This window comes from Streptomyces griseus subsp. griseus (assembly GCF_000720255.1).
Classification (GTDB): domain Bacteria; phylum Actinomycetota; class Actinomycetes; order Streptomycetales; family Streptomycetaceae; genus Streptomyces; species Streptomyces griseus_I.
This window is the reverse complement of record NZ_JOJE01000002.1, coordinates 226,154-281,422: the sequence shown is the minus strand read 5'-3', so window position 1 is coordinate 281,422 and position 55,269 is coordinate 226,154. Positions and strand designations below refer to the sequence as shown.

55 protein-coding genes, 2 pseudogenes and 1 riboswitch (2 of these 58 only partly in view) are annotated in these 55,269 nt (G+C 71.4%); of the genes and pseudogenes, 29 read left to right on the top strand and 28 right to left on the bottom strand.

Annotated elements, in window-relative coordinates; genetic code table 11:
- Positions 1-738, bottom strand: the 5' portion of a protein-coding gene (locus tag IG99_RS04910; protein WP_037670135.1) for a DUF4037 domain-containing protein. 258 nt of this gene lie to the left of the window's left edge; the window shows 738 of its 996 coding nt (coding positions 1-738); the start codon lies at positions 736-738; the stop codon falls past the left edge of the window.
- Between the two features lie 74 nt (positions 739-812).
- Positions 813-1,466, bottom strand: a complete 654-nt coding sequence (locus IG99_RS04905; protein ID WP_199815451.1) for a rhomboid-like protein — start codon at positions 1,464-1,466, stop codon at positions 813-815.
- 272 nt (positions 1,467-1,738) lie between these two features.
- On the opposite strand from IG99_RS04905, the gene IG99_RS04900 reads away from it, so the two are divergent.
- The 3 genes from IG99_RS04900 to IG99_RS04890 are packed head-to-tail and all read left to right on the top strand — an operon-like array spanning position 1,739 to position 4,406.
- Positions 1,739-2,950 (top strand): RNA-guided endonuclease InsQ/TnpB family protein, encoded by a 1,212-nt coding sequence (locus tag IG99_RS04900; protein ID WP_037670134.1) that lies wholly within the window; start codon positions 1,739-1,741, stop codon positions 2,948-2,950.
- Between the two features lie 60 nt (positions 2,951-3,010).
- On the top strand, positions 3,011-3,916 hold the full coding sequence (locus tag IG99_RS04895; RefSeq protein ID WP_037670133.1) for an aminoglycoside phosphotransferase family protein: 906 nt from the start codon (positions 3,011-3,013) through the stop codon (positions 3,914-3,916).
- A 10-nt stretch (positions 3,917-3,926) separates the two neighbouring features.
- The gene (locus IG99_RS04890) at positions 3,927-4,406 is read left to right on the top strand and encodes a GNAT family N-acetyltransferase (RefSeq protein WP_037670131.1); all 480 of its coding nucleotides are present in this window, start codon (positions 3,927-3,929) and stop codon (positions 4,404-4,406) included.
- A 34-nt stretch (positions 4,407-4,440) separates the two neighbouring features.
- On the opposite strand, the gene IG99_RS04885 is transcribed toward IG99_RS04890, so the two are convergent.
- A complete protein-coding gene (locus IG99_RS04885) occupies positions 4,441-5,943 on the bottom strand; it encodes an MFS transporter (protein ID WP_037670129.1) in 1,503 nt (500 codons plus the stop codon).
- 362 nt (positions 5,944-6,305) lie between these two features.
- On the opposite strand from IG99_RS04885, the gene IG99_RS04880 reads away from it, so the two are divergent.
- A complete protein-coding gene (locus IG99_RS04880) occupies positions 6,306-6,983 on the top strand; it encodes a pentapeptide repeat-containing protein (RefSeq protein WP_051864925.1) in 678 nt (225 codons plus the stop codon).
- A 41-nt stretch (positions 6,984-7,024) separates the two neighbouring features.
- On the opposite strand, the gene IG99_RS04875 is transcribed toward IG99_RS04880, so the two are convergent.
- Positions 7,025-7,525 (bottom strand): hypothetical protein, encoded by a 501-nt coding sequence (locus IG99_RS04875; protein WP_037670255.1) that lies wholly within the window; start codon positions 7,523-7,525, stop codon positions 7,025-7,027.
- A gap of 208 nt (positions 7,526-7,733) precedes the next feature.
- Here IG99_RS04875 and IG99_RS04870 point away from each other — a divergent pair, with 208 nt between their 5' ends.
- Positions 7,734-9,224 (top strand): M1 family metallopeptidase, encoded by a 1,491-nt coding sequence (locus IG99_RS04870; RefSeq protein WP_078947531.1) that lies wholly within the window; start codon positions 7,734-7,736, stop codon positions 9,222-9,224.
- Here the strand turns inward: IG99_RS04870 and IG99_RS45045 are convergent.
- Together IG99_RS45045 and IG99_RS04865 are read right to left on the bottom strand one after the other, a co-directional pair.
- Positions 9,221-9,693, bottom strand: a pseudogene (locus IG99_RS45045) (NUDIX hydrolase). The gene IG99_RS04870 and the pseudogene IG99_RS45045 sit on opposite strands and share 4 nt — an antisense overlap.
- Positions 9,694-9,781: 88 nt before the next feature.
- Positions 9,782-10,357, bottom strand: coding sequence for a TerD family protein (locus tag IG99_RS04865; protein WP_037670126.1), 576 nt, complete (start codon positions 10,355-10,357; stop codon positions 9,782-9,784).
- Between the two features lie 161 nt (positions 10,358-10,518).
- Between IG99_RS04865 and arfB the strand changes: the two genes are divergently transcribed.
- Positions 10,519-10,956: an alternative ribosome rescue aminoacyl-tRNA hydrolase ArfB gene (gene arfB / locus IG99_RS04860; protein WP_037670123.1), complete on the top strand. Its 438-nt coding sequence runs from the start codon at positions 10,519-10,521 to the stop codon at positions 10,954-10,956.
- 289 nt (positions 10,957-11,245) lie between these two features.
- On the opposite strand, the gene IG99_RS04855 is transcribed toward arfB, so the two are convergent.
- Positions 11,246-11,830 carry a flavin reductase family protein gene (locus tag IG99_RS04855; protein WP_107055826.1) on the bottom strand — a complete coding sequence of 195 codons (585 nt, stop codon included), beginning with the start codon at positions 11,828-11,830 and terminating at the stop codon, positions 11,246-11,248.
- A 315-nt stretch (positions 11,831-12,145) separates the two neighbouring features.
- Here IG99_RS04855 and cdgB point away from each other — a divergent pair, with 315 nt between their 5' ends.
- Positions 12,146-13,786 (top strand): diguanylate cyclase CdgB, encoded by a 1,641-nt coding sequence (cdgB, locus tag IG99_RS04850; protein WP_037670121.1) that lies wholly within the window; start codon positions 12,146-12,148, stop codon positions 13,784-13,786.
- A gap of 131 nt (positions 13,787-13,917) precedes the next feature.
- On the top strand, positions 13,918-14,877 hold the full coding sequence (locus IG99_RS04845) for a carbohydrate-binding protein (protein WP_037670119.1): 960 nt from the start codon (positions 13,918-13,920) through the stop codon (positions 14,875-14,877).
- 3 nt (positions 14,878-14,880) lie between these two features.
- On the opposite strand, the gene IG99_RS04840 is transcribed toward IG99_RS04845, so the two are convergent.
- The 3 genes from IG99_RS04840 to IG99_RS04830 all read right to left on the bottom strand — a co-directional run bounded on the left by IG99_RS04840 (position 14,881) and on the right by IG99_RS04830 (position 18,030).
- The gene (locus IG99_RS04840; protein ID WP_037670251.1) at positions 14,881-15,810 is read right to left on the bottom strand and encodes a 1-phosphofructokinase family hexose kinase; all 930 of its coding nucleotides are present in this window, start codon (positions 15,808-15,810) and stop codon (positions 14,881-14,883) included.
- Between the two features lie 121 nt (positions 15,811-15,931).
- Positions 15,932-17,083: an N-acetylglucosamine-6-phosphate deacetylase gene (gene nagA / locus IG99_RS04835; protein WP_037670117.1), complete on the bottom strand. Its 1,152-nt coding sequence runs from the start codon at positions 17,081-17,083 to the stop codon at positions 15,932-15,934.
- On the bottom strand, positions 17,083-18,030 hold the full coding sequence (locus tag IG99_RS04830) for an ROK family protein (protein WP_037670115.1): 948 nt from the start codon (positions 18,028-18,030) through the stop codon (positions 17,083-17,085). Before IG99_RS04830 ends, nagA begins: the two co-directional genes overlap by 1 nt.
- Positions 18,031-18,136: 106 nt before the next feature.
- Between IG99_RS04830 and IG99_RS04825 the strand changes: the two genes are divergently transcribed.
- From IG99_RS04825 to otsB, 3 genes are read left to right on the top strand one after another with little or no spacing between them, the layout of a single operon-like run.
- Complete coding sequence (locus IG99_RS04825; RefSeq protein ID WP_107055825.1) at positions 18,137-19,402, top strand: ABC transporter substrate-binding protein; 1,266 nt, start codon at positions 18,137-18,139, stop codon at positions 19,400-19,402.
- A gap of 44 nt (positions 19,403-19,446) precedes the next feature.
- On the top strand, positions 19,447-19,674 hold the full coding sequence (locus IG99_RS04820; RefSeq protein WP_037670112.1) for a DUF3263 domain-containing protein: 228 nt from the start codon (positions 19,447-19,449) through the stop codon (positions 19,672-19,674).
- Between the two features lie 23 nt (positions 19,675-19,697).
- Positions 19,698-20,558, top strand: a complete 861-nt coding sequence (gene otsB / locus IG99_RS04815) for a trehalose-phosphatase (RefSeq protein WP_037670111.1) — start codon at positions 19,698-19,700, stop codon at positions 20,556-20,558.
- Here otsB and IG99_RS04810 read toward each other — a convergent pair.
- Positions 20,546-21,952: an alpha,alpha-trehalose-phosphate synthase (UDP-forming) gene (locus IG99_RS04810; protein WP_078947529.1), complete on the bottom strand. Its 1,407-nt coding sequence runs from the start codon at positions 21,950-21,952 to the stop codon at positions 20,546-20,548. The genes otsB and IG99_RS04810 overlap by 13 nt on opposite strands.
- 51 nt (positions 21,953-22,003) lie before the next feature.
- Positions 22,004-22,948 carry a glucosyl-3-phosphoglycerate synthase gene (locus IG99_RS04805; protein ID WP_037670108.1) on the bottom strand — a complete coding sequence of 315 codons (945 nt, stop codon included), beginning with the start codon at positions 22,946-22,948 and terminating at the stop codon, positions 22,004-22,006.
- 131 nt (positions 22,949-23,079) lie between these two features.
- Positions 23,080-23,233, top strand: a riboswitch (SAM riboswitch).
- A gap of 17 nt (positions 23,234-23,250) precedes the next feature.
- On the opposite strand from IG99_RS04805, the gene thrC reads away from it, so the two are divergent.
- The 6 genes from thrC to IG99_RS04775 all read left to right on the top strand — a co-directional run bounded on the left by thrC (position 23,251) and on the right by IG99_RS04775 (position 30,361).
- A complete protein-coding gene (thrC, locus tag IG99_RS04800; RefSeq protein WP_037670106.1) occupies positions 23,251-24,534 on the top strand; it encodes a threonine synthase in 1,284 nt (427 codons plus the stop codon).
- Positions 24,531-24,806, top strand: a complete 276-nt coding sequence (locus tag IG99_RS04795; protein WP_037670105.1) for a ubiquitin-like small modifier protein 1 — start codon at positions 24,531-24,533, stop codon at positions 24,804-24,806. Before thrC ends, IG99_RS04795 begins: the two co-directional genes overlap by 4 nt.
- A gap of 432 nt (positions 24,807-25,238) precedes the next feature.
- On the top strand, positions 25,239-25,445 hold the full coding sequence (locus IG99_RS04790; protein WP_007493268.1) for a cold-shock protein: 207 nt from the start codon (positions 25,239-25,241) through the stop codon (positions 25,443-25,445).
- 328 nt (positions 25,446-25,773) lie between these two features.
- A complete protein-coding gene (gene groL, locus IG99_RS04785; RefSeq protein ID WP_037670102.1) occupies positions 25,774-27,399 on the top strand; it encodes a chaperonin GroEL in 1,626 nt (541 codons plus the stop codon).
- A gap of 199 nt (positions 27,400-27,598) precedes the next feature.
- The gene (locus IG99_RS04780; protein ID WP_037670101.1) at positions 27,599-28,729 is read left to right on the top strand and encodes an NADH:flavin oxidoreductase; all 1,131 of its coding nucleotides are present in this window, start codon (positions 27,599-27,601) and stop codon (positions 28,727-28,729) included.
- Between the two features lie 144 nt (positions 28,730-28,873).
- Entirely contained in the window at positions 28,874-30,361 is a 1,488-nt protein-coding gene (locus IG99_RS04775) for an MFS transporter (protein WP_037670100.1), read from the top strand.
- Positions 30,362-30,367: 6 nt separating this feature from the next.
- Here the strand turns inward: IG99_RS04775 and IG99_RS04770 are convergent, their stop codons facing one another.
- On the bottom strand, positions 30,368-30,949 hold the full coding sequence (locus tag IG99_RS04770) for a hypothetical protein (protein WP_037670099.1): 582 nt from the start codon (positions 30,947-30,949) through the stop codon (positions 30,368-30,370).
- A gap of 193 nt (positions 30,950-31,142) precedes the next feature.
- On the opposite strand from IG99_RS04770, the gene IG99_RS04765 reads away from it, so the two are divergent.
- Entirely contained in the window at positions 31,143-31,748 is a 606-nt protein-coding gene (locus IG99_RS04765; RefSeq protein ID WP_199815450.1) for a hypothetical protein, read from the top strand.
- On the opposite strand, the gene murQ is transcribed toward IG99_RS04765, so the two are convergent.
- Together murQ and IG99_RS04755 are read right to left on the bottom strand one after the other, a co-directional pair.
- A complete protein-coding gene (murQ, locus tag IG99_RS04760; protein WP_037670096.1) occupies positions 31,745-32,707 on the bottom strand; it encodes an N-acetylmuramic acid 6-phosphate etherase in 963 nt (320 codons plus the stop codon). The genes IG99_RS04765 and murQ overlap by 4 nt on opposite strands.
- Before the next feature lie 23 nt (positions 32,708-32,730).
- Positions 32,731-33,657 (bottom strand): MurR/RpiR family transcriptional regulator, encoded by a 927-nt coding sequence (locus IG99_RS04755; RefSeq protein WP_078947528.1) that lies wholly within the window; start codon positions 33,655-33,657, stop codon positions 32,731-32,733.
- 55 nt (positions 33,658-33,712) lie between these two features.
- Between IG99_RS04755 and IG99_RS04750 the strand changes: the two genes are divergently transcribed.
- Both IG99_RS04750 and IG99_RS04745 read left to right on the top strand, forming a co-directional pair.
- Complete coding sequence (locus IG99_RS04750) at positions 33,713-34,096, top strand: hypothetical protein (protein WP_037670091.1); 384 nt, start codon at positions 33,713-33,715, stop codon at positions 34,094-34,096.
- Positions 34,093-34,380, top strand: coding sequence for a DUF4031 domain-containing protein (locus tag IG99_RS04745; RefSeq protein ID WP_037670089.1), 288 nt, complete (start codon positions 34,093-34,095; stop codon positions 34,378-34,380). The genes IG99_RS04750 and IG99_RS04745 overlap by 4 nt, the downstream gene beginning before the upstream one ends.
- A 15-nt stretch (positions 34,381-34,395) precedes the next feature.
- Here IG99_RS04745 and IG99_RS04740 read toward each other — a convergent pair whose 3' ends face one another.
- The gene (locus IG99_RS04740) at positions 34,396-35,466 is read right to left on the bottom strand and encodes a GNAT family N-acetyltransferase (RefSeq protein ID WP_107055824.1); all 1,071 of its coding nucleotides are present in this window, start codon (positions 35,464-35,466) and stop codon (positions 34,396-34,398) included.
- 28 nt (positions 35,467-35,494) lie between these two features.
- A complete protein-coding gene (locus tag IG99_RS04735; protein WP_037670087.1) occupies positions 35,495-36,139 on the bottom strand; it encodes an HD domain-containing protein in 645 nt (214 codons plus the stop codon).
- A gap of 48 nt (positions 36,140-36,187) precedes the next feature.
- Here IG99_RS04735 and IG99_RS04730 point away from each other — a divergent pair.
- Positions 36,188-36,431, top strand: a pseudogene (locus IG99_RS04730) (maleylpyruvate isomerase family mycothiol-dependent enzyme); the annotation flags it as partial.
- Positions 36,432-36,566: 135 nt separating this feature from the next.
- Positions 36,567-37,262, top strand: coding sequence for a copper homeostasis protein CutC (locus tag IG99_RS04725; RefSeq protein ID WP_037670083.1), 696 nt, complete (start codon positions 36,567-36,569; stop codon positions 37,260-37,262).
- Between the two features lie 46 nt (positions 37,263-37,308).
- On the opposite strand, the gene IG99_RS04720 is transcribed toward IG99_RS04725, so the two are convergent.
- Positions 37,309-37,611 carry a hypothetical protein gene (locus IG99_RS04720; RefSeq protein WP_037670081.1) on the bottom strand — a complete coding sequence of 101 codons (303 nt, stop codon included), beginning with the start codon at positions 37,609-37,611 and terminating at the stop codon, positions 37,309-37,311.
- Positions 37,612-37,889: 278 nt separating this feature from the next.
- The gene (locus IG99_RS04715) at positions 37,890-39,950 is read right to left on the bottom strand and encodes a HelD family protein (RefSeq protein ID WP_037670080.1); all 2,061 of its coding nucleotides are present in this window, start codon (positions 39,948-39,950) and stop codon (positions 37,890-37,892) included.
- 264 nt (positions 39,951-40,214) lie between these two features.
- Between IG99_RS04715 and IG99_RS04710 the strand changes: the two genes are divergently transcribed.
- A complete protein-coding gene (locus tag IG99_RS04710) occupies positions 40,215-40,394 on the top strand; it encodes a hypothetical protein (protein ID WP_037670078.1) in 180 nt (59 codons plus the stop codon).
- Positions 40,395-40,408: 14 nt separating this feature from the next.
- On the opposite strand, the gene IG99_RS04705 is transcribed toward IG99_RS04710, so the two are convergent.
- Entirely contained in the window at positions 40,409-42,052 is a 1,644-nt protein-coding gene (locus tag IG99_RS04705; protein ID WP_037670249.1) for a DNA repair helicase XPB, read from the bottom strand.
- 74 nt (positions 42,053-42,126) lie between these two features.
- Positions 42,127-44,694, bottom strand: coding sequence for a helicase-associated domain-containing protein (locus IG99_RS04700; protein WP_037670076.1), 2,568 nt, complete (start codon positions 44,692-44,694; stop codon positions 42,127-42,129).
- Positions 44,695-44,817: 123 nt separating this feature from the next.
- On the opposite strand from IG99_RS04700, the gene IG99_RS04695 reads away from it, so the two are divergent.
- On the top strand, positions 44,818-45,801 hold the full coding sequence (locus tag IG99_RS04695) for a hypothetical protein (RefSeq protein ID WP_037670073.1): 984 nt from the start codon (positions 44,818-44,820) through the stop codon (positions 45,799-45,801).
- A 56-nt stretch (positions 45,802-45,857) separates the two neighbouring features.
- Positions 45,858-46,520, top strand: coding sequence for an HAD family hydrolase (locus tag IG99_RS04690; RefSeq protein WP_037670072.1), 663 nt, complete (start codon positions 45,858-45,860; stop codon positions 46,518-46,520).
- On the opposite strand, the gene IG99_RS04685 is transcribed toward IG99_RS04690, so the two are convergent.
- The gene (locus IG99_RS04685) at positions 46,496-46,747 is read right to left on the bottom strand and encodes a hypothetical protein (RefSeq protein WP_037670071.1); all 252 of its coding nucleotides are present in this window, start codon (positions 46,745-46,747) and stop codon (positions 46,496-46,498) included. The genes IG99_RS04690 and IG99_RS04685 overlap by 25 nt on opposite strands.
- Before the next feature lie 151 nt (positions 46,748-46,898).
- On the opposite strand from IG99_RS04685, the gene IG99_RS51600 reads away from it, so the two are divergent.
- Positions 46,899-47,282: a cold-shock protein gene (locus tag IG99_RS51600; RefSeq protein WP_037670070.1), complete on the top strand. Its 384-nt coding sequence runs from the start codon at positions 46,899-46,901 to the stop codon at positions 47,280-47,282.
- Positions 47,283-47,286: 4 nt separating this feature from the next.
- On the opposite strand, the gene IG99_RS04675 is transcribed toward IG99_RS51600, so the two are convergent.
- The 4 genes from IG99_RS04675 to IG99_RS04660 form a co-directional block, all read right to left on the bottom strand.
- Complete coding sequence (locus IG99_RS04675; RefSeq protein WP_037670067.1) at positions 47,287-48,135, bottom strand: 1,4-dihydroxy-6-naphthoate synthase; 849 nt, start codon at positions 48,133-48,135, stop codon at positions 47,287-47,289.
- Positions 48,125-48,820: a futalosine hydrolase gene (locus IG99_RS04670; protein WP_199815452.1), complete on the bottom strand. Its 696-nt coding sequence runs from the start codon at positions 48,818-48,820 to the stop codon at positions 48,125-48,127. The genes IG99_RS04675 and IG99_RS04670 overlap by 11 nt, the downstream gene beginning before the upstream one ends.
- 26 nt (positions 48,821-48,846) lie before the next feature.
- Positions 48,847-49,359: a hypothetical protein gene (locus tag IG99_RS04665; RefSeq protein WP_037670064.1), complete on the bottom strand. Its 513-nt coding sequence runs from the start codon at positions 49,357-49,359 to the stop codon at positions 48,847-48,849.
- Positions 49,360-49,433: 74 nt separating this feature from the next.
- Entirely contained in the window at positions 49,434-50,867 is a 1,434-nt protein-coding gene (locus IG99_RS04660) for an MFS transporter (protein WP_037670061.1), read from the bottom strand.
- Positions 50,868-51,268: 401 nt separating this feature from the next.
- On the opposite strand from IG99_RS04660, the gene IG99_RS04655 reads away from it, so the two are divergent.
- On the top strand, positions 51,269-52,195 hold the full coding sequence (locus tag IG99_RS04655) for a DUF3027 domain-containing protein (protein ID WP_037670060.1): 927 nt from the start codon (positions 51,269-51,271) through the stop codon (positions 52,193-52,195).
- A gap of 18 nt (positions 52,196-52,213) precedes the next feature.
- On the opposite strand, the gene IG99_RS04650 is transcribed toward IG99_RS04655, so the two are convergent.
- Positions 52,214-53,119 carry an RpnC/YadD family protein gene (locus tag IG99_RS04650; protein WP_037670057.1) on the bottom strand — a complete coding sequence of 302 codons (906 nt, stop codon included), beginning with the start codon at positions 53,117-53,119 and terminating at the stop codon, positions 52,214-52,216.
- A 13-nt stretch (positions 53,120-53,132) separates the two neighbouring features.
- Positions 53,133-53,996: a helix-turn-helix domain-containing protein gene (locus tag IG99_RS04645; RefSeq protein ID WP_037670055.1), complete on the bottom strand. Its 864-nt coding sequence runs from the start codon at positions 53,994-53,996 to the stop codon at positions 53,133-53,135.
- Positions 53,997-54,371: 375 nt separating this feature from the next.
- On the opposite strand from IG99_RS04645, the gene IG99_RS04640 reads away from it, so the two are divergent.
- Both IG99_RS04640 and IG99_RS04635 read left to right on the top strand, forming a co-directional pair.
- Positions 54,372-55,247, top strand: coding sequence for a helix-turn-helix domain-containing protein (locus IG99_RS04640; RefSeq protein ID WP_037670054.1), 876 nt, complete (start codon positions 54,372-54,374; stop codon positions 55,245-55,247).
- Positions 55,244-55,269, top strand: partial view of a DUF397 domain-containing protein gene (locus IG99_RS04635; protein WP_037670053.1) — the beginning only. The gene runs 184 nt beyond the window's last position; 26 of the gene's 210 nt are visible here — the first part of the coding sequence; the start codon lies at positions 55,244-55,246; its stop codon lies off the right edge, out of view. Before IG99_RS04640 ends, IG99_RS04635 begins: the two co-directional genes overlap by 4 nt.

The following is a 55,269-nucleotide window of genomic DNA, read 5'->3' as shown; positions in this document are numbered from 1 at the left end:
GGCGGTGCCCAGCCACTTGCTGTACGGCGGGTAGCGGCGGTCCATCAGCAGGCACAGCCGCATCAGGTCCCGGATCAGGCGGGCGGCGACCACCGCGGAGCCCAGTTCGTCGCCGACCTCACCGCAGCGGCCGACGAAGGCCTCCTCCTCCGAGACGCGTCGCCAGTGGCGGGCGAGGATCCGGAGCCAGACGTCGTGCGGGTACCAGCGCAGGGTGGCGCGGAGGGCGGTGAGGGTGCCGAGGCCGTCGTGGAAGACCGCGCCCGAGGTCAGCTCGGCCAGGCGTTGGGTGGGGGTGGTGAGCCAGTTGTCCGGGGTGATTGCGGCCGTCGGGTCGAAGCCGAGCTGAGCCGTGAACCATGAGGTCACGTCGGTGATCTCGACGCGGTGGTGGACCGGTCCGTCCGTCGGCGTCATGACGCGGATGTCCTTGCCGGGGTCCTCGCCGGTGGGGGCGAAGTGTGTCGGGTGGCCGAGGAAGGTCTTCGGGAGGCGTTCGGAGAGGACGGTGTTCAGCCGGCCCGCGTGCTCGCGGGCGTCCGCCGCGCCGAGGTAGAGCTGGAGACGCGGGCCCCATTCGTGGTCGGCGGAGCGGGGGGTGTCGTAGCCGAGTACTTCGGAGCCGGTGCCGAGGCGGGCGGCGGAGTGGGGGGTGTGGGGGAGGGCTTGGTGGAGGAGGGGGCGTACGGCTTCGAGGTAGAAGCGGCGGGAGAGTTCGAGGCCGGGGGTGAAGGGCATGGGGGGAGGGTGCCGGAGGGGGTGCGGGGGCGGCGACGGGTTTTGCTCGCCGTCGGGGCGGTTCCCTCTCGCCGTCAGCGCCTGTGCGCCCGCAGTGTCTCCATCGGGTTCCACGGTTCTCCGCGGCCCCGCGTCAGCGGATGGCAGGCCAGGCCGATCAGCAGCGCGATGCAGTGCCCGAAGTCGGTGAAGTCGCCGCCCGTCGCCAGTGGTACCGCGTACACGGCGGTCACGATTCCGAGGTAGGCCGGCCGCCATGGCATGGCGATGCGGTAGGTCAGGACGCCCATGACCCCGGCGAGGGCGTAACTGACCCCGATGTCGAGGGCGTCGACCGACGAGAACGGCGCCCGTCCCTCCCAGATCGCCATCAGTACCGCGCCCTCGCTGATCAGTGTCGCCAGTACGTGCGCGGCCAGGCACACCACGAGCCAGCGGACGGTGCCCAGCCAGCGCTCGGCCGGGGCGTGGAAGAGGGTGTAGAGCAGCAGGTAGGGCAGCCAGATGCCGCCGTCGATGAGCATCGCGCTGGCGAACAGCACCCGGAGCGGGTTCTCCGAGAGGCCGCTGATGTTCGTCGACCGCTCCCGCAGGAACTGCTGCTCGAACTCGGGAGACATGTGGTGCACGGCCACGGTGGTCACGAACAGCATGCCCAGCCACACGTACGTCCCGGGGGCGCCGCGGACGTACGCCGCGGCTCGGTACAGGCCCCCGGAAATTCGCATGAGGCGATTCACCTGTTTCTTGTGAGGATGCCCCGGCGTTCACGCCGGGGAGGAATCGCATCCGGGTGCTGCGACGCGGAGCGTCGCCGTATCCGGTTCAGGGCGCGGAGCGCCCGGATCGCTGACCGATGCTTCCGTGCGTGGTGCGAACGCGTGTGCGGGTTGTCGCTGGTCGGGATGGTGGCTGCGGGATCGGGGGACGTGCGTGCGGTGATCGTACGTATGGTCCTCTGCAGGGTTCGGGACGCCTTGTCGTTGCGGGAGGGGGCGGGATGGTGCAGGTGGAGGCAGCCGGGCATGCCCGCTACACCTACCGACTGCGCGTGTCGTCCACCGCTCGCACGGCGCTCGTGGCGGAGTGGGACCGGTGCCGGTGGCTGTGGAATGAGTGTGTCGCCAAGTCCGGGGCTGTGCACGCGCACAACCGGGCGACGGGGGAGAAGCGGACGTGCGGCCCGGCGCAGCTCGACCGGATGCTGACCGAGGCCCGGAAGACCATTCCGTGGCTGCGGGAAGGCTCCTCGGTTGTCCAGCAGCAGGTCATCCGCAACTTCGGCCTGTCCCGCGCCAAGGCGCACAAGGACATCAAAGAGCGCCTGCCCATGTCACGCCGGGCGGGGATGCCCGTGCACAAGAAGAAGCGTGAGGCGCTGCCGTCCCTGAACTACACCAAGCGTGGATTCCGGTTGAAGGACGGCCGGTTGCATCTGGCGGGCGGGGTCGTGGTGGGGGTGGTGTGGTCGCGGGAGCTTCCGGCTGAGCCGTCCTCGGTGCGTGTGTACCGGGACAGCCTGGGGCACTGGTACGGCTCCTTCGTCGTGCCCGCCGAGGTGCAGCCGCTGCCTGGCACCGGACGGGTGCTCGGTGTCGACTGGGGCGTGAAGCAGACCGCGACCACCACCTCCGACGCCCACGACCTGCCCCACGCCCAGCACGGCAGGAAGGCAAGCAAGAAGCTGACCCGCTATGACCGGATGATGGCCCGCCGCAGGCCGACCAAGGGCCAGCCCGCATCGAAGGGCTACCGCGAGGCGAAGAAGCTGCGGGCCAAGGCGTACAAGAAGATCGCCCGGCAGCGCCAGGACACCGGCCGTAAGTGGGCCAAGAAGGTGGTCCGTGACCACGACGCCGTCGCGGTGGAGGACTTCCGTCCGAAGTTCCTCGCCAGGACCACGATGGCCCGCAAGACCGGGGACGCTGCCATCGGCGCCACCAAGGCCGCTCTGCTGGAGATGGGCCGCAAGCACGGGCGGGACGTCCGCCTGGTCCACCCCGCGCACACCACGATGGACTGCGCCAGCTGCATGACAAGAGCCAAGCATGCACTGCCGCTGGGTGAGCGCACCTACACCTGCGACGCGTGCGGAGCCGTGTCCCCACGGGACAAGAACTCCGCACGCGTGATGCTCCTCCGGGCTGGTCTCAACCCGGCTGGTGCCGATGGCGGAAGACCTCCCGGAGCGCTGCTCCGGGAGGCGGCCTGAGCCAGGAATCCCCTCCCTTCAGGGAGGGGAGGATTCAAGCACGCAAGTAACGTCCGTCGCGTGATCGACATTCCGGGTGGGCTGGCGGAGGCGCAGGAGAAGTACAACGGCTCGGCGGGGCGCGCCTTCGTCGCGGGGCTGCCGGGGCTGGTGGCCGGGTTCCTCGACCGGTGGGAGCTGAGAGCGGACGGTGCCGCGATGCACGGTGTGTCGGCGCTGGTGCTGCCGGTCGTCGCTGTCGACGGCACCCGGGCCGCGCTCAAGCTGCAGTTGCTCGACGAGGAGACTGAGGGGGAGCCGGTCGCGTTGCGGGTGTGGGACGGCGACGGGGCCGTGCGGCTGCTGCGGCACGACGAGCCGACGGGGACCATGCTCCTCGAACGCCTTGACGAGACCCGGATGCTGGCTCATGGGCCCGACGTGCACGAGGGCGTTCTCATCATCGCCCGGCTGCTGGCCCACCTGACGTCCTTCCCGGCTCCGCCGGGCATGCGCCGCCTCGGCGACATCGCACGCGGGATGCTGGAGCGGACGCCGGCGGCTCTCGACGGGGTCGCCGATCCGGAGGCCCGCGCTCTGATCGCCGACTGCGCGGCCGCCGTGCGGGAGGTCGTCGGTGAGCCCGGTGACCGGCTGCTGCACTGGGATCTCCACGACGAGAACGTGCTGGCCTCCGCCCGGGCCCCTTGGATCGCCATCGACCCCAAGCCGCTCGCCGGGGACCCCGGTTTCGAACTGTGGCCCGCGCTGGCCAACCGTTTCGACGCCGACGACGTCCTCTGGCGCTTCGACGCCATGACCGACGTACTCGCCCTGGACTGGGAGCGCGCGCGGGCCTGGACGCTCGGCCGGCTGTTGCAGAACTGCCTCTGGGACATCGAGGACGGCCGCGAACTGGACGAGGAGCAGCTGGAGATCGTCCGCCGGCTGCGGCGGGGCGCAGCGCGGCCTAAGTGGGTGTCCTAGTCTCCTGGACATGATCCGCACCGCGTCCCCCGCCGACGTCCCCGTCATCCATGCCCTCATCCGGGAACTCGCCGAGTACGAGAAGGTCCCGCACGAGGCGAGGGCGACCCCGGAGCAGCTTCATGCGGCGCTCTTCGGTGACTGCCCGGCCGCCTACGCGCACATCGCCGTCGACGACTCCACCGGGGAGCCCGTGGGCTTCGCCCTGTGGTTCCTCAACTTCTCCACGTGGCGCGGCGTGCACGGCATATACCTGGAGGACCTCTACGTCCGCCCCGAGGCCCGGGGTGGCGGCCACGGCAAGGATCTGCTGACGGAGCTCGCCCGCATCTGCGTGGAGCGTGGCTACGAGCGGCTGGAGTGGGCGGTGCTGAACTGGAACCGCCCGGCCATCGGCTTCTACGAGTCGCTGGGCGCCCTTCCGCAGGACGAGTGGACGGTGTACCGGCTGACGGACGAGGCGTTGGCGCGGCTGGGGGCGCAGGGGTAGGCGAGCGCGCCGGCCGGTCCGGTTCAGACCGCGTTCAGGCCACCGACTCCGGTACCGCCGTCTCCGTCGCTGCTCCCTGTTTCGGGGGTTTGACGGTGACCATGAGGCCCGCGACGAGGCCGGCGAGGAGCATGATGCCGGCGGCCCAGGCGATGGCGACGGTGTAGCCGTGCACGATGCCCTCGCGGGTGACGAGGGCTTTTTGGGCGGGGTCGTGGAGGTGGGCGGTGATGTAGGCGGTGCTGCTGGTGGTGGCGATGGTGTTCAGCAGTGCCGTACCGATGGAACCGCCCACCTGCTGTGAGGTGTTGACGGTCGCGGAGGTGACGCCGGAGTCCTGGGGTGCGACTCCGGCGGTGGCCGTGGCGAAGACGGGCATGAAGGTGAGGCCCATGCCGAGGCCCATGAGGAGCAGGGCGGGGAGGATCTCGGTGGTGTACGACGAGTCGACCGTCATCTGGGTGAGGATGAGCATGCCGCCCGCGGCGAGGACCATGCCGGGCACCATCAGCATGCGGGGTGCGACCCGTTGCAGGAGCCGCGCGGAGATCTGGGTGGAGCCGATGATGATGGCCGCGGTGAGGGGGAGGAAGGCGAGGCCTGTCTTGACCGGCGAGTAGCCGAGGATGACCTGGAGGTAGTAGGTCATGAAGAGGAACAGGCCGAACATGCCGATGACGGCGAGGCCCATGGTCAGGAAGCAGCCGGCGCGGTTGCGGTCCTTGACGATGTGGAGGGGGAGCAGGGGGACCGGTGCCCTGCGTTGCCACCAGACGAACGCCGTGAGGAGGAGGACGCCGACGGCGAACAGGCCCAGGACGAGGGGGTCGGTCCAGCCGCGGGGTTCCGCCTCGCTGAAGCCGTAGACGATCGCGACGAGGCCCCCGCAGCCCAGGAGCACGCCGGGGACATCGAGGCGGGCGCCGGCGTGGCCGGGGCTGTCGTGGAGGAGGGCGAAGGCGCCGAAGACGGCGGCGATGGCGATGGGGACGTTGACGTAGAGGCACCAGCGCCAGTTGAGGTACTCGGTGAGCAGGCCGCCGACCATGAAACCGATGGCGGAGCCGCTGCCGGCGAGGGCGCCGTAGATGCCGAAGGCCTTTCCGCGTTCCTTGGGGTCGGTGAACGTGGTGGTGAGCAGGCTGAGCGCGGAGGGTGCGAGGACGGCGGCGAAGACGCCCTGGAGGGCGCGGGCGCCGAAGAGCAGGCCGGCGGTAGTGGCGGCGCCGCCCAGTGCGGAGGCGGCGGCGAAGCCGATGAGGCCGATGATGAAGGTGCGTTTGCGGCCGACGACGTCGGCGATGCGTCCGCCGAGGAGGAGCAGTCCGCCGAAGGCGAGGGTGTAGGCGGTGATGACCCATTGCCGGTTGCCGTCGGACATGCCCAGGTCGCGCTGTGCGGAGGGGAGCGCGATGTTCACGATGGTGGCGTCCAGGACGACCATCAGCTGGGCGAGCGCGATGACGACCAGGCCCCACCAGCGGCGGGGGTCGGTGTCGGTTGCCGGTCCGGGTTCACCTGTTCGGGCGACACTCATCCGGCCAGAAGACCATGAATCGGTGCGTATTGCATCCCCACGTGTCTTGTGCCTGGTCATGGCTCCAGTACCACCTTTCCGGTCGTGGCGCGGGTTTCCAGGGCGTGGTGGGCGGCGGCTTGGGTGAGCGCGCGCAGTTCGACTTCAGGGCTCGGCCTGGTCCTCTTCGGTCCGGCCCTCTTCGGTCCGGCCCTCTTCGGTCCGGTCCTCTTCGGTCCGGTCCTCTTCGGTCTTCGGAGCGCCTGCTGTGAGTACGACACCGGGAGGGGCCGGAATGTGACATGGGGGTCGGCTCGTGGGCCTGCTGATGGGCGGTTTGGCAGGTCACCGCGATTGTCAGTGGTGGGGTGCAGCATGGGGGCATGGCGAGGCGAGCGGCGGCCGGCGGGACCGGCCCGAAGGGTGCGCGACGGCCGGAGGTGCGGCTGCCGCGGCTGGAGGTGTTCGGCGGGGGGCTCGAACCCGACGGGGATTACGACGGGCTGGAGTTCCGTGAGGCGGATCTGGCCGGGCAGGACGGCGGGGGCGCCCGGTTCATGGACTGCGCGTTGACGGGGTGCGCGCTGGACGAGACCCGGTTGCGTCACGCCCGCGTCCTGGACTGCGTCCTCTCCGGCATACGGGGCGTCGGTACGGACCTCGCCGAGGCGACCCTGCGTGACGTCGAGCTGCTCGACGCCCGCCTGGGCGGGACCCAGTTGCACGGCGCCGTTCTGGAACGGGTCCTCGTGCGTGGCGGAAAGATCGACTATCTCAACTTCCGCAGAGCCAAGCTCCGGGACGTCGTCTTCGAGAGCTGCGTCCTCGTCGAGCCGGACTTCGGCGGGGCCCGGCTGGAGCGCGTCGAGTTCGTTGACTGCACCCTCAAGGCGGCGGACTTCAGCGCGGCCACCCTGACCGACGTGGACCTGCGAAGAGCGGCTTCACTGGAGGTCGCACGGGGCGTGGGGCGCCTCGCGGGGGCGGTGATCAGCCCGTCGCAGCTGCTTGATCTGGCGCCGGTGCTGGCGGCGGAGATGGGGATCCGGGTGGAGGGCTGAAGGCCCGGGAGCAGGGGCGCCGAAAGGGCGCCGCCGAGGCGCTAGGCAACCCTCGGGAAGCGGGCCTGGAGGGTCCAGACGGCCGGGTTGTCGGCCAGGTCCTCGTGCAGGTCGACGAGGTCGGCGATGAGGTCGTGGAGGAAGTCGCGGGCCTCGCGGCGGAGTTCGGAGTGGGAGAAGGTCAGCGGGGGTTCCTCCGCCGGCATCCAGTCGGACTCGATGTCGACCCAGCCGAAGCGGCGCTCGAAGAGGAGCCGGTCGGTGGACTCGGTGAAGTCCAGCTCCGCGTGCTGCGGGCGGGCGGCGCGGGAGCCCGCCGGGTCCTGGTCCAGGCGTTCCGCGATGTCGCAGAGGGCCCAGGCGAAGTCGAGCACCGGCACCCATCCCCAGGCTGTGGACAACTCCCGGTCCGCCTTCGTGTCGGCGAGGTAGACGTCACCGCAGAACAGGTCGTGGCGCAGGGCGCGGACGTCCGCGCGGCGGTAGTCCGTCTGCGGCGGGTCGGGGAAGCGGTTGGAGAGGGCGTAGCCGATGTCGAGCACGTGAGTGATGGTGCCACGCCCTGGCGGAGCCACGATCAGGGTCCCTGCGTATGCGGTCCCCGCGATCACGATTCCCGCGATCACGATTCCCGCGATCACGATTCCCGCGATCACGATTCCCGCGATCAGGATCCCTGCGGTCACGATCCATGACCAGAGGATCACGTTCCGCCCACATGGTGATGATCCGCCCCGTAGGATCCCGATCATGTCCCGATCCGCGCGCCGTGCCCCCGCCCTGGCCTCCTGCGTCCTGCTCGCCCTGGCCCTCACCGCGTGCAGCGGTGGCGGCAGCGGCGGCGGCGTCGAGGGCACCGCGGGCGGCTCCGGCGTCGGTGACCCGTACTTCCCCAAGGCGGGCAACGGCGGCTACGACGTCACGCACTACGACCTGAAGCTCGCCTACGACCCGGACCGGCACCACCTCTCCGGCACGGCCGGCATCACGGCCCGCGCGACCAAGGACCTCTCCGCGTTCGACCTCGACCTCAAGGGCCTGGACGTCGAGTCGGTCACCGTGGAGGGCAAGGACGCCCGGGGCGGCCGCAGCGGGCAGGAGCTGACCGTCCGCCCGCGCGACGAGCTCGCGGAGGGGGACACGTTCCGGGTGAAGGTCCGCTACTCCGGCACCCCGGTGACGATCACCGACCCGGACCACTCCGAGGAGGGCTGGCTGCGCACCGCCGACGGGGCGCTGGCGCTGGGGGAGCCGACGGGGTCGATGGCGTGGTTCCCGGGCAACCACCACCCCTCCGACAAGGCGTCGTACGACATCGCCGTCACCGTGCCGAAGGGCCTGGAGGCGGTGTCCAACGGGGAGCTGAGGAGCCGCAGGACCAGCGGCGGGCGGACGACCTTCACCTGGCACACCGCCGAGCCGATGGCGAGCTACGTCGCCATGCTCGCCATCGGCCACTACGACATCAGCACCACCACCATCGGCGAGGACGAGCTGCCCGTGTACACGGCCGTCGACCCCGAGCAGGCGGATGCGAGCCGCAAGGTGCTGGCGAAGATCCCCGAGATCATGGAGTGGGCCACGTACAACTTCGGGCCCTACCCCTTCTCCTCCACCGGCGCCGTCGTCGACCGCGAGGACGACGCCGGGTACGACCTGGAGACCCAGAACCGGCCCGTCTTCACCGGCGCTCCCGACACCGAGACCCTCGTCCACGAACTCGTCCACCAGTGGTTCGGCGACTCGGTCACGCCGAAGAGCTGGCGGGACATGTGGCTCAACGAGGGGTTCGCCACCTACGCCGAGTGGCTGTGGCAGGAGGACAACGGAGGCGACAGCACGCAGGACATCTTCGACGCGCTCTACCGGGGCGACTACTTCGACAACGCGAAGGCCAACAAGGAGATCTGGGCGTTCCCACCCGCGAAGCCGTCGAGTGCCGCGCACATCTCCGACAAGCCCGTCTACTGGCGCGGTGCCATGGTCATCCACAAGATCCGGCAGACGGTCGGCGACGACGCCTTCTACGACATCGTCCAGGGCTGGGCCGCCGCCCACCGCCATCCGGCGGATCATGCCGCAGACGCGGGGTCTGGCCCGCCCACCTGCGGCGTTGTCGTCGGTTGCCGACTCCCCCACGCTCGGCTTCGCTCGCGCGGGGGGACCCCCACGACCCCGCTCACCTGGGTCGATGAGTCACCGCTGCCTTCCTGCGACCTGATCCGCCGGACCGGCCCCTAGGGACCGTCCGGTCGGACCTCGCCCAGTTCGTCGAGGCGCCGGCCCAGTTCGGGCGGCCACACCGGCTCCGCCTCCGCGATGAGTTCCTCGCGGCTCCACCAGCGCCAGGCGAGGATGCCTTCCGCGGCGTGTGCGGCCACGGCGGGGCCGGTGGGTTCGCGACGGGGGCCGTGGGTGACGTGGATGTGCTCGTGCTGGCGGACGGAGATGTCGCATCGGGGTGGTGGGCGAGGGTGACGGCGATCCCCACGAGCCGCCCCGCGTCGTGCGCGAGCAGCACCTCCGCGTCCGGATGTGCCAACTCCCCCTCCAGCGCGGCCGCCACCTGCTCCGGCCGGATGTCGTCCGGGTCCGGGAAGTCACCGCTGCGGGCGTGGAACTCGCGCTGGGAGGCGTACAGCGCGGTGAGTTCGGCGAGGAGGCCCGCCGGGACGGGGGACGGGAGCGGCGTGAGGATCCCGCCCGGCAACCTATCGCGGGCACGGCGGAGCCCCCGGCGCGTTTTCGCTGCCGGGGGCTCCGTCAGAGCATGGGCTTGCTCAAACCCGCACCGTCGCTCAGACGTTCACGCCGAAGTCCTGGGCGATGCCGACGAGGCCGGAGGCGTAGCCCTGGCCGACTGCGCGGAACTTCCACTCGGCGCCGTTGCGGTAGAGCTCGCCGAAGACCATGGCGGTCTCGGTGGCCGCGTCCTCCGACAGGTCGTAACGGGCGATCTCGGCGCCGCCGGCCTGGTTGATGATGCGGATGTAGGCGTTGCGGACCTGGCCGAAGTTCTGCGAACGGTTCTCGGCGTCGTAGATGGAGACCGGGAAGACGATCTTGTCGATGTCCGCGGGGAGGCCGGCGAGGTTGACGTTGATCGCCTCGTCGTCGCCGGCGCCCTCGCCGGTGCGGTTGTCACCGGTGTGGACGATCGTGTTGTCCGGGGTCTGCTTGTTGTTGAAGAAGACGAAGTGGGCGTCGGAGTAGACCTTGCCCTGCGTGTTGACCGCGATCGCGGAGGCGTCGAGGTCGAAGTCCGTACCGGTGGTCGTGCGGACGTCCCAGCCGAGGCCCACGGTGACAGCGGTCAGGCCCGGAGCCTCCTTGGTGAGCGAGACGTTGCCACCCTTGGACAGGCTTACAGCCATGGTTCGGGAGTCCTTTCCCTCGTTTACGTACGGCAGTAGCGCAGTACGGCATGAAGCTACAGCTACCCCTATGAACGCAGCGAGGGGCGCCGTGGGTTCCAGGCTCTTTACTTTCTTTACCTCGGATATTCGGGTGACGTGGACCGGACAGACCGGGGAACATGGACGGCATGTCCGGTCCGTACCTGATCCGCGGCTCCGTCTCCCTGCCCGAGGCCGAGCTCCTGTGGCGTTTCTCGCGGTCGTCCGGGCCGGGCGGCCAGCATGTGAACACCTCGGACTCGCAGGTCGAGCTGCGTTTCGACCTGGCGGCGACCGAGGCGCTGCCCGACGTCTGGAAGCAGCGGGCGCTGGAGCGGCTGGCCGGACGCCTCGTCGACGGCGTCGTCAGCGTCCGTGCCTCCGAGCACCGGTCCCAGTGGCGCAACCGTGAGACCGCCGCCGTCCGCCTGGCCGCCCTCCTCGCGGAGGCGACCGCCCCGCCGCCCAAGCCGCGCCGGGCCACCCGTATCCCACGCGGGATCAACGAGCGCCGGCTGCGCGAGAAGAAGCAGCGCTCGGACACGAAGCGGGGCCGGTCGGGGCGCGACTGGACCTGATGGCCGGCCCGTCGAAGGCGCCTCAGCGCCCATTCACGCCACCGCAGACCCCTGAGGTATGCGCATAGGCCTCGGCGAGGGACCGCGTCACGGGGGAGGCGGCGTGTTCCTGATCGGTGCGGACCGGACGGGTATGCCGGTGGCGGCCTCGAAATTCCGGGGCTGATTTCTTCGAGGCGGACTCCGGATGGGTCATGCGCGCACGTTAGGCGGCGAACTCGAGCCGGGGCCAAGGGATTTCCGATCGAAAGCCGCCGCCCGCACGTCAACTGCCCTCCTTCGACTCCCCTCACGCCAAATGCCGGTAGCGGCCCCGGAAATACACCAGCGGCCCTCCCTCGGCACTCGGCACGCGGGCCGTCAGTACGCGGCCGATCACCAGCGTGTGGTCCCCGGCGGTCACCCGCTGCTCGGTGCGGCACTCCAGGGTCGCCAGGGCGCCGCTCACCAGGGGTGCGCCGCTGATCTCGCCGCGCTCGCAGGGGATGTCGGCGAACAGCAGCCGGTCGCTGACGCGGCCCTTCATGGCGAAGCGGCCGGCGATGTGCCGCTGGCTCTCGGACAGCACCGACACCGCCCAAAGGGGCTGCTCGTCGAGCAGGTCGTCCATGCGGGAGCCCTCGCGCACGCTGACCAGGACCAGCGGTGGGTCCAGGGAGACCGACAGGAAGGCTGTCGCCGTCATGCCGACGTCCTCGCCGCGCGGGGCCCCGGGGTCGTCGGGGTCGAGCGGCGGCTCCAGCGCGGTCACCAGGACCACGCCGTCGGCCAGCCGGGACATGGCGGCACGGAACTCGTCGTTGCTCACCCCCTCAGCATGCCCAACGGGGGCGGGAGCGGCGGTCGGGGGCACGGTGGGCCAGGTGTTCAGCACAACTGGAACGCTAGTGTCGTCCTCCGGCGGCGCGCATCGGACCTCCGGCCGAGCGGGGTCCTAGGACCGGCGGCGGAAGTCGGAAGCCCGCAATGCCGACCCACAAACCCCGCGTTCCGTAAAACACAGGAAAAACACAGAAACTCCCTCTCAATTGTTCACGTTCTTCTGTGACTTGAGTCACAAGAGCCATTAATTGTTGACCCTGTGTACCGAGTGGGGAGCGCGCTGTGATTCAGTGGCAGGGGAAGCTGCTAGGACGATACGCCGAAGAGAACCCTTGATTCGCTGCGAGGTCTCGGGGGGAGGGCGAGCATGGAGACCGAGTCGGAACCCTATGTCCGTCTTGCCGCCCTGCGACAACTGCACCAGGTCATGGCCGACATGAACACGGCGCGCAGCTTGGCCGACACACTGCAGACCGTCGCGGACGGCGTCGTCACCGCCCTCGGGTACGAGCTGGCGTGCGTCAACCTCGTACGCCCCGACGGCGACCTCGTGGTCGCCGCCTTCTCGGGCAACCCGGCCGCCGAGGCCCTCATCACCGGCCGCGTCGGCTCCCGCGAGTCCTGGGATCGCCGCCTGGCCATGGGTGAGAACTGGGGCGACCTGATTTTCATACCCCACACCGAGGGCTGGATCCTCGACGACGACGACGTCCCGCAGTGGTACACCGACGGGCCCGCGCCCCGCTTCGAGGACGAGTGGCACCCCTCCGACCGGCTCTTCGCGCCCATGTACACGCCCGCCGCGCCGGGCGGCGGCTCCTGCGGCGAGCTGATAGGCGTGCTCTCCGTGGACCGGCCGCGCAACGGGCGGCGCCCCGGCGCGTGGGGGCGCGAGGCGCTCCAGATGTACGCGTTCCAGGCGGCCATCGCGCTCAGCAACGCGCGTCTGCGTGCCAACATGCAGCGCGCCCTGGTCCGTCTCGAACGCGAGCAGCAGGCGCTGCGGGCCAGTGAGGAAAGCTTCCGGCAGGCCTTCGAGTACGCCCCCTCCGGCATGGCCATCGCCGAGATGGGCGGCGACCAGCACGGCCGGATCCTGCGCACCAACGACGCCCTGTGCCGCCTCATGGGCCGCCCGGCCTCCGCGCTGCGCCGCTACGCCTTCTCCGACCTCGTCCACCCCGAGGACATCGGCACCCTGCTGCGCACCTCCGCCGAGGGCGGCCGCGCCGAGCTGCGCCTGGGCCGCCGGGACGGCACCTACGTGTGGGTGTCCCTGCGCAACAGCGTCGTCGCCGACGCCGCCGACGGGCCCCGCTTCCTGCTCACGCACGTCGAGGACATAGAGGAGCGCAAGCGGCGCGAGCTGCAGCTCGCCCACCGCGCCTCCCACGACTCCCTCACCGGCCTGCCGAACTCCGCCGAGCTGCGCTCGCGGCTGTCCGCCCGCCTGTGCCGGCGTCCGCAGGCGGCGGACCCGGCGACGGTGGAGTCCCACGACGCGGCCTTCGGTCACCCCGCCTTCGACTTCCCGGCGAGCGTCCCGTCCTACGACGGCTACGACCACCATGTGCACACCGTCGCCCCCGAGGGTGAGCTGGACGACGGCACCAAGGGGCTCGCGGTGCTCTTCTGCGACCTCGACGGCTTCAAGTCGATCAACGACCGCTTCGGGCACAACGCGGGTGACGCGGTTCTCATCGAGGTCGCCCGGCGCCTGAGCAACCAGGTCCGCGACGGCGACACGGTCGCCCGGCTCGGCGGTGACGAGTTCGTGATCCTCGCGGACGGCCTCGGCCGCGCCGACGCCCAGGACCTCGCCGTACGCCTGCGCAACGAGATCATCCAGCCCATCCGCGCCGAGGGCCGGGCCGTCCGCGTGGGCGCCAGCTTCGGCATCGGCTGGGCACACTGTGGAATGACCGCGGACGAAGTGTTGAAGTCTGCTGACGAACGGATGTACGTCGAGAAACGATCTCGTCCCAAACAGCACAGACGCGCGGGATGATCACCAGGTCAGCGAGCTGATGCGATCCGGGTCACCCGTTTGGGGCACGTGGAGCGGGTAGGCTCGCCATTTGCCACACGTACACGAACGCGTACCGCATCCGCCCCGCACCTGTTGAGGAGTTCGAAAGGATGACGCCCGGCAACAACGGCGCGAACACGCCGGAGGACGACGATCCGTTCGGCTACCTCTACGCCGACGGTCAGGCCAACGGAGCCCAGCCGCCCTCCGGGGGCTACGGCTACCCGAACTCCGTCAACAGAGTCCGGTCGGTCGGCCAGCGCCAGTACGGGCAGCAGGCGCCGACCGCGCAGTACGGCCAGGCTCCCCAGCCGGCCGCTCCGCAGCAGGGCGCTTACGGCCAGCCGAACGCCGCCTACGCCGCCCCGGAGACGTTCCCCGGCGGCGCCCCGACCAGCCCGCAGCAGGCGTACGGCGGCGGTGGCGGCGGCCGGGGCCGCGGCCCCAACACCAAGGGCCTGCTGATCGGCGCGGTCGCGGTGGTCGCCGCCGTCGTGATCGGCATCGGCGTCGCCATGATGAACGGCGACGACGACAAGGACGACAAGACCGGCAACGCGGCCGCCTCGGCCCCCGCCCAGGGGCAGAGCTCCGAGCCCAGCCCGTCGAGCGGCAGCAGCAAGGGTGCCGACAGCGCGAAGGAACTGCCGAAGGTGGAAGCGAAGGCCCTGCGCCTCGGCGGCAGCGCCGCCCTCGCCTCCGACGTCAAGGGCGCCCAGTCCGATGGCGGCGTCTACGTGAACCTCAACCAGGTCGGTAACTCCGTCACCTGGAGCGCCGACGGCATCCCGTCGGCGGGCGATTACACGCTGTTCGCGCACTACAGCACGGTCGACGAGGACCAGTCGATGACGCTCACCGTCAACGGCAAGAAGTTCGGCACCCCGATGCCCCTGAAGAACTACACGCACACGAATGACGGTGACTTCGAGAAGGGCTGGACGACCACCTACGCCTGGCCCACGCTCACCAAGGGCACCAACACGTTCACGCTCTCCTGCGAGAACGGCGACAAGTGCAACGTGCTCCTCGACAAGCTGTACCTGAAGAAGGGCCGGGTCAAGGGCTAGGCCCTACGCGGCGGTGACCTCCCCGGTCACCGCCACCCGCCCCAGCAGTTCCTCGTACGCCGCCCGGTCGAACTCGCCCGCCACCGGTGACAGCACCGTCGCCACCGACAGGGCGGTCGCTCGGGCCAGGCGGTCCGGCCAGGGGAGGTTCTCCACGAGGCCCGACAGCAGGCCCGCGACCACCGAGTCCCCGGCGCCCGTGGGGTTGCCGCGGACGCGGGCGGGGGGCCGGGCGCGCCAGCGGCCCTCCGGGGCCGACGCGAGCAGGCCCTCGAAACCAAGCGAGGCGACCACGGACCCGGCCCCCCGCCGACGGGCGTCCCGGGTGGCGCGCAACGGCTCGTGGGAGCCGGTCAGCTCGGCGAGTTCCTCGGCGTTGGGCTTGACGATGTCCGGGCGGGCGGCGACTCCCCGGCGCAGCGGCTCACCGCCGGTGTCCAGCAGGACCGGCACGTGCGCGGCGCGGGCGGTACGCACCAGACCCGCGTAGGCACCCACCGGCACCCCCGGCGGCAGGCTGCCGCACAGGGCCACCGCCGAGGCGGAGGGGACCAGGTCCTCGTAGGCCTCCTGGAAGGCGGACCACTCGGTGGGCGTGACGGGCGGCCCGGGCTCGTTGAGCTGGGTCGTTTCGCCGGTCCGCTCGTCCACGACCGCGATCGTGCGCCGCGTCGACCCGGCCACCCGCACCAGCGCGTCGCTCACCCCGGGCACCCCCGCGAGCTGTTCCCGGACCACCCGCCCGGTGGCACCGCCCACGAACCCGGTGACCGTCACCTCGTGTCCGAGGGCCGCCAGTACGCGGGCCACGTTCAGGCCCTTGCCGCCGGGCCGCTCGACGACCTCGGTGACCCGGTGCGAGCCGTGCGGCCGCAGCACCGGCACGCGATAGGTGATGTCGAGAGCGGTGTTCAGCGTGACTGTGAGGATCACCGGGCCGCCGACCTCCCCCGAGTGCATGTGTCTGCCATCTGTCCGAAGGCACGATCATGCCAAAGAGACGGCGCCCGGCCCAGAGCGGGCGCCGGCCGCCGCCCCTGGACGGGCGGACGTATCAGCCCAGTTGCGGATCGACCACCCAGCTGCCCTGACGCATCACACCCCGGAGCTCGAAGTCCGCGTCCAGCAGCACCAGATCGGCGTCCTTGCCGGGCTCCAGGGAGCCGATGCGGTCGTAGCGGCCCAGCAGGCGGGCCGGGTTGACGCTCAGGGCGGTCACGGTGTCCTCGACCGAGATCCCGTCGACGGTCACCGCCCGCCGGAACGCGCGGTCCTGCGTCAGTGTCGAGCCCGCGATCGTGCCGCCCTCCACCAGCCGTGCCACGCCCTCGCTGACCTCGACCTCCAGCGGGCCGAGCTTGTAGTGCCCGTCGCCGATGCCGGCCGCGTCCATCGCGTCGGTGATGAACGCCACCCGCCCCGCGCCCGCGTGATGGAACGCCAGCTGGAGCGAGGCCGGGTGCAGATGCGTACCGTCGTTGATGAGTTCGACGGTGACGCGCTCGTCCTCCAGGAGGGCCGCGACCGGGCCGGGGGCGCGGTGGCCGAGCGTGGGCATCGCGTTGAACAGGTGCGTGGCGACCGTCGCGCCCGCGTCGATGGCCTCCACCGTCTGCTCGTACGTCGCGTCCGTGTGGCCGACCGCCGCGATCACCCCGTGCTCGACCAGCAGCCGTACCGAGTCGATGCCGCCCGGCAGTTCGGTGGCCAGCGTCATCATCACCGCCCGGCCGCGTGCCGCGTCGACCAGCTTGCGCACCTCCGCCGGGTCGGGGTCGCGCAGCAGTTCCTCGGAGTGCGCGCCCTTGCGGCAGGGGGAGATGAACGGCCCCTCGAAGTGGACGCCGGCCAGGTCGCCCTGCTCGGCCAGCTCCGAGAGCAGCCCGGCCTGCTTGCCCAGGACGTCCATGTCGTCGGTGACGGTGGAGGCGACGAGTGTGGTGGTGCCGTGCAGCCGGTGGGCGTGGACGGCCGTCAACGCGTCCTCCGCCGAGCCGGAGAAGGACGCGCCGCCGCCGCCGTGGTTGTGCAGGTCGACGAAGCCGGGGACCAGCCAGTGCCCGCTGACGTCGATGACCTCCGTGTTCTCGGGGTTCTCGGGAGCGCGCTCCGCGATGCGCGTGCCCGCCACGATCAGGCGGCCGTCCGGGACGATTCCGGTGGGCATGACCACCTGGGCACCGGCGAGAACCTTGGTCAGGGCCATCAGGTGGTTACCTCCGCGGGAGTCGTAGGGGTGTTCAGGAGATCCCAGGCGAGGAGCCCCGCGCCCAGGCATCCGGCGGTGTCGCCCAGGGCCGCGGGCACGATCGACGGCAGTTTCTGGAAGGTGACCCGCCGCCGGACGGCGTCCCGCAGCGGTGTGAACAAGGTTTCCCCGGCCTCGGCGAGGCCGCCACCGATGACGAGCGTGCGCGGGTCCAGCAGGGTGAGCGCGGTGACCAGGCCGTCGGCGAGCGCGTCCACGGCCTCCTGCCACACCCGTACGGCGTCCGGGTCGCCGGCCGCGACGGCCTTCGCGCAGTCCGCCGCGTCCGCGTCCGGGCCGCCACCGGCCGCGGCCCACGCCTCGCTCACCGCCGCCGCCGAGGCGAAGCGCTCCAGACAGCCGCGCTGCCCGCAGGGACAGGGGGCGCCGCCGGGTCGTACGACGATGTGACCGATCTCGCCCGCGAAGCCGTGTGCGCCCGCCTCCACCCGGCCGTCGACGCCGATGGCGCCCGCGATGCCGGTGCCGAGAGCGACGAACAGGAAGCGGTCGGCGCCCCGGCCCGCGCCGACGCGGCCCTCGGCGAGGCCGCCGGTGCGCACGTCGTGTCCGAGGGCGACGGGGATACCGCCCAGCTCGGCGCTGATCAGCTCGCGCAGCGGGACGTCACGCCACCCGAGGTTGGCCGCGTAGGCGGCGACGCCCCGGGCCTCGTCGACGATGCCGGGAACGGCGACGCCGGCGGCGGCCGCGGGCTCGCCGAGGTGCCGGGCGCCGTACGCGTGCAGCTCGGCGGCGAAGTCGAGGATCCCGGCGACGACCGCGTCCGGGCCGCGCTCGCGGCCGGTGGCCCGGCGTGCCCGGTGCAGCAGTTGGCCGTCCGGCCCGGCCAGGGCGGCCTTCATCCCGGTGCCGCCCACGTCGAGGGCGATGACATGTCTCACGGGAACAGTGTGACCCGCCGACCCACAAGAGGTCTAGTCCACTTACGTGGTGTAGACCTTATGATTCACTTATTGAACGGCGAGACAGCAGGGTTGGGGCAAGGCAGTGCAGCGGCGCAGGACAGGAACGATCGCGGTGATCTCCGCACTGGGTATGACGGCGGCCCTCGGCGGCTGCGGTCTGACCGGAGGCTCCGACGACGTCACCCTGAGACTCGTCGCCGCCGACTACGGCAACAGCGCGGGCAACAGCTCCAAGAAGTACTGGGGCTCCCTGGTCAAGGAGTACGAGAAGCAGCACCCGGACGTGAACGTCGAGGTCAGCGTCTACTCCTGGAGCGACGTCGACCGCAAGGTCAAGGAGATGGTCGCCGCCGGCGACGCCCCTGACATGGCACAGATCGGCTCCTACGCGGACTACGCCGACAAGGGCCTGCTCTACAAGGCCGGCGACGTGCTCTCCATCCCCACCCAGGCCGACTTCGCCTCCCAGCTCGTCGCCGCGGGTCAGGTGCACGGCATCCAGTACGGCATGCCGTTCGCGGCCTCCACCCGGCTGCTCTTCTACAACAAGACCCTCTTCGACAAGGCCGGCCTCACCCCGCCGAAGACCTGGGACGACCTCGCTTCCGACGCGGCCGCCCTCAAGGCGGAGGGCGTGAAGTACCCGTACGCGCTGCCGCTCGGGCCCGAGGAGGCTCAGGCGGAGACCATGCAGTGGCTGCTCAGCGGCGGGGGCGGCTACACCGAGACCGTCGGCACCTACAGCCTCGACTCCGCGCAGAACGTCGACACCTTCGCCTGGCTGAAGGACCAGCTCGTCGGCAAGGGCCTGACCGGACCGGTCGCGCCCGGCAAGCTCAACCGGGCCGACGCGTTCAACGCGTTCGCCTCCGGAGACGTCGGCATGCTGAACGGCCACCCCTCGCTGATGAAGGCCGCCGCGGCCCAGGGCGTGAAGTTCGGCATGGTGCCGATGCCCGGCAGGGACGGCGCGAGCAAGGCGACGATGGGCGTCGCCGACTGGATGACCGCGTTCAAGAAGAACGACCACCGTGACCAGATCGGGGACTTCCTCGACTTCGTCTACGACAAGCAGAACGTGCTCAACTTCTCCCGCACGTACGACCTGCTCCCCGTCACCCGGTCCGCGTCGACGGCGATGGCCGCGGCCGACGAGGACAAGGACCTGCGGCCCTTCCTCGCGGAACTCCCGCTCTCCGAGCTCTACCCCGTCGCCAAGACGTCGTGGGCGGAGGTCAGCGCGGACATCAAGCAGCGGATAGGCCAGGCCGTCACCTCGGGCGGCAGCCCCGCCAACGTCCTCAGCCGCCTCCAGGCGACGGCGAGCGCGGCGGACAGCGGTCAGTAGTCGCTGATGGATGGATGTCAGTGGCCGGGGCTACGGTTGCCCGCATGACCGACCTCGGCCGCCGCGAACAGGACATCCTCGCCCTGGAACGCCGGGGCTTCTCCGGCCCCGGCGCCAAGGAACGCGCCATCCGCGAGGAGCTGGGCCTCGCCCCCGTCCGCTACTACCAGCTCCTCAACGCCCTCCTGGACGACACGCGTGCGCTGGCTCACGACCCGGTGACGGTGAACCGTCTTCGGCGGATACGGGAGGGAAAGCGGGCGGAGCGCTGAAGAACACTCGGTAAGGTCGCCGTATGGGCAGCCACGACAAGGACTTCAGCGAAGCCATCACCCCTGTCCCCACCCCCACCACGCGAGCCGGACGTGACGGGCTGGCCGCGATCCTCGCGCGCCCCCGCCGGGCGGTCGTCGCGCTCGACTTCGACGGCACGCTCGCGCCGATCGTCGCCGACCCGGAGCAGGCCAGGGCCCACCCGGACGCGGTGGCCGCGCTCACCGCGCTCGCACCCCGGATCGCGGCCGTCACGGTCATCACCGGCCGGCCGGCCGAGGTGGCCGTACGGCACGGCGGATTCGCCGGGGTCACCGGGCTGGAACACCTCGTCGTCCTCGGCCACTACGGCGCCGAACGCTGGGAGGGCGGCACCCTCACCGCCCCCGACCCGCACCCCGGAGTCGCCGCCGTCCGGGCCGAACTGCCGGACGCCATCGAGCGGGCCGGCGCCTCCCACGGCACCTGGGTCGAGGAGAAGGGCCGGGCCGTCGCCGTGCACACCCGGCGCGCCGAGGACCCGCAGGCCGCCTTCGACGCCCTGCGCCAACCGCTCACCGACCTCGCCGCCCGCCACGGACTGATCGTCGAGCCGGGCCGCATGGTCCTCGAACTCCGCCCGCCCGGCATGGACAAGGGTGTGGCCCTCCTCGAACACCTCCGCGACACCGGCGCCGAGGCCGTCCTGTACGCCGGCGACGACCTCGGCGACCTCCCCGCCTTCGCCGCCGTCGAGAAACTCCGCTCCGACGGCGTCCCCGGCCTGCTCGTGTGCAGCGGCAGCAGCGAAGTCACCGAACTGGCCGAACGCGCCGACCTCGTCGTCGACGGTCCGGCAGGGGTCGTACGGCTGCTGCGGGCGCTGGCCGATCAGCTGGGCTGAATCTCCCGCAGCGCGTGCAGCTGATCCAGGAACCACCGGGTCGGAGGCAGCGCGGTCGCCGCGGCCACCAGTCGCTTCGTCCGCTCGGCCCGCTCCTCCGGCTTCATGGACAGCGCCTCGTGCAGGGCGCGGGCCGTCTCCAGCACGTCGTACGGGTTCACGACGAGCGCGTCCTCGCCCAGCTCCCAGTACGCCCCCGCCTCACGTGACAGCACCAGCGCGCAGCCCTCGTCGGAGACGACCGGGACCTCCTTCGCGACGAGGTTCATGCCGTCCCGGATGGGGTTGACCAGGGCCACGTCCGCGAGGCGGTAGGCGGCCAGGGAGCGGGCGAAGTCGTCCTTGAGGTTCAGCAGCACCGGGGTCCAGCCGGGTGTGCCGTACCGCTCGTTGATCTCCTCCGACAGCCGGCTCACCTCCGCCGTGTATTCCCGGTAGACGGCCAGGTCCTGGCGGGAGGGGTAGGCGAAGGCGACATGGACGACCCGCTCGCGCCACTCGGGATGGTCGTCGAGCAGCTGGCGGTAGGCGAGCAGTCCGCGCACGATGTTCTTCGACAGTTCGGTGCGGTCGACCCGGACGATCGCCTTGCGGCCCTCCCCGCCGATCTCCTCGCGCAGGGCGGTGATCCGCTCCTCCACGTCGTCCCGGTGCGAGCGCTCACGCAGGAACTCGGCGTCGGCGCCCAGCCCGTGCACCCCGAGGTGCGTTCCCCCGAGGCCTCCGGCGAACTCCGTACAGCACGCCGTGAAGGCGTCCGCCCAGCGCTGCGTGAGGAAGCCCAGGCGGTCCGCGCCGAGCATGCCCCGCAGCAGCTGCTCCCGGATGTCCGAGGGCAGCAGCCCGAAGTAGTCCACCGGCGCCCACGGCGTGTGCGAGAAGTGCCCGATGCGCAGGTCGGGGCGGAGTTCGCGGAGCATGCCGGGAACGAGACAGAGGTGATAGTCCTGCACCAGGACCGCCGCGCCCTCGGCCGCCTCCTCCGCCAGCGCATCGGCGAACGCCCGGTTGTACGCCTCGTACGACGCCCACTGGCGCCGGAACTCCGTGCCGAAGGCCGGCTCCAGCGGGGTCAGGTACAGCATGTGGTGGACGAACCAGAGCACGGAGTTGGCGATGCCGTTGTAGGCGTCGGAGTGCACGTCCGCCGGGATGTCCAGCATCCGTACGCCCTTCTCGCCCACCCCGCGCCGGATCGCCTCCCGGTCGCCGTCGGACAGCGCCGAGCACACCCACAGCGCGCCGGCGTCCGGGTCGATGGCCGACAGACCGGACACGACTCCGCCGCCACCCCGTTTGGCGTGGAGCGAGCCGTCCTCGCGCACCTCGTACGAGACCGGGCCGCGGTTGGACGCGACCAGCACCTGAGCAGCAGCGTCGTGCGTGGAAGCCATACGCCTCAACCTAGCCCGGTCTGTAAACGCTCAAACGTGCGATCGCGCGTGTTACGCCACCTTGCGGGCGGCGTACTCCGCGATCTCCACCATAGGCGGCCGCTCCTCCGTGTCCAAGGAGTACGTACGCGGCTCGAACCCGTCCGCACCCCGCTCGAACTGGGTGAGGGACGGACGGACGAGGTGCCCGCGGGCCAGCCTCAGCTGCGCGGTGCGGTAGATCGCGGCGGCCATCCGGCCCAGTGCCAGCCCGTCCTGATGGCGGTGCTTGCGCACCCCGACGTCGACCTGGGCGAGGGCGTCGAGCCCGACCAGGTGCAGGGAGTCGACCAGCATGCCCAGCTCCACGCCGTAGCCGACCGGGAAGGGCAACTGCTCCAGCAGGGACCGGCGGGCCGCGTACTCACCGCCGAGCGGCTGCACGAACCCGGCCAGCTGCGGCCAGTGCATGTTCAGCAACGGGCGGGCCATGAGCTCCGTCACCCGGCCGCCCTGTCCGGCGGCACCGGCAAGCGGGCGGTCGTACATCCCCTTGACGAGATCGACGTCCGGGTCGGTCAGCAGCGGGCCCACGATCCCGGAGACGAAGTCGGAGGAGAACTCCTTCAGGTCGGCGTCGATGAAACAGACGATGTCCCCCTCGGTCACCAGCAGCGAGCGCCACAGCACCTCGCCCTTGCCGGGGACGGCCGGGATCCGGGGGAGTATGGCGTCGCGGTGGACGACCCGGGCGCCCGCGGCGGCGGCCACCTCGGAGGTGCGGTCGGTGGACCCCGAGTCGACGACGACGACCTCGTCGACCAGCGGGACCTGCTGCATCAGGTCGTGACGGATCACGGCGACGATGTCGCCGACCGTCTCCTCCTCGTTGAGCGCGGGCAGCACGACACTGACCAACTGGCCCGTGCGCTGTTTGGCGGCCAGGATCCGGTGGAGCGGGCGATCGGTCACGGACCAGGAGCGGGTCCTCAGCCAGCGCTCGACTTCTTCCAGCACAGTCTGCGGCTCCTCACGGTTGTCTCGCGGTTCGGACGACTATCTCAACTGTCCTGGCCTTCGGTTACAGTCTTGAACAACGCTGGTGACCATCGCATGTCGCGGGTCATGCGCGTTCCACAACCACATACCGCTCATCCAGAGGGGCAGAGGGACACGGCCCGTTGAAGCCCCGGCAACCCTCCAGCCGGTTCTCGTAGATCACTGTCGATCGCAGCGAGGCTCCCGGCTAGGGAAGGTGCCAAATCCGTCTCACGGCGAGATGCGTCGTGAGGAAGATGAGGAGAAAGGGCCTCGCCTCCATGGCTGCGCAGACTGCTGCAAGCACCACCGACTCCACTGTAGACCTCGGCCCCGCCGCCGCTCTGAGCTGCCGCGAGTGCGGTCACCGCGTACCGCTCGGCCCGGTCTTCGCGTGCGAGGAGTGTTTCGGCCCGCTCGAGATCGCCTACGACTTCTCCTCGTACGACACCGAGGAGCTCCGCAAGCGCATCGAGGCGGGACCCGCGAACATCTGGCGCTACGCCCCGCTGCTGCCCGTGCCGGCCGACGTGGCGGACAAGCCGAACATCAACCCCGGCTGGACCCAGCTCGTCAAGGCGGACAACCTCGCCCGTGAGCTCGGTGTCACCGGCGGGCTGTACGTGAAGGACGACTCCGGCAACCCGACGCACTCGTTCAAGGACCGTGTCGTCGCCCAGGCCCTGGAGGCCGCCCGCGCCTTCGGCTTCACCACGCTCTCCTGCTCCTCCACCGGCAACCTGGCCGGCGCCGTCGGCGCCGCGGCCGCCCGCGCCGGTTTCCGCTCGTGCGTGTTCATCCCGCACGACCTGGAGCAGGGCAAGGTCGTCATGGCCGCGGTCTACGGCGGCGAGCTCGTCGGCATCGAGGGCAACTACGACGACGTGAACCGCTTCTGCTCGGAGCTGATCGGCGACCCGGCCGGCGAGGGCTGGGGCTTCGTCAACGTCAACCTGCGGCCGTACTACGCGGAGGGCTCCAAGACCCTGGCGTACGAGATCTGCGAGCAGCTCGGCTGGCGGCTCCCGGACCAGCTGGTGGTGCCGATCGCCTCCGGCTCGCAGCTGACGAAGATCGACAAGGGGCTCCAGGAGCTGATCAAGCTCGGCCTGGTCGAGGACAAGCCGTACAAGATCTTCGGTGCGCAGGCCGAGGGCTGCTCGCCGGTGTCCGTCGCCTACAAGGCGGGCCACGACGTCGTCCGGCCGCAGAAGCCGAACACCATCGCCAAGTCGCTCGCCATCGGCAACCCGGCGGACGGGCCGTACGTCCTCGACATCGCGCGCCGGACGGGCGGTGCGGTGGAGGACGTCAACGACGAGCAGGTCGTCGACGCGATCAAGCTGCTCGCCCGGACGGAGGGCATCTTCGCGGAGACCGCCGGTGGCGTGACCGTGGGTGTGACGCGCAAGCTGATCGAGAACGGGCTGCTGGACCCGGCCCTGACCACGGTCGTCCTCAACACCGGTGACGGCCTGAAGACCCTCGACGCGGTGGCCGGCACCGGCCTCACCGCCACCATTCGCCCCAACCTGGACTCCTTCCGAGAGGCTGGCCTCGCATGAGCGTGACCGTCCGCATCCCCACCATCCTGCGCACCTACACCGGCGGGCAGGCCGAGGTCGCCGCCGACGGCGCGACCCTCGGCGAAGTCATCGCCGACCTGGAGAAGAACCACACGGGCATCGCGGCCCGCGTTCTCGACGACCAGGGCAAGCTGCGCCGCTTCGTCAACGTGTACGTCAACGACGACGACGTCCGCTTCGAGCAGGGGCTGGAGACGGCCACCCCGGACGGTGCCGGAGTCTCCATCATTCCGGCGGTCGCCGGAGGCTGATCATTACCATCGGTAACGGCAGTTACCGTGAGTTCATCGAATTGCCCCCTCCGTGAGAGAAGCGGAGGGGGCAATTCTGTGTGGTTGAGCGCGGTACAGTTGGGGAAGGCGCTGTTTTTCGCGTACCGAGCGCCTTTCTTTTACGGCTCCACATGCGATGAGAAGTAGCCAAAGTGTGTGGTTCTTTTGCGCCATTTGCTCCTTTTGTGGAGCCCGACTTGCCCTGAGTTCTGCTGAATTCTCGGTAAATTCCCGACCGGCCATGCCCGGATTTCTCGTCCGATTGACCTGTTGCAGACGGCAGTTGGACAGATACATTCGGCCGCGGTCGACGCGTTCCGGCGCACGCCCCCAACCAAAGCGGGGGGTGAGGTCTGACCCGGATCCGCGAAGTGTGGATCTGTGCAAGGGCCAGTAATAGGGGAGTTAGGCATGGCTCAGGGCACCGTCAAGTGGTTCAACGCGGAGAAGGGGTACGGCTTCATCGCGGTCGACGGTGGTGCGGATGTATTCGTCCACTACAGTGCGATCCAGATGGACGGATACCGCACCCTGGAAGAGGGTCAGCGGGTCGATTTCGAGATCTCGCAGGGCCAGAAGGGGCCGCAGGCGGACATGGTCCGACTCGCGACCGGCTGAAGCACGCGCCGACGCAGCGTCGTTCTTCTGAACATCTTTGAAGGGCTCGTACCTCCCGGGGTGCGAGCCCTTCGGTCTGCCCGGACGCTCCGTCGGCAGTCGTGGCATCCGGCGTTCACCTGCGGATCCGGGGGAGGCGCTTGCACTCGGCAGGGGCGAGTGCTAATCATTGCGTTAGCACTCTGAAGGTGAGAGTGACAACGAAGGACCGGGTCGGTGAGGCCCGCAAGCCGGGTGGGGCAAGGAACCACGAGGCAGGCGAGCCGTCCGTCGCGGGCGCGGGCGCGGTCCGAAGGAATCACCCCCAGTCCTGGAGGGACCACTTCACATGGCCAAGATCATCGCGTTCGACGAGGAGGCGCGGCGCGGCCTCGAGCGCGGCATGAACCAGCTCGCGGACGCCGTCAAGGTGACGCTCGGCCCCAAGGGCCGCAACGTCGTCCTCGAGAAGAAGTGGGGCGCCCCCACGATCACCAACGATGGTGTCTCCATCGCCAAGGAGATCGAGCTCGAGGACCCGTACGAGAAGATCGGCGCCGAGCTGGTCAAGGAAGTCGCCAAGAAGACGGACGACGTCGCCGGTGACGGTACGACCACCGCGACCGTTCTCGCCCAGGCGCTGGTCCGCGAGGGCCTGCGCAACGTCGCCGCCGGCGCCAACCCGATGGCTCTGAAGCGCGGTATCGAGAAGGCCGTCGAGGCCGTCTCCGGTGCCCTGCTCGAGCAGGCGAAGGATGTCGAGACCAAGGAGCAGATCGCCTCCACGGCCTCCATCTCCGCCGCCGACACCCAGATCGGCGAGCTCATCGCCGAGGCCATGGACAAGGTCGGCAAGGAAGGCGTCATCACCGTCGAGGAGTCGCAGACCTTCGGTCTGGAGCTCGAGCTCACCGAGGGCATGCGCTTCGACAAGGGCTACATCTCGGCGTACTTCGCGACCGACATGGAGCGTATGGAGGCCGTCCTCGACGACCCGTACATCCTGATCGCGAACTCCAAGATCGCCAACGTCAAGGACCTGCTCCCGCTCCTGGAGAAGGTCATGCAGTCGGGCAAGCCGCTGCTGATCATCGCCGAGGACGTCGAGGGCGAGGCCCTGTCGACCCTGGTCGTCAACAAGATCCGCGGCACCTTCAAGTCCGTCGCCGTCAAGGCCCCGGGCTTCGGCGACCGCCGCAAGGCCATGCTGAACGACATCGCCATCCTCACCGGCGGCGAGGTCATCTCCGAGGAGGTCGGTCTCAAGCTCGAGAACACCTCCCTGGACCTCCTCGGCAAGGCCCGCAAGGTCGTCATCACCAAGGACGAGACCACGATCGTCGACGGTGCCGGCTCCTCGGACCAGGTGCAGGGCCGTGTGAACCAGATCCGCGCCGAGATCGAGAACAGCGACTCGGACTACGACCGCGAGAAGCTGCAGGAGCGCCTGGCGAAGCTCGCCGGCGGTGTCGCGGTCATCAAGGCCGGAGCCGCCACCGAGGTGGAGCTCAAGGAGCGCAAGCACCGCATCGAGGACGCCGTCCGCAACGCGAAGGCCGCCGTCGAGGAGGGCATCGTCGCCGGTGGTGGCGTGGCGCTCATCCAGGCGTCCTCCGTCTTCGAGAAGCTGGACCTCGAGGGTGACGAGGCGACCGGCGCCAACGCCGTGAAGCTCGCGCTGGAGGCCCCGCTGAAGCAGATCGCCGTCAACGGTGGTCTCGAGGGCGGCGTCGTCGTGGAGAAGGTCCGCAACCTCCAGGTCGGCCACGGCCTGAACGCCGCGACCGGTGAGTACGTCGACATGATCGCCGAGGGCATCATCGACCCGGCGAAGGTGACCCGTTCCGCGCTGCAGAACGCCGCCTCCATCGCCGCGCTCTTCCTCACCACCGAGGCCGTCATCGCCGACAAGCCGGAGAAGGCGGGCGCTGCCCCGGCCGGCGGCGGCATGCCGGGCGGTGACATGGACTTCTGATCCTCCCCGAGGATCGGAACCGTCCTTTCCGTGCCGAGGGCGGCACTCCCTGGAGACAGGGGGTGCCGCCCTCGGGCGTGTTCGGGATCACAGGGGTTTCCGGCGCCCGCCGGGATGGACACGGCGGGCGGAGTGGTTGACGTGGAAGATCACTTTATTGCATGTGCACATACCAGTTGGTCCCCAGGAGGAACCCCGCGTGACCATCCCCCAGAACCCCGCCTCCCGTGCCGCCGAGATCCTCTCCCGGCCGGTCTCCGTCAACGGGCTGACCCTCCGCAACCGCATCGCCATGGCGCCGATGACCCGGATGTTCTCCCCTGGCGGCATCCCCGGCGAGGACGTGCGCTCCTACTACGCCCGCCGGGCCGCCGCGGGCGTCGGTCTGATCGTCACCGAGGGCACCTACGTCGGCCACGACTCCGCCGGTGAGAGCGACAGCGTCCCCCGCTTCCACGGCGAGGAGCAGCTCGCGGGCTGGGCCAAGGTGGCCGAGGACGTGCACGCGGCCGGCGGCGCGATCGTGCCCCAGCTGTGGCACATCGGCATGGTCCGCAAGCAGGGCTCGCCGCCCGTCGCCGACGCCCCTGCCGTCGGCCCCTCCGGCGTGCGCACCGACGGCACCGAGGGCACCGGCAAGGCGATGACCCAGCGCGACCTCGACGACGTCATCGGCGCGTTCGCCGAGGCCGCCGCGGCCGCCGAGCGCATCGGCTTCGACGGCGTCGAGCTGCACGGCGCCCACGGCTACCTCATCGACCAGTTCCTCTGGTCCGGCACCAACCGCCGCACCGACGCCTACGGCGGCGACCCCGTCGCCCGTAGCAAGTTCGCCGCCGAGATCGTCGCCGCCGTGCGCGAGACGGTCTCGCCGGAGTTCCCCGTCATCTTCCGCTACTCCCAGTGGAAGCAGGACGCCTACGACGCCCGGCTCGCCGAGACCCCGGAGGAGCTGGAGGCCATCCTGACCCCGCTCGCCGCGGCCGGCGTCGACGCCTTCCACGCCTCCACCCGCCGCTACTGGGTCCCCGAGTTCGACGACTCCGACCTCAACCTCGCGGGCTGGACCAAGAAGCTCACCGGCAAGCAGGCCATCACCGTCGGCTCCGTCGGCCTCGACGGCGGCGACTTCCTGCACTCCTTCGCGGGCGAGGGCGCCACGCCGGGCAGCCTCGACAACCTCCTGGACCGCCTGGAGCGCGACGAGTTCGACCTGGTGGCCGTGGGCCGCGCCCTGCTCCAGGACCCGCAGTGGGCGGCGAAGGTCCTCGACGGCCGTCTGGACGAGCTGACGGCGTACGAGGCGTCGGCGCTGAAGACGCTGAGCTGAGCCGAGCCGATCCTGTAGGGGCCGGGGTGCCGTGGCACCCCGGCCTTCGGCGTTTCTGGAGGCCTTGATCACTTGGTTAAGTCAAGCAAGTGACTTAAGGTTGCCTCGGTCAAGTACACGGACCATCCCCGACGGAGGCCCTCCATGCCCGACGCTCCTGCCCGCCCCACCGAGGCCGGGGGAACATCCGCCCCGCCCCGGCCGAACACGGTGGTGGCGGTCCTCGCCTTCGCCGGAATCGTCGTCTCGCTGATGCAGACGCTGGTCATCCCGATCGTCCCCGAGCTGCCGAAGCTGCTGGGCGCCTCCGCGTCGGACACCGCGTGGGCGGTCACGGCCACCCTGCTGGCGGCCGCCGTCGCCACTCCCGTCATGGGCCGCCTCGGTGACATGTACGGCAAGCGCCGCATGCTGCTGGTCAGCATCGCCCTGCTGGTCGCCGGCTCGGTCACGGCCGCCCTCAGCGACACCCTGACCCCGATGATCATCGGCCGTGTCCTCCAGGGCCTGGCCTCCGGCGTCATCCCGCTCGGCATCAGCATCATGCGCGACGAACTGCCCGCCGAACGGCTCGGCTCGGCCACCGCCCTGATGAGCGCCAGCCTCGGCGTCGGCGGCGCCCTCGGCCTCCCCGCCGCCGCGCTCATCGCGGAGAACTTCGACTGGCACGTCCTCTTCTGGACCTCGGCCTGCCTCGGTGTCGTCGCCGCCGTGCTCGTCGGCCTCTTCGTACCCGAGTCCCAGGTCCGCACCGGCGGCCGCTTCGACCTGGTGGGTGCCGTCGGCATGGCGACCGGCCTGGTCTGCCTGCTGCTCGCGATCTCCAAGGGCGCCGACTGGGGATGGACCGGCGGCACCACGCTCGGCCTGTTCGCCGCCGCCGTCGTCGTGCTCCTGGTGTGGGGCTGGTGGGAACTGCGGGTCCAGGCCCCGCTGGTGGACCTGCGCACCACCGCCCGGCGCCAGGTCCTCGTCACCAACCTCGCCTCGATCGCCGTGGGCTTCGCGATGTTCGCGATGTCCCTGGTGCTTCCCCAGCTGCTCCAGCTGCCCGCCGCGACCGGCTACGGTCTCGGCAGGTCCATGCTGGCCGCCGGTCTGGTCATGGCCCCGTCCGGCCTGGTCATGATGGCCACCGCCCCCGTCTCCGCCGCCGTCTCCAAGGCCAAGGGCCCCAAGGTGACGCTGATGATCGGCGCGGTGATCGTCGCCGCCGGGTACCTCATCAACATCGCGCTCATGTCGGAGGTCTGGCACTTCGTCCTGGTGTCCTGCGTCATCGGCGCCGGTATCGGCTTCACGTACGGCTCGATGCCCGCGCTGATCATGGGCGCGGTACCGGCGTCGGAGACGGCCGCAGCGAACAGCCTCAACACCCTCATGCGGTCCATCGGCACGTCGTCCGCCAGCGCCATCGCCGGTGTGATCCTCGCTCAGATGACCACGGAGTTCGGCGGCTTCGCCCTCCCCTCGAAGGACGGCTTCCGCACCGTCCTCGCGATCGGCGCGGGCGCGGCCCTGCTGGCCTTCGCGGTGGCGTCGTTCATCCCGCGCCAGCGGACGGCCGGAGGGCCGGGGACGCCCGTGGCGGGGGAGCCGGCGGAGCCGGGGACGCGGGCGGTGAAGGCGTAGCCGGACTCAGAGGTTCCCCATCGGCTCGATGTCCACCTGCACGGGCGTACCCCACACCCGCAGCACCTCGTAGTCGGTGAACTCGTGCACGAGCCGGTACGCCATCGCGGGCCGCGACCCGCGTCGCTGGGCGGCGATGTACAGCTCGGCCTCGCGCCGGTCCCGGCGTGGCGTACCGCACAGCTGCCACTCCCGCCCGTTCCACAGCTCCGGCAGCCAGCGCTGCTGGGGCCGGGGGCGGTCGGCGCTGGTGCCATAACGGGACGGCGAGGGGGTGGGCGCCTCGGCGGGCCGGGACTGCGGCCCGTACGCCCCGTTGAACTCCGACCGCCGGGCGGCCCGGCGCCGCGTCTCGCACAGCAGGCACAGGTCGGGGGCGGCCTCGTCGACGGGCCCGTTGGGGTGCTCGGCGCACCTCGTACTGGGCGCGGCACCGGCAACGCTCTCGTCCAGCAGATCCAGCGCCCGCCGCAGATCCGCCTTGACCTCGTGCAGCTTGGCGTCCGGCGTGTCGCCGGTCAGGGCCTCCCCGTGTTCCCCCAGCAGACGCAGGGCACGGCCGAGGGCGGTGAGCTGGGCGTGGTTCATGTCAGTCGGCGCAGTCCTTGAGATTCTCGGTGTCGAGCCGACGCCCACGGGGCGGGCGCTCGACGCTGGCCCCCCAAGGGTAGGCCGGGGACTGCTGGTGGTGGCTGTCCCGGTCCCCGGGGTGACGTACCGTCCGAGTGGACGCAGGCGTGGGCGCGACGAATGGCGGTGCGGGGACATGGATGGTCACGGGGTGGGGGTCTTGGAGGACGAAGTGGTGGCGGGTGAGGGGAGCAAAGCGCTCAACTCCCTGTTCTGGGCGCTCCTTCTCCCCGTCGCCCTCGTCCTTGCCGCAGCCGTCGGACAGTGGGTCACCTGGGTCGGGGTCGTGCTCATGCTGGCGGTCGTGGCCGGTGCCGCATGGGTGGTCGGGGGACGCTGGCATCGGGGCGGGGCCGCCGCGGTCGTCTGTTTCGCGGGGTTCGGGCTGACGTTGTTCGCGGGGCCCGCTGTTCAGGAGGGGTATATGCAGACAGTCGGCCGGCCCGTCGCCGCCGTCGTCACCGGCGTCGTGGATCGGGATCAGCGGCGGGGGCCCGACATGTACTGCACGGTGCGTGAGGTCGGGGGCGGGAGGGCGACGTACGAGGTGTCCCAGCAGGAGAACTGCTTCGGGCAGGCCAAGGTCGGGGACCGGGTGGAGATTCGTGAGGATCCGCTCGGGTTGCTCGACCCCCGGCTCCCGGACGGGCCGGAGCAGGAGAACACCACTGAGATCACCCTCGCCTGCGGCGCCGGTCTGACCCTCGTCGTCGGCGCCGTCACCTTCTACGGCGGGCTGCGGCGTCGTAGCGGCTAGTCGCGTGGCGGCTGGTACGTCGCCGTCGCCAGGGCCGCGCGCAGCCGGCCGCCGGACTCCTGCAGCAGGCGGGCAGCCGTCGGGCCGTCCACGTCGGCCAGCAGCGTCAGGATCGCGTTCTTCACCTCGCCGTCCGTGGCCGCCAGCGCCGCCTCGACCTCCTCGTCCGCGGCACCCGTCGCGAGGGCGACGATACGGCGGGAGCGGGCGCGCAGCTTGTCGTTGGAGGCGCGTACGTCGACCATCAGATTCCCGTACGTCTTGCCCAGGCGGATCATCGTGATCGTCGAGACCATGTTGAGCACCAGCTTCTGTGCCGTGCCCGCCTTCAGCCGGGTGGAGCCGGTGAGCAGTTCGGGGCCGACGACGACCTCGATGCCGTGCTCGGCGGCCGCGGCGAGCGCGCTGTCCGCGTTGCAGGACAGCCCGATGGTCAGGGCGCCCCGGGCCCGGGCGTGCTCCACGGCGCCGATGGCGTACGGGGTGCGGCCGGAGGCGGAGACGCCGATCACCGTGTCGTCGGCGCTCAGCGCGAGCGCGTCGAGGTCCGCCTCCGCCAACTCCCTCGCGTCCTCAGCGCCCTCCACGGACGTGACCATGGCGTCGGGGCCGCCCGCGATGAGGCCGACGACCTGGCCGGGCAGCGTGTTGAAGGTCGGGGGGCACTCCGACGCGTCCAGGACCCCCAGCCGCCCCGCCGTCCCGGCACCGGCGTAGACCAGCCGGCCGCCCCGCGCCATCCGTTCCGCCACGGCGTCGATCGCCGCGGCGATGTCCGGCAGCCGCTCGGCGACGGCGGCGGGCACGCCGGTGTCCTCGGCGTTCATGAGACGGGCGATGTCGAGCGTCGGGAGCTGGTCGATGTCCGCGAGCTCCGGGCGGAAGGCCTCGGTGGTGAGCGAGGCCAACTCGGCGCGGAGGTCACGGGAATGGCCGGAGGAGGGGAACGGGGAGGTCATGGCCCGGGCCTTTCTCGGAGGACTTACCGCCGCTGCCTGTGCCGGTGGGCCAGCGCCTCGTAGGACGCTGCCAGCGCCGGGCCCGCGGTCTCGTACGTTCGTTGTGCCACCCCCACGAACAGGCAGTCCACGACCAACAGCTGACTGGTCCGCGACGACATCGCCGCGGGACGCAGCTCGCTCTCCCGGGCCGTGGAGGTGGTGAGGATGTGGTCGGCGTACTGGGTGACGGGGCCGTTCGGGCGTCCGGTGATCGCGACGGTCGTCGCGCCGTGTTCGAAGGCGACCCGGAGTGGCTCGATCACGTCGCCGGTCGAACCGGAGTGGGTGATCGCTATCGCCACGTCACCCGACCGCAGCTGCACCGCGTTGGTGACGGCGAGATGCGGATCGGTGTGCGCGTGGGCTATGAGCCCTATCCGCAGCAGCTTTTGGGCGAGGTCCTGGGCGACGAGCCCGGACGCCCCGATGCCGTACACGTCGATGCGGCGCGCGCCCGCCGCCGCGGTGACCGCCGCGCCGAGCTGCGTGGTGTCGAGTCCGGCCGCGGTGTCGGCGAGGGTCTGCTGTTCGTCGTGGGCCAACTTCGCGACGACTTCGGCGAGGGGGTCGTCGACCGAGATGTCCGTGGTGAGGGCGGGGGCGCGGCCGGACTGCTGCTGGGCGGCGAGGCCGGCGAGGGCGAGGCGGAGGTCGCGGTAGCCGGGGTAGCCGAGGAGGCGGGCGGTGCGGACGACGGTGGCCTCGCTGGTGCCGGTGCGTTCGGCGAGGCCGGTGACCGTGAGGGCGGCGCAGCCGGCCGGGTCCTTCGCGACGGCCTCGGCGACGCGCTGCATGGAGCGGGTCATGGAGGGGGCGAGGGTGCGCACCTTGGCCGCGAGGACGGCGGGGGCGGGCGGCGCGCCTCCCGGTTGACCGGTTCCGAAAATTTCCTTCATGTCACGGCTCACATCTGAAAGATATTTTCGGACCCGTGTTCTGGTCAAGAGTGCGCACAATGGGTGCATGGATCCCATCAGCCCCCTGGAGCAGGCGTTGCACGCGGCACGCGCCCTGGTGCTCTCCGATCTCGCCGCGGGTGAGGTGGCCGCGGCGGACGTCGTGTCCATGGTCGAGGACTCGGTCGTGCAGCGGCGCTGGTGGGTCGAGCAGTGGCCGGACGGTGTGGCGTACGTCGCCGGGCTGGTCGCCCAGGACGTGCAGGACGCGCTCCTCGAGAAGTACGGCCGCTGGCCGCTGTGCCCCGTCTGCGGCTCCGGCGATCCGCACGCCCTGGACGTCGAACCGGAACTCGGGCCCGATCCGCACTGGGTGTGTCACAAGGCGGGCGTGAAGGTCGCCGCGGTCGGTGGCCTGGGGTCGGCGACGGGCGGGGCGCCGTCCTCGTGACCGTCTACATCGATCCGCCGACCTGGCCGGGCCACGGACGGTTGTGGTCCCACCTCGTCAGCGATGTCTCGTACGACGAACTGCACCTGTTCGCCGCGGAGATGGGTGTGCCCCGGCGGGCCTTCGAGCGCGACCACTACGACATCCCGGCCCACCACTACGCGGACGCCGTGCGTGCGGGGGCGGTGGAGGTGAGCAGCCGCGAGGTGGTGCGGCTGCTGCTGGGAGCGGGGCTGCGCAGGAGGCGGCGCGGCGATCGGCCCGGTCGGCCGCGCAGTTCGTAGCAGGCTCCGGCCCGGTCAGCCGCGCCGTTCGTAGACGACCTCGTCCTCGTTGTCCCCCGGCTCGCCGGCCTCGACGAAGCCGGCGCGGGAGACCACTGCCCGTGAGGGTGTGTTGTCGTGGTCGATCACCGCGATGAGCGCCGTCACCTCGTCGCGTGCCAGTGCCCGGTCGGAGAGGGCGCGCAGGGCCTCGGTGGCGTAGCCGTGGCCGCGGGCGTCCTCGGAGAGGTCGTAGCCGACCTCGGCGCGGCCCTCCTCGGGGGTGCCGTGGAAGCCCATGCAGCCGACCGCGCGGCCGTCCTCCCGCCGGACCAGGACGAACACACCCCACTCCGGGCGGTGCACGCCCGCCTCGTACGCCTTCAGCAGCATCCCGGCGGCCTCGCGGGTGCCCTGGAACGGCCCGCTGTCGACCCAGTCGAAGCCGCCGTCGCCGCCCGCGCCGAGGTCGGCGGCGGCCGCGGGGGTCACGCCCTGGAGGGTGAGGCGTTCGGTGGGGATGACGAGGTTGTGGTTCCCGTGCCAGTCGGTGACCGGGGCGCGGTCGGGCAGGTCGCCGCGGCCGGTGGCCCACAGCAGCGTGCGCCAGTGGTCGGTGTCGGGCCGGACGTGCGGGAAGATCCGGGTGAGGACGAACTCCGGGAGTTCGGCGGACGGTTCGTAGGTCAGGCCGAGGCCCTCGGCGATGTCGTGGGTGTGCAGCAGGACCTCGGCGACCCCCATCGCGGCGAAGCCGTCGCGGTTGGCGCTGCCGAAGGGGTAGGGGTGGAAGGCGCGTACGTCGTCCGGAGTGGTGCGGATGACGGCGCAGAGCAGGCGCTGCGTGGTCTCGACCGCTCGCAGCAGCTCTCCGTTGGCCGCGTCGTCGAGGGGCAGCGCGAAGGGGACGTACCGCTCCCGCGCGCGTGCCGCCAGCTGACCGGAGTAGCGCATGAGGGCCTCGGCCATGTGCAGCGCCGTCCGCCGGCAACTCCACTCCAGCCGACCCGCTCCGGTGCCCTCCCAGTCCCGGTCCTCCGCCGTCCGCAGCAGCGCCACGCAGCTCGCCACGGCTTCTTCCAAGCGTTCGGCACCCATGTCTCGCATGGGCCCGAGCGTAAGCACCGCCACGCCCTCAGGTCGACAGCATTTCCAGCTCGCCGCGCAGGTTGTGGCGCGCTGTCGCCTCCCACTTCTCCTCGCCGTACGGCGTCCTGAACAGCCGGGGCAGGGCGAGGAGTTGGCGCAGGATGTCCGAGCGGCCGGCGCGGAAGGCGTCGTTCGGGACGAAGTGGTACTCCTCGCGGACGGCGGTCGTGTAGGCGGCGTACGCGGACGGCGGCGCCGCGAGGATCGCGAGGTCGGCGTCGCACAGCACCTGCCCGTCGCGGTCGTCGTCGGCCGGGGCGTGGGTGACGGTGAGGCGGACCAGACGGGCCACCTCGGCGGTCTCGGTGTCGGGCAGCCCGGCCTCGGGCAGGGCGCGTTCGGCGAGGCGGGCGGAGCGCTCCTCGTTCTCGGAGCGGTCCGGGAGGTAGACGGCGTCGTGGAACCAGGCGGCCAGCCGTACGACGTCCGGGTCGTCGGCGTGCTTCTCCAGTACGTCGACGTGGTCGAGGACCGCGGTGAGGTGCGCGAGCGTGTGGTAGCGGCGCTGTGGCTCCTGCCAGCGGGTGAGCAGGTTGTCGGCGTAGGGGAGGGGGTCGGGACCGGCGGCCGGCCCGCGGGCTCCTTCCAGGGCCCGGGTGAAACGGGTGCGCAGGACGTCGAGATCGGCCATGCCCCCATTCTCCCGTCTGACCTCCCGGCGCGTCCTGGCGTGGGGCCCGTGACGACGACGGATGCGCACGACGTGCGTGACCCCGAACTGCTCGGAAGGCTGCTGGTGATCGAGCGGGACGTCTTGGTGCCGCTGCTGCGGGCCCGGCCCGACGCGGACTTCGCCCTGCCGCTCGCCGCGTGTCCCGGCTGGACGGTGCGGGATGTGGTGGCGCTGGACGGTGCGGGATGTGGTGGCGCACTGTCCGGCCGCGCTGATGCGGGTGGTGGAGGGCCGGTCGCTTTCGGGAGTACGCGGGCGCGGGGTTTTTTCTGAGGGCGACGGTCGAAGAGGCAGGAGGCGGGGGTGGCGGGTCCGGGGGCGTAGGCTGGGCGCAATTGGACTAGACCTGTAGTGCCTGAACTGAGCCCGAGACGAATGGGGTCCCATGAGCAAGCGTGCAGTCCTGGAGGTGATCGCCCTCGACGTCGAGGACGCCGTCGCCGCCCAGGCCGGGGGCGCGGACCGCCTCGAACTGGTCACCGACATGGCGGCCGACGGGCTCACCCCGTCACCCCGGACCGTGGCCGGCGTCCGCGCCGCCGTGGACATCGCGCCCCGCGTGATGCTGCGACTCGCGGACGGGTTCGCCGCGGGGGACGTCGACCGGCTGGCCGGGGTCGCCGGAGAACTGCGCGATGCCGGGGCCGAGGAGTTCGTGCTCGGGTTCCTCGACGCGGACGGCGGAGTGGACCTGGCCGCGGTGGAGCGGGTCGTCGGCGTGCTCGACGGGTGCCCCTGGACCTTCCACCGGGCGATCGACCGGGCCGCCGACCGGGACGCCCTCCGCAAGCAACTGGACGGGCTCCCCGGCCTGGACACCTACCTCACCGCGGGCGCGGCCACCGGCGTCGACGACGGGCTCCCCACGCTGCTGACGGAGGCGGCGAGGCAGGGGGAGCCCGGCTACGAACAGCGCATCCTGGTCGGCGGCGGCCTCCGCCTCGACCATGTCCCGCCCCTCCTCGCCGCCGGCGTCGACGCCTTCCACATCGGCGGCGCGGCCCGCCCCGACGGCTGGGCGGGACCGGTCTCGGCGGCGGCGGTGGCGCAGTGGCGGAGGGTTCTGGACGCGTCTCGGTAGCCGGAGCCGAGTCGCTTCGACCGGGGGCCCGTGTGCCCGGGGACCACTACCCCTGGACGGGAAGGTCCGGGTGGGTGGCCAGAAAGACCACGTAGGCGATCGCCGCTGTTCCTCCCAGGAGGGACAGCGCACCACCCACCACGGCTCGCGACCTGCTCGCCCGGCCACGCACTGACGCCCGGTACTCGACGTAGGCCCGCACAAGGCCGACGACGGCCATGGGCAGCGCAAGGAAGCAGACGAGTGTCCAGAAGGGGCAGCAAAACCAGCACGCCACGGACACTCCGCCGCACCAGACCGCGAGCTCCTTCGTCCCTCGTGTCTCGTCCGGTGCGCCGATGGAAGCCATGGGCTGATTCAAGCAGAGCCCTTGTGGGAGCTCGGCAGCAGACGTGCACCACGAGCGCGCCAGATCGAGCGGGGAACCACGGGGAACACCGGCACCAAGCCGATGGCCGACCGGGCTGGGGCCGCACCAAGGCGGCGACAGCCGTCCCCAGGCCTACGAGCCCGAACACAGCCAACCCCACGGTCCACACTCGATGCGAACGGAGTTTGACCAAGCCTCTGGACTGTATACCCGCAGCTCGGCAGCGTTCCTCCTGGCACGCCCAGAGCGCGTCCGACTCAGGCGAGCTGCTCCGGCAGTGGCCCCGTGTGGGTGACGATCAGGCCCGACACCGCTCGGGTCAGGGCCACGTACAGGCGGCGCAGGCCCGTGCGTTCGTCGGGCTCTCCGTCCACGACCGCCCGAGGCTCGTCCAGCACCACGTAGTCGTACTCCAGGCCCTTGGCCAGGGAGGCCGGCACGAGGGTCAGGCGGGTCTCCTGGGTGGTCTCCTCCCCGGGGGCGAGGAAGGGGATGCCGGCCGCCGTGAGCGCCTCGGCGAGTGCCGGGACGCGGGCGTCGGCCGCGATCAGGCCGGTCGAGCCCTCGTTGCGCAGCAACTCCTCGCACGCGGCGACGACTTCCGCGGTGTCCTCGATCGAGCGCAGATCGAAGAAGCCCGGGTTCTCACGGACCGAGGCGACCGGGGTCAGGCCCGGGGCGATGTGCGGGAGCAGTCGGGAGGCGTAGGTGATGACGTCCGTCGGCACCCGGAAACCGGCCGTCAGCTCCTCGATCACGGCGTCGGACTTGCCCAGGTGAGTCAGGGCCTCGTCCCAACTCCGGGTGGACCAGGGGGTGGTCCCCTGCGCGAGGTCGCCGAGGACGGTCGCGGAACCGGTGGTGCAGCGGCGGCCGACGGCCCGGTACTGCATGGGGGAGAGGTCCTGCGCCTCGTCGAGGACGACATGACCCAGGGAGTGCGTGCGCTCGACGACGTCCGTCACCTCGTCGATCAACACCGCGTCCGCCGCCGACCACTTGGCGGACTTCACCGACCGCACCGCCCTTTTACCAGATCCAGGCAGCGCCCACAGGATCGTCTTCTGCTCGTCCGCGCCGAGGACCCCCTCCGCGTGCTCGGCGAGGAAGTCCGCGTCCGTGAGCAGCCGCAGGACGAGTTTCGCCGGGTCGACGGCCGGCCAGAGCGCCTTCACGGCCGCCTTCACCGCGCTGTTGCGGGCGACCGCGTCCTGCACCCGGTCGTCCGGCGCCTCCCCGGCCCGCTCCATCTGTACCAGGACGGCGTGCGCGATGCGCTGCGGAAGGGCCTCGCGGGCGGCGCCGTAGCGGATGTCCCGGTTGAGCAACTCACGGACGATGTCCTCGAGTTCGTACGCCGGAACGCGCCAGCGGCGCGAACCGCGCACGACGACGACCGGCTCGGTGGGCATGCTCACGTGCGCGTAGACCGCCCTGCGCAGCACCTCCGCCATCCGAGCGTCGCCCTTCACGACCGCGGCCGCCGCGTCGTCCGTGCCCCGGACCTCGACGTGTGCGACCAGGTCGTCGACCGTGGCCTGCTTGACGGTCAACTCGCCCAGTGCGGGCAGCACTTGCTCGATGTAGTGCAGGAAGGACCGGTTCGGCCCGATGACCAGGGTGCCGGTGCGGGCGAGCCGCTCCCGGTGGGCGTAGAGGAGGTAGGCCACGCGGTGCAGGCCGACGGCGGTCTTCCCGGTGCCGGGGCCGCCCTGGACGCAGACGCTGCCGGAGAGCCCCGAGCGCACGATCTCGTCCTGCTCCGGCTGGATCGTCGCCACGATGTCCCGCATCGGACCCACACGCGGCCGCTCGATCTCCTGCTGGAGCAGCTTGCTGGTGGTCGCCGCCTCGGCCGGGTCGGAGAGGTGCTCGTCCTCGTACGCCGTGATGTCGCCGCGGGTGTACCCGAAGCGGCGGCGCAGCGCGATGTCCATCGGGTCCTTCTTCGACGCCCGGTAGAACGGCTGCGAGACCGGTGCCCGCCAGTCGATGACCATCGGGTCGCCGTCGTGGTCGTGCACGTGCCGACGCCCGATGTAGAAGCGTTCGCCCTCCGCGCCCTCTGCCTGCTCCGCGCCGGGGGAGTGCAGGTAGTCGAGGCGGCCGAAGAAGAGCGGGGTGTCGCTGAGGTCGGCCAGCGCCTTGACGCGCTCGTCGATCTGGCGGGCCAGGACCTCGGCGTTGACCCAGTTCGCGGTGACGTCGCTGATGTCGAGGGACTCGACGTCCTCACGCATGGCGCGCAGCGCCGCACGGGAGCCCGAGAGGTGGGCGCGCTCGCGGGAGAGGGGGTCGTCGTCGACGGGCGTGGACAAGGGGGTGCCTCCGAAGGTGCTGCGGGCTGGGTCGCTGCTGCGATGTGCCGACCGGTTTCCGTCCGGACGGCGGCACTCCGTGAGGGAGGCGGGCAAGAGCGGAGATTGTAGGGGAGCGGGGGAGGAGGCCGCGAACGGTTTTCCCCCAGTAGGGGGAGCCCTACCCCTAGGGGAAGCCTGGGCTCCGGACGGTACCCAAGTAGTACGGAAGATCAGGACCTGGGACCGATGCCCCCTTTATGCCCGCCGACGCACCATGGAGACATGAGTGCAGCGACCTTCACCCCAGCCCCCGGTCGCCCGTCCGGCGCGACACCCCTCACCGACGCACCCCGCCACCTCCTCGGCGACGCCCTCCGCGCGATCAAGGTGTTCGCGGGCGCCGCCTTCGACGTGATCATCCTCGGCGAGTACGGCGAGGAAGCCGGCGTCCGCCGTAAGTAACCGCAATCGGGCGGTCAGCTCTCGCCGAGCATCTCGTCCGCGTCCACGATCCGGTACGCGTACCCCTGCTCCGCCAGGAACCGCTGGCGGTGCGCCGCGAAGTCCTGGTCGATGGTGTCCCGTGCCACGACCGAGTAGAAGTGGGCCTTGTGCCCGTCGGCCTTGGGCCGCAGCACCCGTCCCAGCCGCTGGGCCTCCTCCTGCCGCGACCCGAACGTCCCCGACACCTGGATGGCGACCGTCGCCTCCGGCAGGTCGATCGAGAAGTTCGCCACCTTCGACACCACCAGCACGCTGATCTCGCCCTCCCGGAAGGCGTCGAACAGCTTCTCCCGCTGGGCGTTGGACGTCTCGCCCTTGATCACGGGCGCGTTCAGATGCTCACCCAGCTCGTCCAGCTGATCGATGTACTGCCCGATGACGAGGATCTGCTGACCGGCGAACTTCCGCACGATCGCCTCCGTCACCTTCCGCTTCGTCGCGGTCGTCGCACAGAAGCGGTACTTCTCCTCCGTCTCGGCGGTGGCGTACGCGAGCCGCTCGGAGTCGGTCAGGTTGACCCGTACCTCCACGCAGTCGGCGGGCGCGATGTACCCCTGCGCCTCGATCTCCTTCCACGGCGCGTCGAACCGCTTGGGCCCGATCAGCGAGAACACGTCCGACTCGCGCCCGTCCTCCCGCACGAGGGTGGCCGTCAGGCCCAGCCTCCGCCGCGCCTGCAGGTCCGCGGTGAACTTGAAGACGGGCGCCGGCAGCAGATGCACCTCGTCGTAGACGATGAGGCCCCAGTCCCGGGAGTCGAACAGCTCCAGGTGGGGATAGATCCCCTTCCGCTTGGTGGTCAGCACCTGGTACGTGGCGATGGTGACGGGCCGGATCTCCTTCCGCGTCCCGCTGTACTCACCGATCTCGTCCTCGGTCAGCGAGGTCCGCCTCACGAGCTCGTGCTTCCACTGCCGGGCGGAGACGGTGTTCGTCACCAGGATCAGCGTCGTCGACTTGGCCTGCGCCATGGACCCGGCCCCGACCAGCGTCTTCCCGGCGCCACAGGGCAGGACGACGACCCCGCTGCCGCCGTGCCAGAAGTTCTCCACGGCCTGCTTCTGGTACGGCCTGAGCGCCCACCCGTCCTCGGCGAGCTCGATCGGGTGCGCCTCGCCGTCGACGTATCCCGCGAGGTCCTCGGCGGGCCAGCCCAGCTTCAGCAGCGTCTGCTTGATCTGCCCCCGCTCGGAGGGGTGCACGGCCACGGTGTCCGGATCGATCCGCTCCCCCACCAGCGGCATGACCCGCTTCGACCGCAGGATCTCCTCCAGCACCGGCCGGTCGGTGGTCGTGAGGACCAGCCCGTGCGCGGGGTGCTTGCTCAGCGTCAGCCGGCCGTACCGGTCCATCGTCTCGGCGATGTCGACGAGCAGCGCGTGCGGCACCGGATACCGGCTGTACTCCACCAGCGCGTCCACGACCTGCTCGGCGTCGTGCCCGGCGGCCCGCGCGTTCCACAGCCCCAGCGGAGTCACCCGGTACGTGTGGATGTGCTCCGGCGCCCGCTCCAGCTCCGCGAACGGCGCGATGGCCCGACGACAGTCGTCCGCCCGCTCGTGGTCGACTTCCAGGAGCAGAGTTTTGTCGGACTGGACGATCAACGGTCCATTCACGCGCGGCACACCCTTTCCACAACGGTCAAACGTCCAGTCTGCCCTATCGCCGAACGATCACCGGCGGGTCACCATCAGTCGTCCGCGAGCTCCGCCACCCCCGTGATCCGGTGCAGTGGGTACGTGCGGACCTCGTCGGCCGTGTGGTCGTAGGCCGTGACGAAGCCGCCCTCGACGCGGACGGGGGCGATGACGCGCTGGCTGGCGGTGCCCTCGGCGTTGACGTAGCCGATCCAGAGGGAGGCGCCGGTGAGGACGGCGGCCTGCATGGTGGCGAGGGTCTCGGCGGAGCTGGTGCGGGGGAGTTCACCGGGGGCCAGGGCGGTGGTCTCCGCCGGTTTCAGGGGGGTGGTGGAGGCCAGGTCGCCGGCCCGGATCGCGCGGATCGCGGCCGTGAGCAGGGTGACGTCGGGGACCGGCGGGCCTTCCGGGACCGGCTCGGGGGCCGTGCGGGGCGGAGTGCGGTGGGCGTGGGCGCGGGCGATGAGGACATCGCCCTCCGCGGACTCGGCGGCCGGCGCGAAACCCATCGCGCGCAGGCCCTCCAGGAGCGTCGCCGGGTCGGCCTGGGCCGCCAGGACCGTGGGGGCGAGGCGGCGCAGGCGCAGGGCCGCGGCGCGCTTGTCGGCGAGGATCTCGTTCAGTACGGCGTCGTCGTCGCAGCGCACGTACGCCGAGGCCGCGCCCACCCGGAGGTGGCCGTGCCTGCGCGCCACGTCGTCGATCAGGTACGTCAGCGGCTGCGGCACCGGCGTGCGGGAGTGCGCCGTGAGGAAGGCGTGCAGGTCGGACGCGCTGCGGCCGGCGTCCAGGGCCCGGCGTACCGAGGCGGGCGTGAAGCGGTACACCGTCGCCCCGCCCTTCGACTCGACGTCCGCGAGGACGCCGAGTACGTCGGCCAGCGGCCGCTTGAGCGGGCCCGGGGCCACCGCGGTCAGGTCGGCCTGGAGCAGGACGTGGTCGAGCGGTTCGGGGAGGAGGGGGGCGAGGAGACGGGCGGCGGCCGCGGAGGCGACGGCCTGCTCGGCGGGGGAGAGGGGCTCCGGGCGGAGGGTGGGGTGGTGGTGGACGGGGAGTTTGTCGCCTGGGCCGGCGGGGGCCGCCTCGGACGGGCTGCCCCCGGGCGCAGTCGCGGCGCCCGTCCCCGGCTCCGGTGCCCTCGTCGTGGACGCGCCCAGCAGGGCCCGGCCTTGGGTCGACAGGGCGCCCCGGCCCGTCACGCCCAGGAGTTCAGCCTCGGAGAGGGTCCAGCGGGCCAGGCGGGTGCGCAGGTCGTCCTCCTGCTGGGGGCCACGCAGGGGGCGCTCCCAGCGGAGGCGGGTCAGGACGGACTCGGCGGCGGGGGCCGCGCCCTCGGGGAGGGCCGCCAGCAGGGTCAGTACGCGGTGGCGGACCTCGGGCGCGGCCGAGCGGTCGAGACCGGGGCCCAGTGCCGACAGCGTCCGGTCCTTGGCGTCCCGGCCGCCGACCAGCCCGGCGGTGCGGGTCGCGGTCAGCCACGTCTCGGCCAGCCGTGCCCAGCGCCGCGCCGCGGGCTGCTCCAGCCACTCGTCGTACGCCGGTGTCGCCGCGTACCGCTCGTCGGCCTCCCCGTCCGACGCGAGCAGTCCCGCCGTGTACGCCAGCTCGACCCAGAACGCGGCGACCGGCTCGGGCAGGTCGAGGGCGACTGCCGTCCGCTTCAGGTCGCGCACGCTGAGTCCGCCCGCCCGCAGCACCGCGGGGCCGCCCTCGTCCCAGTCCTTCAGCAGTTCCTCGACGGTCGCCAGTGCCGCGTACGCCTGCCCGGCCGCCGTCGCGTCCACGATCTGGGGCCGGTGCGCCGCCGTCGCCTCCACCGTCGGCGGCACGGGCTCGGGCTCGCGGTGCGCGCGGCCGGTCCGCAGGTGCAGGGCCACTTCGCGGGGGAGTACGACCGTCCCCGGCGCCGTGGGCACGAGGAGGGCGCGGTCCAGGAGCCAGCGCAGGTGGGCGGCGGGGTCGGAGGTGACCTGGCCGTACGGCGGGCCCCAGACCAGCCGGGACAGGACGTCCCGCGCCTCCTGCGGGGCCTCGGCGAGCAGCGCCGCCATGTGCTCGCGGTCGGTGAACAGGGCGGTCAGGGAGGCCACGGCGGAGACGGCGTCGTGCGTCGAGGGCAGCCCGGCGGCGGTGACGATGTCCTGGATGCGGCCCGGCGACATGCCCGCGGTCGCCTCCTGCACTGTCGGGCCGAGGCCGGTCGGGGACGGGTGCTGGGGGGAGGGGGCGAGCAGTTCGCGGGCCGTGCGGACCAGCCGGAGGCGGTCGTCGGCGCCCCAGACCAGGGCCTGCACGCGCAGGGCCGCCAGGGCGGCGGGGAGCGCGGCGGTGACGGCCGGGTCGCGGTCGTCACCGGCCATCAGGCCCAGCAGTTCGTCGTACGTCGCCGGGTCCGCGGCGACGGCCAGGGCCTCCGCGGTCTGGAGGGCGAAGCGGTCCAGGCGTTCCAGGGCGCGGACGACGGAGGCCCGGGTGCCGGCGCGGGTGGCGAGCTGCGTGAGGTCGGTGGGGACGGGGGTGATGAGGTCGGGGCGGGCGCGCAGGAGGGCGGCCAGGGAGACGTCGTCCCTGCGGCGGAGCGCTTCCGCGAGGGAGCGGGGCGGTGTAGCCGGACTGCTCATCCGACCCACGGTAGCGGGTCGCCTCCGGCGGTCGGGCCGGGTACGTACGGGCTGATCGATGCTGACCTGCGCTACCTTCGTCCCCAACGGGGTAATCCAACGCACCCGCCCCGGAGGGGCTTCGTGGGGATCGAGAGCGATCAGGTCGTCTTCGAGTATCTGAGCCGCGTCGGGGACGTGGCTCAGCAGCGACAGTTGCCGTCGGCCGCGCGGATGCGGCTCGTCTCGGAGTTGCGCAACGAGATCGACCGGCGTCGTGCGAAGGCACCCGTGGACAGTCCGGCGGCCGTGCGCCGCATCATCGACCGGCTCGGCAGCCCGGACGACGTCGTCTCCGCCGCGTCCGGTGGAGCGCGGAGCGTCCCGCGGGCGCCGGCGCCCGCCGTGCCCGTACAGCGGGACGGGGAGACCCGGGAGGAGCGGCCGAAGGGGATCCGGCGGGTCGTACCGCGGCCCCGTCAGCGTCCCGCGGCGCCGAGTCGCCCGGTGTCCGACGGTCCCGCCCCGCCGCATCTCGCGAGCGCGCAGGAGCTGGGGAGCGGGGTGAGCAGGCCCGACTGGTGGCAGTCGGACGGGGGCAGTTCGTTCGGGCTCGGTGACGAGGTGCCGGGGTTCGTGGGCGGAGTGGAGATCCCCGACCTGCTCAAGCCGCCACCGCCCAAGGAGCGGCCGGAGGAGGCGAAGGCGGCCGTCACGGAGGAGGCCGTGGCCGAGGTCGAGGTGGTCGAGGAGCCGGTCGTCAAGCGGCGGATTCCCCGTTTCCGGCGCGGCAGTTGGAGCAACCCCCTGCTCCTGCTCGCCGCCTGCTGTCTGGTCGCCGGCGCGGTGCTCGGGAACTGGTTCGTGCTGATCCTCGGCTGGCTCATCGCGTACGCCTCCCGCCGACTGACCGCCGCGGAGTCCAAGTGGGCGGTGATGGGCCTCCCGGGGCTCGCGGTCACGGCCGGGCTCGTCTGGCTCTGGGGCCGCACGAACGGCCGCTGGGGCACCCCCATCGCCGAGGGCCACCTGAACGAGGCGGTCGCCCAGACCTGGCCGTGGGTGGTGCGGGGGGCGGCCGTCGCATCGGCACTGTTCCTGGTGTGGCGGTCCCAGCGGCAGAAGTAGGCGTCTGGCCGCCCCCGTGGTCCCCGGCACACCTCCCAGCGGAGCGCCTCTGCACAATGGCCCATATGGCCTCCACAAGCTCCCCTGACCCCTCCCCCTCCCCCGCCCTCACCGTCGGCTTCGATCTCGACATGACGCTCATCGACTCGCGGCCCGGTATCCACGCCTGCTACACCGCGCTGGCGGAGCGGACGGGGACGTACATCGATGCCGATCTCGCGGTGACGCGGCTGGGGCCGCCGCTCACGCAGGAGCTGGCGAACTGGTTCCCGGCGGAGGAGGTGGAGGCCACCGTGAATCTTTACCGGTCGATGTATCCGGGCGTCGCCATCACCGCGACGCCCGCGCTGCCGGGCGCGCGGGAGGCGATCGCCGCCGTACAGCAGGTGGGTGGACGGGCGATCGTCGTCACCGCGAAGTACGAGCCCAACGCCAAGCTGCACCTGAAGCACCTCGGCATCGAGCCGGACGTGCTGGTCGGCGACCTGTGGGCGGAGCAGAAGGCGCGGGCCCTGATCGAGCACGGGGCCGGCGTGTACGTCGGCGACCACGAGGGCGACGTTCGCGGTGCGCGCGCGGCCGGTGCCCTCTCGGTCACCGTGGCGACCGGCCCGTACGGCGTCGAGGAACTGCGCGCGTTCGGGGCCGACGTGGTCCTCCCGGACCTGACCGCGTTCCCCGAGTGGCTCGCCGGCTACCTGGACGCGCCGCGCGCCTGACGCCGCCCCGCCGCGATCGACCGGAGCACTCCGGCACCGGCCAGCAGGAACCCGACGCCCATGAGCATGCTCAGTCCGAACATGTACGTCGGAAAAGGCGACGTACCGAGAAGGAGCGGGGCCACCGTGACGAGAGTGGCCACCGCACCGATGAAGAACACGACGGCTCCGGCTCGGATCAATCGGTCACCGGGCGCGGCGGAATTCGTTTGGGTTTTGTCACGCACTCGACCAGGGTAGTTCCCTGCGCGAAGGAACAACCGGGCGACGTCTTGTCACCCGCCCGGAGACCATTAGCCTTGGTACCGGCGGGTCCCGACGACCCGCCCCAGTGCGTTAATCAGCAGTTTTCCGACGAGTACGAGGACGAGGACAGACGTGCCCACCGGCAAGGTCAAGTGGTTCAACAGTGAGAAGGGCTTCGGCTTTCTCTCCCGCGACGACGGCGGTGACGTCTTCGTCCATTCCTCGGTCCTCCCCGCCGGAGTCGAGGCGCTCAAGCCGGGCCAGCGGGTGGAGTTCGGTGTCGTCGCCGGACAGCGCGGCGACCAGGCCCTTTCGGTCGTCCTCCTCGACCCGACGCCCTCGGTCGCGGCCGCACAGCGTAAAAAGCCGGACGAACTCGCCTCCATCGTTCAGGATTTGACGACCCTGCTCGAGAACATCACGCCGATGCTCGAGAAGGGCCGTTACCCCGAGAAGACGTCCGGCAAGAAGATCGCGGGTCTGTTGCGCGCGGTCGCCGACCAGTTGGACGTATAGACCGTCACGGAAAGTCGAGCGCGTTCGGGCCGAGGGGCGGCAGCAGTCCCTCGGCCGCCGCGCGTGTCAGCAGTCCCCGGACCGCCGCGTAGCCGTCCTCGCCGAGGTCGGCGGTGAACTCGTTGACGTACAGCCCGATGTGCTGGTCGGCGACGGCCGGGTCCATCTCCTGGGCGTGCTCCATGACGTACGGGCGGGACACCTCGGGGTCGTTCCAGGCCGCACGGACGGACGTCCGGATCGAGTCCGCCAGCAGCCGCAGCGCGTCGGCCCCCAGCGACCGCTTCGCGATGATCGCGCCCAGCGGGATCGGCAGGCCGGTCGTGCTCTCCCAGTGCTCGCCCATGTCGGCGAGCTTGTGCAGCCCGTAGTCCTGGTAGGTGAAGCGCGCCTCGTGGATGACGAGGCCGGCGTCGACCTTCCCGTCCCGTACGGCGGGCATGATCTCGTGGAACGGCATCACCACGATCTCGCCGACCCCTTCGGGGACCGTGTCCGCGGCCCACAGCCGGAACAGCAGGTACGCCGTCGAGCGCTCGCTCGGCACGGCGACCGTACGCCCGGTGAGGTCCACGCCCTCCTCCCGCGTCAGCACCAACGGCCCGCACCCCCGGCCCAGCGCACCCCCGCAGGGCAGCAGCGCGTAGTCGCCGAGGACGTACGGCAGCACCGCGTACGACACCTTCAGCACGTCGAACTCGCCGCGCTCGGCCATGCCGTTGGTGACGTCGATGTCCGCGAAGGTCACGTCGAGGGCGGGCGCGCCCAGGACCCGGTCGTGGGCGAGGGCGTCGAAGACGAAGGTGTCGTTGGGGCAGGGCGAGTACGCGATCCGCAGGGGCTCACTGGTCATGCCGGTTCCAACCTTCCAGTACGGGCGTGAGCTTCCCGAAGCCCTCGGTCAGGGCCGCCAGCGCGTCGCCGATGCGCCAGGCGGCCCGGTCGCGCGGGCCGACGGGATTGGAGACCGCGCGGATCTCCAGGACGGGCACCCCGTGCGCGGCGGCCGCCTCGGCGACCCCGAAGCCCTCCATGGCCTCGGCGAGGGCGGCGGGGTGACGGGCGCGCAGCGCGGCGGCCCGTTCGGCGGTCCCGGTCACCGTCGAGACGGTCAGCACGGTGCCGGTACGCGCTCCGACGGCGGCCGCGGCCTCTCGTACGAGTGATTCCGGTGGACGGTGGGTGACGGTGCCGAAGCCCAGATCCGTGACCGAAACAAAGCCCTCGGCGGTCTCCGCGCCCAGGTCGGCGGCGGTGATCGCGTCGGCGACGACCAGTGAGCCGGCCGGCGCCTCGGGCGGGAAACCGCCGGCGATCCCGGCGGACACGACCAGGCCGTAAGGGGCGCCGTCGAGGGCGGCCGCGGTGAGGGCCGTGGCCGTGCCGGCGGCGGCGAGCGCGGGGCCGACACCGGCGGCGAGCAGGTCGTACCCCTCGCCGAAGCGGACCGGGGTCACGCCGGGCAGCCGCACCTCACGACCGGGGCCCGCGAACGCCCCGGCCACCGCGTCCCGCTCCACGGGAACGGCGGTGGCCACCAGCACGCGAAGCCCAGCGGCAGCGATCAGTCTTCCTTCTTGAGCTTGAAGGACCACAGCCCCGTGACGCTCTGGCTCTGCTTCTTGCCGTCACCGGCGCGGATGGACAGCAGGGTGGAGTTGCCCTGGGCGCCGTACTGGGCGTTGAAGAAGACGCTGCCCGGGATCTCGCGGTACGTCTTGTCGCTGTCCTCGGTCAGCTGCTGACCGTTCATCAGGATCGTCCAGCGCTTCTCCGCCACGTCCGGGTCGACACCGATGCGCACGGTCTCGTCCGGGTCGACGGAGATGGACTTGACGTCGGAGTCCTTGAGGCACTTCGCCAGGTCCGCCGCGGTCAGGGCGTCACCCTGGCCACCGCAGGTGGCCTCTTCGCTCACCGAGGAGCGGCCGACCGTGATCGTGGACAGCGGAGTCGGCTTGTCACAGGCCGACAGAACGAGCAGTCCGGCGGAAACGGCGCCGGCGGCGGCGACGGCGCGGCGGCGTCGTACAACGCCGTGTACATCAGCAGCTCCGCTGCGGGGCATCGAGGTCATGGCCGAAGGTTATCGGGCACGTCCAGCCCCCTCCCCACGTGGGGTACGGCGTCGCTGTGTGTCATCGCCGAGTCCTACGCCACGCGGGTCGGCGACGCCCCACCGTGCCGGGCCGAGCTCAGCAGCCCCCGCGCCGTCGCAAGCCACGCGACGGCCACGATGCCGGCACCCACCGCCAGGCCCAGCGTGCCGTTCAGCGGCATCACGATGCCGATCGCGCCGCCCAGCACCCACGCCACCTGAAGCAGCGTCTCGGAGCGCGCGAACGCCGACGTACGCACCGGCTCGGGCACGTCCCGCTGGATCAGCGCGTCCAGGGACAGCTTGGCCAGCGCCTGCGCGAACCCGGCGACCGCCGCCAGGCACGCCACCAGGAACGCGCCGAAGAAGACCGCCGCTATGGTCGCCGCGCCCAGCACCACGGCGACCACCGTCACGATGATGATCTCCGGTCTCCGGGCCCGCACCCAGGCCCCCACCGCCGTACCCAGCGCGTTGCCCGCGCCCGCCGCGACCGCCACCATGCCCAGCGACACGGCCGCGCTCTGACCGGTCAGCGGATGCTCGCGCAGCAGGAACGCGAGGAAGAAGATCAGGAAGCCCGACAGACAGCGCAGCCCCGCGTTGGCGCCCAGGGCGTGCGTGACGGCGATGCCGACCGTCCGCAGGCCCGGCCGCTTGACGGGCTGCCGGTGCGGGCCGTGCAGGTGCCGCTCGTCCGCCGCGAGCAGGGCGGTGTCCTCGCCCTTGGCCGAGTCGACCTTCGGCGGCAGGGAGAACGACAGGAACGTACCCGCGATGAAGATCACGAAGGCGCCGTAGAGCGGCCAGCGCGGGCCGATCGCCTGGAGCCCGGCGCCCACCGGCGCGGCCACCCCGGTGGCCAGCAGCCCGCCCAGCGTGACCCGCGAGTTGGCCTTCACGAGGGAGAAGCGCGGTGGCAGCAGCCGCGGCACGACCGCGCTTCTCACCACCCCGTACGCCTTCGACGCGACCAGCACGCCGAGCGCGGCCGGATACAGCTCGATGCCGCCGGTGATCACCGCACCCGACAGGACCAGCGCGAGCAGCGCCCGGGCGAACATGGCGCCCGCCATCGCGGCGCGGCGGCCGTGCGGCAGCCGGTCGAGGAGGGGGCCGATCACCGGTGCGAGGACCGTGAACGGCGCCATGGTGATCGCGAGGTAGAGCGCGACCCGGCCGCGAGCCTCGTCGGTGGGGACGGAGAAGAAGACGGTGGAGGCGAGCGCGACCGTGATCATCACGTCGCCGGCGCCGTTCACCGCGTGCAGTTCGATCAGCTTGCCGAGACCGGACTCCCCGGCGCCGTGCGCGTGGGTCGCCTTGCGGATCCCCCGGGCGGTGCCGGTCAGCGGGAAGTGCAGGGCACGCCCCAGCGCCCGGACGGTGCCACCGACCCGGCCCGAGGCGCTGCCCCGGCTGCTCCCCTTGTACCCCTTGTCCCCACCGAGTCCGGTGGCGCCCTGGGGTGTCTTCGCGGCTGCCACTCCGTCATAGTGCCCCGAGATGGGCGCGCGTAGTGCGGTCAGCGCGCCTATGGGGGGTGTGGTTTCGTAGGTTTGGGGGGTCTGGTCCTGGAGGTACGGGAGTGTTTCCCTCCGGGAGCGCGGCGCACAAATGCGGCGGGAAGCGGCACGAGGGTCTCCGGCGAGCGATGAAGTAGCCCGTCGGTGTAGGCCGAGCGGCGGCGAGCAGGTAGCGTGCGTAGCGCGCCGTGGCGATCGTTCTCGGCCGCGCGCCTCCCGGACATCCCGCAGAATGGATGACAGCAGGCGTGCCCGAGCGCGATCGGGCGCGGACGTCGACGCGGTCCCCCGGTCCGCTCCGTTCGCACCCGCCGCCTTCAGGCCGGCGCACCGAGAGACGGCGTAGGAGAGAAGCGATACCTGTGAGCGCAGCGACAACGCGAAGCCGCACCCCCGACCGCCTGTGCGCCGAGGCCGTCGACCTCGCCCGCGCCGCAGCCGAGGAGGCCGCGGCGCCCGGCGTCGTCGGCGAGCATGTGGGGCTGGTGTCCGAGGGCGATCGCGTGGTCACGCACTTCTTCGAGTGCAAGGAACTCGGGTATCGCGGCTGGCGGTGGGCGGCCACGGTGGCCCGCGCCTCCCGAGCCAAGATCGTCACTCTGGACGAGGTGGTCCTGCTCCCCGGCCCCGACGCCGTGCTCGCGCCGGAGTGGGTGCCGTGGAGCGAGCGGCTGCGCCCCGGCGACATGGGCCCCGGCGACCTGCTGCCCACCGACGCGGAGGATCTGCGCCTCGAACCCGGCTACACCGGGGAGGACGAGCCGGCGCCGAACTCGGCCGTCTCCCACGAGATGGCGGACCTGGTGGAGGCGGAGGACGCGGAGGTGACGGCGGGACCGCCGGCGGACCTCGCGACGACGCCGTCCCGCGGGTCGATCGCGGCGGTCGCCGAGGAACTCGGCCTGCGGCGGGCGCGGGTGCTGTCCCGGTACGGCCTGCACATCGCGGCGGACCGCTGGGAGGAGGCGTTCGGTGCGAAGACGCCGATGGCCCAGGCGGCGCCGGCGTCCTGCGCGAGCTGCGCGTTCCTGGTTACCGTCGGGGGCTCCCTCAGCCAGGCCTTCGGCGTCTGCGCGAACGAGTTCTCCCCGGCCGACGGGCGCGTGGTGTCCCTCGCGTACGGCTGCGGCGGCCACTCCGAGGCAGCGGTCATGCCGACGCCCCCGCGCCCGGCTCCGCCGGTGATCGACGAGACGAGGGTGGACCCGTTCCCGCTGCGTCCGGCGACGGACTCGGGGTCGGTGCCGGCGGTCGCGGACGAGGACGGGGCGGAGCTGGGGCACTCGTAGGGGCAGCGGCTGGAAGAGCTAGTCGATGAAGAGCTCTTCCGTGGTGGTGGCGGTGATGGCGCGGTCGAACCAGCGGCCGAGTGTGTCGAGGTCGTCGCAGGTGGTGATGTGCTCACGCGCCTCGCCGGGCACGTCCACGCCCCGCCGTTCCAGCAGCCGCAGGATGTCCTCGGCGCGGCCCTGGGCGCGGCCCTGGGCGCGGCCCTGGGCGCGGCCCTCGGTCCGGCCTTCGTCGCGGATCTCCTCGGAGATGGGGGACTTGAAGAAGGAGAGGTCGGCGGCCATCAGGTTCCTCCACTGTTGCGCGGCCGGGCGCTTGCCCAAGCCCTGCGCGGTGAGTTCGGCAAGGATGATCGACAGATCCTGGGGTGCGTCCCGCAGGGCGGCGGAGAGTGCCTTCAGTATGGCAGCGATGTCCGGGTCTGCCGCGTGGGTGATGGCCGAGAGAGTGGCGAGCGCGAGGTCGGCGCGGGCCTCGGCCGGGTCGGTGATGACCGGCATGTTGTGCGGCCCCAGGACGACGGGCCGCAGGGTGAGAGTGGGCAGCTGGGGAGGCCCGCTGGTCACCGGCCGCTGAGCCCACTCGGCGGTGGACCGGTCCTGGCACACGACGACGAGCGCGGTGGGCAGCCGGTACTTCGTCCACAGGTACGAGGTGTAGTAGGCCCAGTTCGCCGGTTTGTCCGGGTCCTTCTTGCCCTGTGCCTCGACGGCGAGGAGGAACGCGTCGTGCTCGGCGGTCTGAAGGCGCAGGAGCGTGTCCACCCGGCGTTCGACGGGACTCGTCTCGGTGAGGTCGGTGGGCAGGACGGTGACCGTGACGGGCGCGGGAATGGTGAGCCCGAGGACGTCTGAGACGCGGCTGAAGAGCCCGGGGTCCTGCTGGAAGATGCGGTGCATCGCTTCGTGGGACGAGCTGACCATGTGGGGCCTCGAATCAGGTGTGCGTGGCGTGTCGGCAGTCGGCGCATCTCCCCGGCTCGGGGGCGCGGAAGGCGCGGTCGCAGCCGTCGCAGTTGTGGAGGGGGTGGCGGACGGTCGCGGGTGGGGCCGGGGCGCGGAACGGGGGTGGGGGCGGTAGTTGGGCCGTGAGGCGGTGGGCCAGGAGGGCGGCCGGCCGTCGTAGGCGGTCGCCCTGTGGAAGGGCCGCGGTGAGGGCGTCGCGTACGGCCGTGGGGGTGAGGTCTCGTTCCAGCCAGGCGGCGACACCGGGGGCCAGGTGGTCCGCGTCGGTGGCGGAGAGGAGGAGCCGGGGGTCGTGGCGGCGGAGGCCCGCGAGGAGGTCGGCGGCTGTCCGGAGGAGGGCGGGGGAGAGGGCGGAGGGCTGTGGGACCGGTGGGAGCTTCTTGCGAGGAGCGCGGGTGTCCGGAGCCGGGCGTCGGGCGGGCGTCCTGGGGCTGTCGGGCGGCTCGCCCCGGCGGCCCGGCTGGTTGCAGGAGACCGTGCGGGTGACGATGCGGCCTCCGGGGACGCGCTCGCGGGTTCGCCGGAGGTAGCCGTGGGCCTCCAGTTCCCGCAGGGCGGCGCCGATACGGGTCGGCCCCTCGGGGAAGCGGGCGGCGAGCGTCTTGATGTCGACGCGAGCCCCGGCGGGCAGGGACTGGATGTGGACGGCCAGTCCGATCGCGAGGAGTGACAGCTCCGGGTGCTGGGCGAGGTGGTTGCCGACCACCGTGAAGCGGGTGGTGTGGCGGGTGTTGTCGTGGACGACGCCGGAGTGCGGGTGCCGCCGGTCCGGGTGGTGCTTGACCGGACTGCCGGAATCGGCGCATGCGGGCGCGCTAGGGTTTTGCGTATCCATCGGGAAGCCTCTGTCTCTTCCTCGGTGGTCAGGCCCTCGCACTGGGATTGCCGTCCCGGCGGGGGCCGTCTCATGTCTGGGGTTGTGCTGCTGATGTCGCGTGTCGCGCTGAGCGTAGGGCAGCGAACCAGGCCCATATCCAGCCGAGTTGGCGATGTTCACTCGGGCGAGTGAGTTTGCGCGGCGGGCGGGAGGGGTGGGGCTTGGTCGGGTTCTTTCTCTCCCGTGTTTCTTTGGGGAGACAGCCGACGGCACCGAAGCCCGCGTTCGTGCGCTCCGGCGGTGAACTTGCCCGTCTCGTCACACAGCGTGGCGCCGGGCACCTACCGTGAACAGTGACGGCTTCGATGCGCAGAGTGATGAAGGGTGGGCGGGATGTCGGTGCAGGCGGACGTGGGGCGGCTCCGGAGCGAGGCGGACGAGCCTGGCTGGGAGGTGGACCCGGAGGACGACTGGGGCGTGGCGGTCGTCGCGACCGTGGGGCGGCAACTGAAGCTGCGGCGGGAGGCGAAGGGGATGCGGGCCGCCGAGTTCGGGGAGGCGGTCGGATACGGCGAGGACCTCGTCTACAAGATCGAGGGCGGGAAGCGGATCCCCCGCCCCGAGTATCTGGACAGGGCCGACGACGTCCTGGGGGCGGGTGGACTGCTCGCCGCGATGAAGGAGGACGTGAAGAAGGTCCGGTATCCAAAGAAAGTGCGGGACCTCGCGCAGTCGGAGGCCAAGGCGGTCGAACTCCAGCTGTACGACCCGCTGAACATCCACGGGCTGCTCCAGACGCCGGAGTACGCCCACGCCCTACTCCTGATGAGGCGCCCCGCGTACACCGGGGACGAGGTGGAGCGGTTCATCGCCGCGCGCGTGGCCCGCAAGACCGTCTTCGAACGGGACCCGGCGCCTGAGATCAGCTTCGTCCTGGAGGAGTGGACGCTTCGACGCCCGCTCGGCGGCAAGGCGGTCCTGCGGCGTCAGCTGGAGCACCTGCTGGAGGCGGCACAGCTGAGGAACGTCGAGCTCCAGGTGATGCCGATGGACCGTGAGGAGCACGCGGGCCTGGCGGGTGGCATCGAGGTGCTGAAGTTCGAGGACGGCTCAGCCGTGGGGCGTTCGCCGGCGTTGGTCAATGGCCGACCGGTGTCCGAGCCGAGGCATCTCCGTATTCTGGAGCTGCGCTACGGCATTATCCGGGCGCAGGCTCTCACTCCGCGTGAGTCGACGGTCTTCATCGAGCAACTGCTGGGGGAATCATGATCCGCAAGTCCTCGGCCGGGGG

Excerpts from the sequence above, each read along its gene's own strand:
- IG99_RS04905 (WP_199815451.1), bottom strand. The coding sequence starts at position 1,466 with ATGCGAATTTCCGGGGGCCTGTACCGAGCCGCGGCGTACGTCCGCGGC.
- IG99_RS04900 (WP_037670134.1), top strand. The coding sequence starts at position 1,739 with ATGGTGCAGGTGGAGGCAGCCGGGCATGCCCGCTACACCTACCGACTG.
- IG99_RS04890 (WP_037670131.1), top strand. The coding sequence starts at position 3,927 with ATGATCCGCACCGCGTCCCCCGCCGACGTCCCCGTCATCCATGCCCTC.
- IG99_RS04885 (WP_037670129.1), bottom strand. The coding sequence starts at position 5,943 with ATGAGTGTCGCCCGAACAGGTGAACCCGGACCGGCAACCGACACCGAC.
- IG99_RS04880 (WP_051864925.1), top strand. The coding sequence starts at position 6,306 with ATGGCGAGGCGAGCGGCGGCCGGCGGGACCGGCCCGAAGGGTGCGCGA.
- IG99_RS04870 (WP_078947531.1), top strand. The coding sequence starts at position 7,734 with ATGTCCCGATCCGCGCGCCGTGCCCCCGCCCTGGCCTCCTGCGTCCTG.
- IG99_RS04865 (WP_037670126.1), bottom strand. The coding sequence starts at position 10,357 with ATGGCTGTAAGCCTGTCCAAGGGTGGCAACGTCTCGCTCACCAAGGAG.
- arfB (WP_037670123.1), top strand. The coding sequence starts at position 10,519 with ATGGACGGCATGTCCGGTCCGTACCTGATCCGCGGCTCCGTCTCCCTG.
- cdgB (WP_037670121.1), top strand. The coding sequence starts at position 12,146 with ATGGAGACCGAGTCGGAACCCTATGTCCGTCTTGCCGCCCTGCGACAA.
- IG99_RS04845 (WP_037670119.1), top strand. The coding sequence starts at position 13,918 with ATGACGCCCGGCAACAACGGCGCGAACACGCCGGAGGACGACGATCCG.
- nagA (WP_037670117.1), bottom strand. The coding sequence starts at position 17,083 with ATGGCCCTGACCAAGGTTCTCGCCGGTGCCCAGGTGGTCATGCCCACC.
- IG99_RS04820 (WP_037670112.1), top strand. The coding sequence starts at position 19,447 with ATGACCGACCTCGGCCGCCGCGAACAGGACATCCTCGCCCTGGAACGC.
- otsB (WP_037670111.1), top strand. The coding sequence starts at position 19,698 with ATGGGCAGCCACGACAAGGACTTCAGCGAAGCCATCACCCCTGTCCCC.
- IG99_RS04810 (WP_078947529.1), bottom strand. The coding sequence starts at position 21,952 with ATGGCTTCCACGCACGACGCTGCTGCTCAGGTGCTGGTCGCGTCCAAC.
- thrC (WP_037670106.1), top strand. The coding sequence starts at position 23,251 with ATGGCTGCGCAGACTGCTGCAAGCACCACCGACTCCACTGTAGACCTC.
- IG99_RS04795 (WP_037670105.1), top strand. The coding sequence starts at position 24,531 with ATGAGCGTGACCGTCCGCATCCCCACCATCCTGCGCACCTACACCGGC.
- IG99_RS04790 (WP_007493268.1), top strand. The coding sequence starts at position 25,239 with ATGGCTCAGGGCACCGTCAAGTGGTTCAACGCGGAGAAGGGGTACGGC.
- groL (WP_037670102.1), top strand. The coding sequence starts at position 25,774 with ATGGCCAAGATCATCGCGTTCGACGAGGAGGCGCGGCGCGGCCTCGAG.
- IG99_RS04775 (WP_037670100.1), top strand. The coding sequence starts at position 28,874 with ATGCCCGACGCTCCTGCCCGCCCCACCGAGGCCGGGGGAACATCCGCC.
- IG99_RS04770 (WP_037670099.1), bottom strand. The coding sequence starts at position 30,949 with ATGAACCACGCCCAGCTCACCGCCCTCGGCCGTGCCCTGCGTCTGCTG.
- murQ (WP_037670096.1), bottom strand. The coding sequence starts at position 32,707 with ATGACCTCCCCGTTCCCCTCCTCCGGCCATTCCCGTGACCTCCGCGCC.
- IG99_RS04750 (WP_037670091.1), top strand. The coding sequence starts at position 33,713 with ATGGATCCCATCAGCCCCCTGGAGCAGGCGTTGCACGCGGCACGCGCC.
- IG99_RS04740 (WP_107055824.1), bottom strand. The coding sequence starts at position 35,466 with ATGCGAGACATGGGTGCCGAACGCTTGGAAGAAGCCGTGGCGAGCTGC.
- IG99_RS04735 (WP_037670087.1), bottom strand. The coding sequence starts at position 36,139 with ATGGCCGATCTCGACGTCCTGCGCACCCGTTTCACCCGGGCCCTGGAA.
- IG99_RS04725 (WP_037670083.1), top strand. The coding sequence starts at position 36,567 with ATGAGCAAGCGTGCAGTCCTGGAGGTGATCGCCCTCGACGTCGAGGAC.
- IG99_RS04720 (WP_037670081.1), bottom strand. The coding sequence starts at position 37,611 with ATGGCTTCCATCGGCGCACCGGACGAGACACGAGGGACGAAGGAGCTC.
- IG99_RS04710 (WP_037670078.1), top strand. The coding sequence starts at position 40,215 with ATGAGTGCAGCGACCTTCACCCCAGCCCCCGGTCGCCCGTCCGGCGCG.
- IG99_RS04700 (WP_037670076.1), bottom strand. The coding sequence starts at position 44,694 with ATGAGCAGTCCGGCTACACCGCCCCGCTCCCTCGCGGAAGCGCTCCGC.
- IG99_RS04690 (WP_037670072.1), top strand. The coding sequence starts at position 45,858 with ATGGCCCATATGGCCTCCACAAGCTCCCCTGACCCCTCCCCCTCCCCC.
- IG99_RS04675 (WP_037670067.1), bottom strand. The coding sequence starts at position 48,135 with ATGACCAGTGAGCCCCTGCGGATCGCGTACTCGCCCTGCCCCAACGAC.
- IG99_RS04665 (WP_037670064.1), bottom strand. The coding sequence starts at position 49,359 with ATGACCTCGATGCCCCGCAGCGGAGCTGCTGATGTACACGGCGTTGTA.
- IG99_RS04650 (WP_037670057.1), bottom strand. The coding sequence starts at position 53,119 with ATGGTCAGCTCGTCCCACGAAGCGATGCACCGCATCTTCCAGCAGGAC.
- IG99_RS04645 (WP_037670055.1), bottom strand. The coding sequence starts at position 53,996 with ATGGATACGCAAAACCCTAGCGCGCCCGCATGCGCCGATTCCGGCAGT.
- IG99_RS04640 (WP_037670054.1), top strand. The coding sequence starts at position 54,372 with ATGTCGGTGCAGGCGGACGTGGGGCGGCTCCGGAGCGAGGCGGACGAG.